Origin of the sequence: Streptomyces sp. NPDC058534, from assembly GCF_042717365.1 — a bacterium.
Classification (GTDB): domain Bacteria; phylum Actinomycetota; class Actinomycetes; order Streptomycetales; family Streptomycetaceae; genus Streptomyces.
Genome location: NZ_JBHXNW010000008.1, coordinates 70883 through 128553, shown reverse-complemented (window position 1 = coordinate 128553; position 57671 = coordinate 70883). Strand labels below are relative to the sequence as shown.

The window sequence follows — 57671 nt, the reverse complement described above, 5'->3', positions numbered from 1 at the left end:
CCCAGAGCGGCGAGAGCGTCCGGGTGGACAGCTGGATCTGGGCCGTCCGCCTCATCAAGACGCGTTCCCTCGGCGCGACCGCCTGCCGCGGCGGCCATGTCCGGGTGAACGGTGACCGCGTGAAGCCCGCGTACTCACTGCGCGTGGGCGACGAGGTACGCCTGCGGCACGAGGGCCGGGAACGCGTCGTCATCGTGAAGCGGCTGATCCGCAAGCGCGTCGGTGCCCCGATCGCCGCCCAGTGCTACGCCGACAACTCCCCGCCGCCCCCGCCCCGCGAGGCCGTCGCCCCGGCCGGCATCCGCGACCGCGGCGCCGGCCGCCCGACCAAGCGGGACCGCCGTGAGATGGAGCGCCTGCGCGGACTGGAGAGCCTGGCCCGCGCCCGCAAGGACGCCGAGACCAGGCCCTGATCGCCGAGACCAACCCCTGATCGCCGGGACCAGGCCCAGACTCCGTCCTGGGACCGCCCGCTCAGCCGCGCGGGACTCGGATCAGCCGGAGCAGTTCCCCGTTGTGCTCGCGGCGGGACCGGGCGATGATCAGGAGCGGCACCAGCAGGATGAGTGGTGTCACCGCGTTCTCACCGTCGAGGTAGGTCAGCTGGACGACGAACGCGCCCACCATCAGCGCGCCGAGCGCCGACGCCGCCACCGACTGGAGCACCGGGATCAGCAGGGCGATCGCCCCGGCCAGCTCCAGGACGCCGATCGTGTACATGCCGACGTCGCCCCAGCCCATCGTGGCGAAGCTGTCGGCCGCCGAGGAGTGCGCGACGAGCTTCGGCGAGGCACTCGCCACGGCGAAGAACAGCGCGAGGAGCACCTGCACCACGCGCAGGGCGATCCGGGCGGTGCGAGCCGTGGGGGCGGTGGAAGCGGCGGTCTCGGCCATGGCGGTCTCCTGAGCTGGGCGGTCCGTGATGCTGTCGGGTGGGTAGACCGCCCCCCGGACCGGAACTCATCGTCGGATCCCTACGCTTGTGGCATCACTCCTGTGGCATCACTCCTGTGGCACCGGAATCGCCCTCACCCACGTCCCGTCGTCGGTCAGGTACCGGTCCACCCGGAGTCCCGCCTCCGCCAGCGCCTGCTCGAACTGTTCCTTGGTCAGCGGCCGGGCCAGGAAGGTCTGGGTCCAGACCGCGTCCGGGAACTCGTACTCCGCGCGTACCGAATTGACCCCGTCCGCGACCGGGTCAGCCGACACGATCCGCACGGTGAAGCCGCTGGGGTCGACCCGCTCGCGCGGCAGGTCCGTGTGGTAGTCCGCGCCCTCCCGCTGGATCAGTACGCAGCCGTCGTCCGCGACGTACCGCGCGCAGGTGCGCAGCAGTCCCCGCCGCACCTCGGCGTCCCCGGTGTGGACGAGGAACGACGCCATCATCACCACGTCGAAGCGCTCGTCCAGGTCGAGGTGCTCGATCGGGCCGCATATGGTCCGTGCGCCGCGCACGTGCGCCAGCATCTCGGCGGACTCGTCGACGGCGGTGACGGAGAAGCCGCGCTCCAGCAGCGGATGGGTCATGCGGCCCACGCCACTGCCCAGCTCCAGGATGCGCGCGCCCCCGGGCACGGCGGCGGCGACGATGCCCGGCTCGGGTCCCGCGGGCAGCCGCGAATACAGCTCGACGGCACAGCCGTCCGGGGTGATGGCCCCTGGTCCCGTCCCCTGGTGTCCCTCTCGCATTCTCAGTTCCATGCCCGTCCAACGGCCCGCCACCGCACACCCGTTCCCACTCGCCGCCGGTTCACCCGACCGAGTGAACACACGCGGTCCGGTGGTGCGGAGGACCGCCGATGCGGTCCGTTTCCCCCTCGTGGCCCGCCGGAGTACGTTGCTTACAGGAGTGGTGATCCGATGCGTACGGGCAGCGAACCGGCCACCGCGCGCAGTGCCCTGCGGGCGCGGTTCTGGCTGAGCCTGTGGGGGCTGGTCTGGGCGATCTTCGGGACGGCTGCCTTCGCGCTCACCGGGCGCATCGGATGGGCCGTCGCCTGCGGGGTGCTCTGGCTGGTCGCGGCGGTCGACCTGACCGTGGTCATGCGGCATCTGCGCCAGGGCCCCCACTACCAGCCGGGCCGGGACATCCCGCCGTACCCGCCGCCGAGGAGCTGACCGTCAGGAGTCGAACCGCGCCTGCTGGAGGTACTCCGGGTTCGGATCCAGGGCCGCCGCCAGTCTGAAGTGCCGCCGGGCCTGGTCGGGGCAGCCGCGGCGTTCGTAGGTGCGGGCCAGCGCGAAGTGCGCGAACGCGTTGTCCGGCTCGCGCTCCAGGACGATGGTGAACTCCAGCTCGGCCGGGCGCAGTTGCGCCGCGGCGAAGAAAGCACGCGCGCGCAGCAGCCGCGCGGCGGTGCTCTCGGGGTGGGCTCCGATGACCGCGTCGAGCAGCTTCACCGCGCCCCGCGGGTCCCGCGCCGCGAGCAGCTGCTCCGCGGCACGGAAGTCGATGACATCCGTCTCCGGAGTACGTCCGGTCGAACCGCTGGTCTCGGGCACGGCAGAGTCCTTCCCTCACTGGAAGGGATCAACGCCCGCGCGGGGCGCCCTATTCCTGTGCCGTCCGGCGCCGGGCGTGTGCTCTGCGGGTCAGCTCGGTCCACACCTCTGCGACACGGCGTCGCAGCTCGTCCAGCGGTACGTCGTTGTCGATGATCACGTCCGCGATGTCCCGGCGCTGCTCGCGTGTCGCCTGGGCGGCCATGCGCGCCCGCGCGTCGGGCTCGGTCATGCCGCGCAGCCGGACCAGCCGGTCGAGCTGGGTGCCCGGGTCGGCGTCGACGACGACCACGACGTCGTACAGCGGTGCCAGCCCGTTCTCGGTGAGCAGGGGGACGTCGTGGACGACGACGGCGTCCTCGTCGGCCGCCTCTTCGAGGGCGCGGGAGCGGTCGCCCACCAGGGGGTGCACGATCGAGTTCAGCGCGGCCAGCCGCTCCGGGTCGGCGAAGACGATCGAGCCGAGCTTAGGCCGGTCCAGGCTGCCGTCCCCGGCGAGCACGTCCTCGCCGAAGGCCTCCACGACCGCCGCGAGTCCCGGCGTTCCGGGCGCGACGACCTCGCGCGCGATCCGGTCCGCGTCGATCAGTACGGCGCCGTGCTCGACGAGCAGCCGCGACACCTCGCTCTTGCCGGCACCGATCCCGCCGGTCAGGCCCACGGACAGCATGACCGCGCCTCCACCTCACCACCCCCGCAACGGCGGGGACAACTTGCCGACTCCGATACCGCCGGTCAGGCCCACCGAAGATCATCCCCGCTGCGGCGGGGACGGGTGGGGCGCGGTCATCCGCCAGGCTACCGGATCAGCCGTCGCCCTCCCGATCCGCCAGGAACTGTTCGAACTCGCGGCCGATCTCGTCCGCCGAGGGAATCTCGACGGGCTCGGCGAGCATGTTGCCGCGGGTCTCGGCGCCCGCGGCCGCGTCGTACTGGTGCTCAAGGCCCTGGACGAGGGCGGTGAGCTCCTCGTCGCCCTCCTGGATCTGCCGGTCGATCTCCGTCTGGGTGCGGTGGGCGTCCGTGCGCAGGGAGTGCGCGATGCCGGGCAGGACCAGGCCGGTCGCCGCGGTGATCGCCTCCAGTACGGTCAGCGCCGCGTCCGGGTACGGGGAGCGGGCGATGTAGTGCGGGACGTGCGCGGCGACGCCCAGGACGTCGTGGCCGGCCTGCGTGAGCCGGTACTCGACGAGCGCCTCGGCGCTGCCGGGGACCTGCGCCTCCTCGAAGGGGCTGCGGTGGCCCGGTACGAGGTCGGTGCGGGTGCCGTGCGGGGTGATGCCGACGGGGCGGGTGTGCGGGACACCCATGGGGATGCCGTGGAAGCTGACCGCCAGGCGGACGCCCAGGCGCTCCACGATCTGCGCCACGGCCGCGGCGAAGCGCTCCCACTCGACGTCCGGCTCGGGGCCGGACAGCAGCAGGAACGGCGCCCCGGTGGCGTCCTGGACGAGCCGCACCTCGATGGTGGGGTCCTCGTACTCCGTCCAGCTGTCCCGCTTGAAGGTCAGCAGTGGACGGCGCGCCCGGTAGTCGACGAGCCGGTCGTGGTCGAAGCGGGCGACGACCTGGTGGGGCAGCGTGTCGAGCACGCGCTCGACGATCTGGTCGCCGGTTTCCCCGGCGTCGATGTAGCCGTCGAAGTGGTACAGCATGACCAGTCCGGCCGACTCCTGGGCGAGCGCCATGTCGACGACGGCCAGGCCCTTCGGCTCCCATGCGTACAAATCCTGCGGATCAAGCACAGTGACCGCTCCCCTCCTCGTGTTCGTACGTCACAACGCCGGGACGGGGGCGGGCATTCCCGGGAGGGCGAGGACTGTGATCTTGAGGGCCGCATCAGAGGGCACTGTCCAGGGCAACGCCAAGGGGCCGCACCTCGAAAGGTGCGGCCCCTCAGTCAACGGCTGGGCCTCAGCGGCCTGCGCTCAGCTCTGGCCGCCGGCCAGCTTCTCGCGCAGCGCGGCCAGCGCCTCGTCCGACGCCAGGGCGCCGGAGTTGTCGCCGCCCTCGGAGGAGTACGAGCCACCGCCGCCGCCGCCACCGCCGCCGGAGGCGGCCGGAGCCGCGCCCGCGGTGTCGACACCCTCGGCAGCGGCCTTCTCGTCCGCCTCGCGGGACTTGATGACCTGCGCCTGGTGCTGCTCGAAGCGCTGCTGCGCCTCGGCGTACTGGGTCTCCCACGCCTCGCGCTGGGTCTCGTAGCCCTCGAGCCAGTCGTTGGTCTCGGGGTCGAAGCCCTCGGGGTAGATGTAGTTGCCCTGGTCGTCGTAGGACGCGGCCATGCCGTACAGGGTCGGGTCGAACTCGACCGTGGACGGGTCGGCACCGAAGGCCTCGTTGGCCTGCTTCAGCGAGAGGCTGATGCGGCGGCGCTCGAGGTCGATGTCGATGACCTTGACGAAGATCTCGTCGTTGACCTGGACGACCTGCTCCGGGATCTCCACGTGGCGCTCGGCCAGCTCGGAGATGTGGACCAGACCCTCGATGCCCTCGTCCACGCGGACGAACGCACCGAACGGAACCAGCTTCGTGACCTTGCCGGGCACGACCTGGCCGATCTGGTGGGTGCGGGCGAACTGCTGCCACGGGTCTTCCTGGGTCGCCTTCAGCGACAGGGAGACACGCTCGCGGTCCATGTCGACGTCGAGAACCTCGACGGTGACCTCCTGGCCGACCTCGACAACCTCGGAGGGGTGGTCGATGTGCTTCCAGGACAGCTCGGAGACGTGGACCAGACCGTCGACGCCACCCAGGTCCACGAAGGCACCGAAGTTGACGATCGAGGAGACGACGCCGGAACGGACCTGACCCTTCTGGAGGGTGGTGAGGAACGTCTGGCGGACCTCGGACTGGGTCTGCTCCAGCCAGGCACGGCGGGACAGGACCACGTTGTTGCGGTTCTTGTCCAGCTCGATGATCTTCGCCTCGAGCTCCTTGCCCACGTAGGGCTGGAGGTCGCGGACGCGGCGCATCTCGACCAGGGAGGCCGGGAGGAAGCCACGGAGGCCGATGTCGAGGATGAGACCACCCTTGACGACCTCGATGACGGTACCGGTGACGATGCCGTCCTCTTCCTTGATCTTCTCGATGGTGCCCCAGGCACGCTCGTACTGGGCGCGCTTCTTCGAGAGGATCAGGCGGCCTTCCTTGTCCTCCTTCTGGAGAACAAGGGCCTCGATCTCGTCACCGACGGCGACGACCTCGTTGGGGTCGACGTCGTGCTTGATCGAGAGCTCGCGGCTCGGGATAACACCTTCGGTCTTGTAACCGATGTCGAGCAGGACCTCGTCCCGGTCGACCTTCACGATGACGCCGTCGACGATGTCGCCGTCGTTGAAGTACTTGATCGTCTCGTCGATCGCGGCGAGGAAGGCTTCCTCGTTACCGATGTCGTTGACCGCAACCTGCGGGGTGGTGGCGGTGGTCTCGGTGCTGCTCGTCATGTGGGAAAGGGCTCCGGTACGGACATTGAAGTCGTAGGTACTGCTTACGCCGGGAGCCCGTTTCGCTCTGCAGAAGGCCGGACAGCTTAGGAAGCGTCACCGAAACCAGGGGTGACGCCTCGAGAACCGAGGGGACATACAACAGATGCGAGCGCGACCTGCTACGTCTGAGGTGCGCAGGCCCGCAGCGCAACTTGTAGCATACGGGGGCAGCCGGGCAGGGTCAATGCGCGAAGCCGCACACCCGGGGCAGATCCCCGCATACCCGGCACAAAAGCCGTCCCCCGAGGCCACCTGGCCCCCCTGAGCGTCCCTTGCGTGACCCGGGGCCGGCCGCACGGAAGAGCCCGCAGACTAGTACGAGGGAGCCGGTCATCCAAGAGCCCGTAACGTCCGAGGCCGCGGAAGCAGAACCCGAGGCCACCCGGCGTGCCGCCGGTGTCACGGAGAGTTCGCACGCCAACCGCGGCTGGTGGGACCGGAACGCGGACGAGTACCAGACCGAACACGGCACCTTCCTCGGCGACGACCGCTTCGTGTGGTGTCCCGAGGGCCTGGACGAGACGGAGGCCGAGCTGCTCGGCCCGCCGGAGGACCTGAAGGGCAAGGCCGTCCTGGAGATCGGCGCCGGCGCCGCCCAGTGCTCGCGCTGGCTGACCGCCCAGGGTGCCCGTCCGGTGGCCCTCGACCTCTCCCACCGCCAGCTCCAGCACGCCCTGCGCATCGGCGGCGCCTTCCCTCTGGTCTGCGCCGACGCCACCGTGCTGCCCTTCGCGGACGGCTCGTTCGACCTGGCGTGCTCGGCCTACGGGGCGCTGCCGTTCGTCGCCGACCCGCGGCTGGTGCTGCGGGAGGTGCGCCGGGTGCTGCGCCCGGGGGGCCGTTTCGTCTTCTCCGTCACGCATCCGCTGCGCTGGGCGTTGCCGGACGAGCCGGGCCCGGAGGGACTGTCGGTGTCCGCGTCGTACTTCGACCGCACGCCCTACGTCGAGCAGGACGACGAGGGCCGCGCCGTGTACGTCGAGCACCACCGGACGCTCGGTGACCGGGTGCGGGACGTGGTGACGTCCGGGTTCCGGCTGGTGGACCTCGTGGAACCGGAGTGGCCGGACTGGAACACCTCCGAGTGGGGCGGGTGGTCCCCGCTGCGCGGGCACCTGATCCCGGGGACGGCGATCTTCGTGTGCGAGCGCGACTGAGTCGTACGTCCGGCACGTGCGCACGCGCGCGTGGAGGGCGGTTTCGCGGGCGTACGACACTGGGGGCGTGATCCGTTACGACGCCCTGGACGCGCTGCCCGTGCGCGGTGCCCTGCCCGCTCTGCACGACGCCCTGGAGGGGCACGGCACGGCGGTGCTGGTCGCGCCGCCCGGCACCGGCAAGACGACGCTGGTGCCGCTCGCGCTGGCCGGGCTGCTGGGCGAGGGACCCGCGCGGCGCGTGGTCGTGGCCGAGCCCCGGCGGATCGCGGCGCGGGCGGCGGCCCGGCGGATGGCGTGGCTGCTGGGTGAGAAGCCCGGCGCGCGTGTCGGGTACACCGTGCGCGGTGAGCGGGTCGTCGGGCGGCACACGCGCGTGGAGGTCGTCACGACCGGTGTGCTCCTGCAGCGGCTCCAGCGGGACCAGGAGCTGACGGGCGTCGACGTGGTGGTGCTCGACGAGTGCCACGAGCGGCACCTGGACGCGGACACGGCGGCGGCGTTCCTGTGGGACGTGCGGCAGACGCTGCGGCCGGAGCTGCGCCTGGTGGCCGCGTCGGCGACGACGGACGCGGAGGGCTGGTCCCGGCTGCTGGGCGGGGCGACGGTCGTCGAGGCGCGGGGCGTGTCGCATCCCGTGGAGGTGGTGTGGTCGCCGCCGGCGCGTCCGGTGCGGCCCCCGCACGGGACGCGGGTGGATCCGGCGCTGCTCGCGCACGTCGCGTCGGTGGTGCGGCGGGCGCTGGCCGAGCGGGACGGGGACGTGCTGTGCTTCCTGCCCGGCGTCGGGGAGATCGCGCGGGTCGCCGGGCGGTTGGGGGGCCTCGGGGACGTCGACGTGCTCCAGGTGCACGGGCGGGCGCCCGCGGCCGTGCAGGACGCGGTGCTGGTGCCCGGGGCACGGCGCCGGGTGGTCCTGGCGACCTCGGTGGCGGAGTCGTCGCTGACGGTCCCGGGCGTGCGGGTGGTCGTGGACGCGGGGCTGGCACGGGAGCCGCGCGTCGACCACGCGCGCGGGCTGAGCGCCCTGACGACGGTACGGGCCTCGCGGGCGGCGGCGCGGCAGCGGGCGGGGCGGGCCGGGCGGGAGGCCCCCGGCGCGGTGTACCGCTGCTGGGCGGAGGCGGAGGACGCCCGGCTGCCGCGGTTCCCGGCGCCGGAGATCAAGGTGGCCGACCTGACCGCGTTCGCCTTGCAGGCGGCCTGCTGGGGAGATCCGGACGCGTCCGGACTGGCGCTCCTGGACCCGCCGCCGGGTGGGGCGATGGCGGCGGCGCGGTCGGTCCTGACGGCGGTCGGCGCGGTCGACTCCACCGGTCGTGCCACGCCCCGGGGCACCCGGCTGTCCCGCCTCGGCGTCCATCCCCGCCTGGGGCGGGCGCTGCTCGACGCGGCGGGGTCGGCGGCGGGGGGCGCGGGGGCGGGCGGCTCCGGTGGAGGCGGCGGTGGTTCCGAGGTGGTCGCCGAAGTGGTCGGGCTGCTCAGTGAGGAGGCGCCGCGGGAGTACGGGGACGAGCTGGTGTCCGTGCTGCGGGCCGCCCGGCGTGGGGGTGACGGCTACGCGGCGCGGTGGCGGGGCGAGGTGCGGCGGCTGCGGGGCGCGGTGGAGCCGGGTGACGGCCGGCGGGCGCAACCGCTCGCCGAGGACGCTCTCGCCGGGTTGGTGGCCGCCCTGGCCTTTCCCGAGCGCGTGGCGAAGAAGGACGGCGGTACCTATCTGATGGTCTCCGGCACCCGTGCCGAGCTGCCGGAGGGGTCGGCGCTGCGGGGAGCGCCGTGGATCGCCGTCGCCGTGGCCGACCGCCCGGTGGGACGGGGCCACGCGCGCGTGCAGCTCGGTGCGGCCATCGACGAGGAGACGGCGCGGCTCGCGGCGGGGGCGCTGCTGGCGGAGCGGGACGAGGTCCACTGGCGCGACGGCGACGTCCTGGCCCGGCGTGTCGAACGGCTCGGGGCCGTGGAACTCGCGGTCCGGCCGCTCACCGGCGCCGACCCCGGTCTCGTACGGGACGCCCTGCTCGAAGGGCTGCGGCAGGAAGGGCTCGGGCTGCTGCGCCGTACGGCTGACGCGGACGCGCTGCGCGCGCGGCTCGCGTTTCTGCGGCGGCATCTCGGTGAGCCGTGGCCGGACGTCTCCGACGACGCCCTCCACGCGCGCGTGGACGAGTGGCTGGAACCCGAGCTGAGCCGGGCCCGGCGGCGGGCCGACCTGGGCCGGATCGACGCCGTGGAGGCGCTGGCGCGGCTGCTGCCCTGGGCGTCCGGGGAGGCGGCGCGGCTCGACGAACTGGCCCCCGAGCGAATCGTGGTCCCCAGTGGGTCCAGGATCCGGATCGACTACGGCGACCCGGAACAGCCGGTCCTCGCGGTGAAGTTGCAGGAGATGTTCGGGCTGCAGCGGTCGCCCCTGGTCGCCGGGGTGCCCCTGCTCGTCCATCTCCTCTCCCCCGCCGGACGCCCCGCCGCGGTGACGGCCGACCTGGCCTCCTTCTGGCGGGACGGTTACAAGGGCGTACGCGCGGAGCTGCGCGGCCGGTACCCGAAGCATCCGTGGCCCGAGGATCCCGCCACGGCGGAGCCGACCCGGTACACGAAGGCCCGGCTCGCGAAGTGACGTAGGAGCCGGGAGATGGCGAGGGCGCCCGCCGCCGAAGCGGAGGGCGCCCTCGGTCGTCCGGCCGGGATCGCGCCTATGCCTTGGGCTCGGCGGAGGGGCTCGTGGACGGCTCGGTCGACGGCTCCGTGGACGGGTCGGGCGTCGGCTCGGCGGCCTCGGCCACCTTCAGCTGGACGTTGAGCGCGGCGCCGCCCGCCGTGGTGAGGCGGAGCATGTACGTGCCGCTGGTGTCGTCGGCGTACAGCTTCGGCAGCTTCAGCATGCCCTTGGCGTCGGTCTTGAGGCCGGTCAGGGTACGGACGGCCGTGCCGTCGGCGTCCTTGAAGTAGGGGCCCTTGTCGGCCTCGGTCGGGTCGAGCACCGACTTGATGAGCGTGGCGGTGACGGCGACCTTGTCCGCGGCGGCGCCCTTGTGCGTGGCCTTCACCTCGACCTGGTCCGCGAACTCGCCGCCCGGCGCGCAGGTCAGCTCGGTCTCACCGACGCGGGCGAGGGCGTCGGCGACGCGTTCGGTGACGGTGGCCTTGTAGTCGAGGCCCACGGTACGGCCGATCACGGTGGCGCGGACGGTGAACCCGCCGGTCTTCTCGCCCGCCACCAGCGCGGGCGCGACGGCCACGCCGGAGGCGTTGGTGGTGACCGCGGCGACCTTGTCTCCGCCGGTGAAGGCGGCGTCCGTGTCGCCCAGCACGGTGAAGCGGACGCGTACCTTGCCGACGGCCTTTCCGGCCTTGGTCTCGGCGCGGGCGCTGAGCTTCTTGGCGAAGGTGTCGCCCGCGATCGCGGTGAGCCCGGTAGTGCCCGCGTTGTCCAGGTGGTGCACCGTGTCGGTGGGCGTGGGAGGCCGGGTGCCGGTGGGGGGCTCCGGGTCGGTCGGCGGCTTGGGGGTCGGTGAGACGGGGCCGGGGTTCGGAGGCTTGCCGGGCTCGGTCGGGCGGTTCGGCTCGCCGGGGCCGGGCGACGTGGAGCCGGCGGCACCGGGCCGCGTCGTCGGACCCGTCGCACCGGGCGAGGGACCGGTGCCGGCACCGATCGGGTCGTCGCTGCGGCCCACCGGGAGGGTGCCGGTGCCGTCGGGGATCTCGTGGGTGCCCTTGCGGTAGTGCTCCAGCCAGGACAGGACCGTGTGCAGGTAGTCCTGCGAGTTGTTGTAGCTGAGGATCGCGCTCTTGAGGTCGGTCTCGTCGGAGAGGTCCCAGGTGAAGCGGCACAGGTAGTGACCGGCGGCGAGCGCGGCGTCGTAGACGTTGTTGGGGTCGTCCTTGCCGTCGCCGTTGCCGTCCCGGCCCGCCCACGCCCAGGTGGAGGGGATGAACTGCATGGGGCCGACGGCGTTGTCGTAGCTGCTGTTGCCGTCGTAGGCGCCGTCGTCGGTGTCCTTGATGAGCGCGAAGCCGTTGCCGTCGAGCTGGGGGCCGATGATCTTGCCGATGGTGGTGCCCTCGGCGTCGACGCGGCCGCCGCGGGCCTGACCGGACTCCACCTTGCCGATCGCCGCGAGGAGTTGCCACGGCAGGTTGCAGCCGGGCTTGGCTTGGCGCACCGCCGACTCGGCCTTCTTGTAGGCGTCCAGGACGGTCGCCGGTATGCCGGCCTCTGCGGCAGCCCGGGAGTCGGGGGTGCCGATGGTGGGTGATGGGCTCGGGCTGTTGAGCGGCGGCAGGTCCGTGTAGTACGGCGAGTTGCCGGTCGCGCTCTCCTGGGAGGGTGTGTCGGACGTCGGCGCGTTGTCGGCGCTGGTCTGTCTGCCGTTGGCGTCGGCCGTCACGTCCGGGGCCTGGGACGCGGACAGGGCCGCGACCACGACCGCCGCCACGGTGGTGGTGACCGCCGCCTTGCGGAGCCTCCTGTCGAAATGCGCCGCCATAGAGTGAACCCCTCCCGTGGACGCCCGCGCGTCCGTCTCCGTCCGTGTCCGGCTGTCGTGCCCGCCCCGTGGCTTCCGCCCTGTTGTGACGATCGGTCCGCGCCGACGGTTGCACCGCAACTGTCCGAGCACGGTGATCGTCTGTTCGACCAGCACGATGCCGCAGGCGACCCTACGGCAACTTGCTTTGCACGGGCACCCGTTCGCGCCCGATATTCACCGGTTGGCCATAAGAGGAGTCCTGTTGCCGTTCACTCTCAGTCATGCCGCCGCCGTGCTGCCCGGAGTGCGGGGCGACGGGACGGGCCGTGGACGGCTGGTGCCGGCCGTGCTGGTGGCGGGGTCGTTCGCGCCCGACATGACCTATTACATGGCGAGTTTCCTGCCCGAGGCGATGGAGTTCGGGGACGTCACACACTCGTTTCCCGGTGTTTTCACGGTGGATGTGGCCGTGGCCTGGGCGCTGGTGGGGTTGTGGCTGCTGGTCCGCGAACCGCTGGTGGCCCTGCTGCCAAGGGCCCACCAGGGACGCGTCGCGCCCCTGCTGCGCTGCGGGGCGCCACGCGCGCGTGTGCTGCGCTCACTGGTGGCGTGGTGGTACGTGTCGGCGGTGCTGGGGGCGCTGACGCACGTGGTGTGGGACGCGTTCACGCATTTCGACCGCTGGGGGATGCGGGTGTTCCCGGTGCTGGGCCGGGAGATCGCGGGCTCGCCGCTCTACTGGTACCTGCAGTACGGCGGTTCCGCGGTGGCCGCGGTCGTGCTCGTCGTGTTCCTGACGCGGGCGCTGCGCCGGACGCCCCGGAGCGAGGCGCCGGCCGTTCCGCGCCTCTCGGTCCGGGACCGGTGGTGGGCCGCGGCGGTCCTCGGCGGCTGCGCGGTGGCCGGGGCGGTGCGGCGGGCGACGCGGTGGTGGGACTACTGGGGTCACATGGCGAAACCCTGGGAGCTGATCCCGACGGTGTGCTTCGGTGCGGGCGCGGGGCTGGCCCCGGCGCTGCTGCTGTACGCCGTGGCGGTCAGGGTGTGGCGTCCGGTCCCGGCTCCCACCAGCCATGCCGGTGCCGGTACGGAGCCGGCCCGCCGGGTCGCCCGCTGAAGGTGTCGGCGGTCGCGGCGAACACGGCGGTGAAGGTGCGTGCGGGGCGTGGCCGCGGCACCAGGGTGAGGGCCAGCGACAGGTAGCCGCGCGCCAGGTCGGCCCACAGGCGCCAGGCCGATGCCTCGCGCGGGGTGGCGGTCGCCGGGTCCCGGCGGGCGAGTCTGCGGCGGAGGCCGGTCGCGGTGCGGCGCAGGGCCGTGGTGAGGGTGGCGGGGATGCGGCCGGTACTCGCGCCTGGCGCGAGGGCCGGGACCGGTAGCAGTGGCACGCGGGCGGGTCCGTCTGTGCTTGCCCGTGCCGGTGTCGTCCGGTGGTGGAGCATGCGTATACCCATGCCCGCATCCTCACGGGAGAGGAGCGCGGGCGGCGCATCCGCGGGGGCCACCAGAGTGACGAGCCCGCCGGGGGCTGGAGGGCGTCGCGGGGTGCGTGCCGGCACCGGTGACGCCGCTGGGCGGGCGACGCCCCGGGGAGCCGCCCCGCAGCGGTCGAGCAAGCCCCGCCGAGGGCGCGCGCCGCCACCACGTACCGGCTCGTCTGTCTACCACGGGGCGACCCTCACGGGGACGGGGCCACCCTCACAGGGACGGGGCCACCCCCACAGGGACGGGGCGACCCCCACAGGGACGGGGCCACCCTCACGGGGGCGGGGCGACCCCCACGGGGACGGGGCCAGCCTCACGGGCCAGGGACCACGGCCCGACAGCAACGCCCCATCGGCAGGGAGGAGCGCACGCGGCGCGCGAGTCGGAGTGCCGGTGCCCGGCGGGGTGCCCACTGCCGGCGTCGGCGCGAGCCCTGGGCTGTGCCAGGCGGAGGGTCCGCGCTCGTGACCGTGCCCGGCAAAGCGCCCGGGCCGGTGTCTGGCGGGAGCCCCCGGGACGCGGGCGGCACAGCCGGCCGGGTGCGGAGCCGGCCCCTGCGGACACGGCGACGAACGGGCCACAGCCGACGGAACCCCGCTGCCACTGCCGGTGTCGCGACGTAGCCGGGGCGTACGGCCCAGCCAGACGGACGGGCGTTCGGCTCCCCACCCGGCCCCGGGGACGGGCCGTGTGTGACGGCGTAACCGGGCGTACGGCCCAACCAGGCCGACGGGCGTTCGGCTCCCCACCCGGCCCCGGGGACGGGCCGTGTGTGACGGCGTAACCGGGCATACGGCCCAACCAGGCCGACAGGCGTTCGGCTCCCCACCCGGCCCCCGGGACGGCGAAGCGCCGGCCGGCCTCCCGCGCCGCCGACCGCCGCCGAACCCCACTGCCCCAGGCTTGGAGCCGCCACGCCGGGCGCGGGCGGGCGAACGCCGTGGCCGACGCTCCCCCACCCCACCCCACCTCGCCCCGCCAACCGCCGGAGGCTAGTGCGCCGCCGACTCCCAGTCCGCCCCCGAGCCCACCGAGACGCCCAGGGGGACGCTGAGGCGGACCGCGTTCGCCATTTCGCGGCGGACCAGTTCCTCCGCCGCCGCGCGCTCGCCGGGGGCGATCTCCAGGACGATTTCGTCGTGGACCTGGAGCAGCATGCGGGAGGAGAGGCCGGCCTCGCGCAGTGCCTTGTCCACGTTGAGCATGGCGATCTTGACGATGTCGGCCGCGGTGCCTTGGATCGGCGCGTTCAGGGCCATGCGCTCGGCGGCCTCGCGGCGCTGGCGGTTGTCGCTGTTGAGGTCGGGCAGGTAGCGGCGGCGACCGAAGAGGGTCGCCGTGTACCCGGTCGCCCTCGCCTCTTCGACGACCCGGCGCAGATAGTCCCGTACGCCGCCGAAACGCTCGAAGTAGGCGTCCATCAGGCCGCGCGCCTCGGTCGCCTCGATGTTCAGCTGCTGGGAGAGGCCGAAGGCGGAGAGGCCGTACGCGAGGCCGTAGGACATGGCCTTGATCTTGCGGCGCATCTCCGCGTCCACGGCCGACTGCTCGACGGAGAAGACCTGCGCGGCGGCGGTGGTGTGCAGGTCCTCGCCCGAGGTGAACGCCTCGGTCAGGCCCGCGTCCTCGGACAGGTGGGCCATCACCCGCAGCTCGATCTGGCTGTAGTCGGCCGTCATGAGGGACTCGAAGCCCTCGCCGACCACGAAGCCGCGGCGGATGGCGCGGCCTTCGTCGGTGCGGACCGGGATGTTCTGGAGGTTCGGGTCCGTGGAGGAGAGGCGGCCGGTCGCGGCGACCGTCTGGTTGAACGTGGTGTGGATGCGGCCGTCCGCGGCGATCGTCTTGATCAGGCCCTCCACCGTGACGCGCAGCTTGGCCTGCTCGCGGTGGCGGAGCATGATCACCGGCAGTTCGTTGTCGGTCTGGGCCGCGAGCCAGGCCAGGGCGTCGGCGTCGGTGGTGTAGCCGGTCTTGGTCTTCTTGGTCTTGGGCAGGTTCAGCTCGCCGAAGAGGACTTCCTGGAGCTGCTTGGGCGAGCCCAGGTTGAACTCGCGTCCGGCCGCCGCGTGCGCCTCCTTCACCGCCTGCTGCACGGCGCCCGCGAACATCTGCTCCATGGCCTCAAGATGGGCCCGGTCGGCCGCGATGCCGTGCCGCTCCATGCGGGCGAGCAGCGCGGAGGTCGGCAGTTCCATGTCGCGCAGCAGGTCCGCGGCGCCGACGTCCGCCAGGCGGCCCTCGAAGGCCTCACCGAGGTCGAGGATCGCGCGGGCCTGCACCATCAGTGCCTCGGCCTCGGCGCCGTCGTCCGCGCCGAAGGCCAGCTGGCCGTCGGCGGCGGCGGCCGGGGCCAGCTCGCGGTGCAGGTACTCCAGGGACAGCGCGTCCAGGTCGAAGGAGCGGCGGCCCGGCTTGACCAGGTAGGCGGCGAGCGCGGTGTCCATGCCTACGCCGGCGACGCTCCAGCCGTGCTCGGCGAAGACGCGCATCGCGCCCTTGGCGCTGTGGAAGACCTTCGGACGGCCCGCGTCGGACAGCCAGGCGGCGAACGCCGTCTCGTCGGCCTCGTCCAGCGCCGTCGGGTCGAACCAGGCGGCCGTCCCGTCGGACGCGGCCAGCGCGACCTCGGCGACCGAGCCGGTGCCCAGGGCCCAGGTGTCGACGGTGGCGACGCCGAGGGGCTGTGCGCCGTGCTCGGTGAGCCAGCCGGCCACCTCGCCGGTGCCCAGGACCACGCCGTCCAGCTCGACACCGTCCGCCACGACCGGGGTGGCCTCGGCCTCCTCGGCGCCCGGGTCGACGGCGTAGAGCCGCTCGCGCAGGGACGGATTGCGGATCTCCAGGGTGTCCAGGATCATCGCGACGCCCTTGCGGTCGTACGCGGGACGCTCCAGGTCGGTGACCGCCCTGGGCAGCTCGACCCGCCGCTCCAGCTCGGTGAGCCGTCGGTTGAGCTTGACGGACTCCAGGTGGTCGCGCAGGTTCTGCCCGGCCTTGCCCTTGACCTCGTCGACGCGCTCGACCAGGTCCGCGAAGGAGCCGAACTGGTTGATCCACTTCGCGGCCGTCTTCTCGCCGACGCCCGGGATGCCCGGCAGGTTGTCGGACGGGTCGCCGCGCAGGGCGGCGAAGTCGGGGTACTGGGCGGGGGTCAGCCCGTACTTCTCGAAGACCTTCTCCGGCGTGAAGCGGGTCAGCTCGGAGACGCCCTTGGTCGGATAGAGGACCGTGGTGTGCTCGCTGACCAGCTGGAAGGAGTCCCGGTCGCCGGTGACGATCAGCACGTCGAAGCCCTCGGCCTCGGCCTGCGTGGCGAGCGTGGCGATGACGTCGTCCGCCTCGAAGCCGTCGACGGCGAAGCGGGTGACGTGCATGGCGTCGAGCAGCTCGCCGATCAGCTCGACCTGGCCCCTGAACTCGTCCGGGGTCTTGGATCGGTTCGCCTTGTACTCGGTGAACTCCTGGGACCGCCAGGTCTTGCGGGAGACGTCGAACGCCACCGCGAAGTGCGTGGGCGCCTCGTCACGCAGCGTGTTGGCCAGCATCGACGCGAATCCGTAGATCGCGTTGGTCGGCTGGCCCGTCGCGGTCGTGAAGTTCTCCGCGGGCAGCGCGAAGAACGCGCGGTACGCCAGCGAGTGCCCGTCCATGAGCATCAGCCGCGGGCGGGCGCCGGAGGTGCTGTCGGTCTTCTTCGATGCTGTCTTCGCCACGACACCGATCCTGCCACGGACCACTGACAGTCGGTCCCGGCCCCGCCCTTCCACGCCGTGGGCGCGGCGGTGCGCGCGAAGTCCGCGAACACTGCTCACGATCTCCGCCCGCCCCGGCCGGACGAGTTGTCGGCGGCGCGTGCGAGGATCGGAGACGTACCTCACACGCGTAAGCGAAGGAGCGCGCGATGGCCACCAAGCCGCCCAAGGGTGATCCCGTCCAGGACGCGCCGCAGGTGACGCGGCCCCAGCACGCGGCGGCCGGCATCCCGGCCATCGGCCACACCCTGCGGATCGCACAGCGGCAGATGGGTGTGAAGCGGACCGCGCTGACGCTGCTGAGTGTCAACCAGAAGGACGGCTTCGACTGCCCGGGCTGCGCCTGGCCCGAGCCGGACCACCGGCACAAGGCGGAGTTCTGCGAGAACGGCGCGAAGGCGGTGGCGGAGGAGGCCACCCTGCGCCGGGTCACCCCGGAGTTCTTCGCCGCGCACCCCGTGGCCGACCTCGCCACCCGCAGCGGGTACTGGCTGGGCCAGCAGGGACGGCTCACGCACCCGGTGTACCTCCCCGAGGGCGGCGAGCACTACGAACCGGTCACCTGGGAGCGTGCCTTCGGCATCGTCGCGGAGGAGATCGCCGCCCTGGACTCCGCCGACGAGGCGGTCTTCTACACGTCGGGGCGCACCAGCAACGAGGCGGCGTTCCTCTACCAGCTCTTCGCGCGCGAGCTGGGCACGAACAACCTGCCCGACTGCTCCAACATGTGCCACGAGTCGTCCGGCTCCGCCCTGTCCGAGACCATCGGCATCGGCAAGGGCAGCGTCCTCCTGGAGGACCTCCACAAGTCCGACCTGATCATCGTGGCGGGGCAGAACCCGGGCACCAACCACCCGCGCATGCTCTCCGCCCTGGAGCAGGCCAAGGCGAACGGCGCGCGGATCATCAGCGTCAACCCCCTGCCCGAGGCCGGGCTTGAGCGCTTCAAGAACCCGCAGACCGCCAAGGGGCTCACCGCGGGCGCCGCGCTCACCGACCTGTTCCTGCAGATCCGTCTCGGCGGCGACCAGGCCCTGTTCCGGCTGCTGAACAAGCTGATCCTGGAGACCGAGGGCGCGGTCGACGAGGACTTCGTCGCGGAACACACGCACGGCTACGAGGAGTTCGCCGAGACCGCCCGGGCCGCCGACTGGGACGAGACGCTGGCGGCCACCGGGCTCACCCGCGCGGAGATCGAGGAGACGCTGCGCATGGTGCTCGCCTCCGAGCGCACCATCGTGTGCTGGGCGATGGGCCTGACCCAGCACAAGCACTCCGTGCCCACGATCCGCGAGGTCGTGAACTTCCTGCTGCTGCGCGGCAACATCGGCCGTCCGGGCGCGGGCGTCTGCCCGGTGCGCGGCCACTCCAACGTGCAGGGCGACCGCACGATGGGCATCTTCGAGCGGCCCGCGCCCGCGTTCCTGGACGCCCTGGAGAAGGAGTTCGGCTTCGCCCCGCCGCGCGAGCACGGCTACGACGTCGTACGGGCCATCCGCGCGCTGCGCGACGGAGAGGCGAAGGTCTTCTTCGCCATGGGCGGCAACTTCGTCTCGGCGTCGCCCGACACGGAGGTCACCGAGGCGGCCATGCGCCGAGCGCGCCTGACCGTGCACGTGTCGACGAAACTGAACCGCTCGCACGCGGTCACCGGCGCGCGGGCGCTGATCCTGCCGACGCTGGGCCGCACCGAACGTGATCTCCAGGTCGGCCCGGACGGGCAGAGCACAGAGCAGTTCGTCACCGTCGAGGACTCCATGGGCATGGTGCACGCGTCCCGGGGCAAGCTGGAGCCCGCGAGCGGGCGGCTGCTGTCCGAGCCGGCGATCGTGTGCCGGCTGGCGCGCCGGGTGCTGGGCGAGGACAGCCGTACGCCGTGGGAGGAGTTCGAGAAGGACTACGCGACGATCCGCGACCGCATCGGGCGGGTCGTCCCGGGGTTCGAGGACTTCAACGCGCGCGTGGCGCACCCCGGGGGGTTCGCCCTCCCGCACGCCCCCCGGGACGAGCGGCGCTTCCCGACGGCCACCGGCAAGGCCAACTTCACCGCCGCGCCGGTCGAGTTCCCCGAGCTGCCCGAGGGGCGGCTGCTGCTCCAGACGCTGCGCTCGCACGACCAGTACAACACCACGATCTACGGCCTGGACGACCGCTACCGGGGCATCAGGAACGGCCGCAGGGTCGTCCTGGTCAACCCGGAGGACGCCCGGAAGCTGGACGTCGAGGACGGCTCGTACGTCGACCTGGTGAGCGAGTGGCGGGACGGGGTGGAGCGGCGGGCGCCCGGTTTCCGCGTCGTGCACTATCCGACGGCCCGGGGCTGCGCGGCGGCCTACTACCCGGAGACCAACGTGCTGGTGCCGCTGGACGCCACCGCGGACACCAGCAACACCCCGGCCAGCAAGTCCGTCGTCGTCCGTCTGGAACAATCGGCGACCGACTGAGCGTTTGCTCAGTCGAGCCGACGGCCCCACCGGGCGGCCGGCGCGCCAGCCATACGGAGCGACGAGACGGAGCCGGCCCATGGGCGAGCAGCAGCAGACGCAGTTCCCGCAGGAAGTCATCGACGAGTACGCCGCGCTCGGCGTCGACCTGCCCGCACTCTTCTCCGCCGGGCACCTCGGGACGCGCATGGGCGTGCAGATCGTGGAGGCGTCGGCCGAGCGGGTCGTCGGCACCATGCCGGTGGAGGGCAACACCCAGCCGTACGGGCTGCTGCACGGTGGCGCCTCGGCGGTGCTGGCCGAGACGCTCGGGTCGGTCGGCTCGATGCTGCACGGCGGCAGTTCCAAGATCGCCGTCGGCGTCGACCTGAACTGCACGCATCACCGCGGCGCCCGCTCCGGCCTGGTCACCGGGGTGGCCACGCCGGTGCACCGGGGCCGGTCGACGGCGACGTACGAGATCGTGATCAGCGACGAGCAGGACCGGCGCGTGTGCACCGCCCGTCTGACCTGCCTGCTGCGGGACGTGAACCCGGGCGACGCGGCCCCGGCGGGCGCGGCGGGCTGAGCGCCGACGGGCGCCCGGGAGCGCCCCGGCCGGCCCACGGCCTCTCCGGCCGAGGCACTCCCGGCCGAGGCATTGCCCCCGGCCACCCGCCGCCCTAGCTTCAGGGCATGGGACGGGGAGGGGCACCTTGGCCGGGGGCGTTGGCCGCCGCGACGGTCGTCGTCTCGCTCGCCGTCGCCGCCTGCGGCAACTCCGGTGGCCAGGACGCCGGTTCCGGCACCGCCCGCGAGGCGAGCGGATCGCCCGCGTCCGCGTCCGCACCCCCGTCCGCCCCCTCCCCCGCGGCTGCCTGCGTCAGCGCCGTCGGCTACTGGGCCCGCGAGCTGCTGGACGGCGGCGAGCCCTACGGCGACTACCAGTCGATGGGACTGTCCAACCGTCAGTACGGCATCCTGCGCGAGGTCGTGGCGGCCGCGCGGGTCACCGAGCGGGACCAGGGCGACCGCGCCGCAGGCGAACTGATCGACCGCCAGGTGCGCCAGGCGTGCGAGGAGCAGTACGCCGGCGGCGGTCCGAGCGACGGCCCGTGGCAGTGACGGGCGGCATCGGGCCCGTCGAGCCGGGCGAGGACACCCACCCCCGGGACCTGACCGCCCACACCCGCCCGCCCGGCCGGGTCGCCCGGGCCTACGAGCGTCACCGCCGGACCGTCCTCACGACCGCCGCGGCCCTCCTCCCGCTGCTCGGCGGCGGCTACCTGTACGCCGACCGGGCCCAGGAGCCGGCGGACGCTCCGCCGCCCTACCCCTCCCAGGCGGTCACGCTCGCATACCTGGACGCCGTGCCCGGCCCGAGCGGGGCGAAGGGCGGCGACTTCAGCTTCGCGGTGCGGCTGAGCGTCCGGTCGGGACCGCCCGTCACCGTGACGCGGATCGCCCAGCCCTCGGCCGGCCTCTCGGTGACCTCGTCGCCCGCGGCACCTTTCCAGACAAAGCGGCATTCCGCCAGCAAGATCATTGTCACGCTGCGGGTGACGGAATGCGATAAAGCGCCCCGGAACCCCGGATTCCCTTTCCTGGATGTAACGCTGCGTAATGCGCGCGCAATACAAGTCCACAGTTTCATCCTGGGGTCACGCTATGCGCGGCAGCTCTCGCAGGCACTTCAGGTCGCCTGCAGCAACGATTCGCGGTAATCACCAAAACGCTCCAGACGCCTGAACACAGGCGGCACGTCCTGCGAGTTCTCAGCATGCGGACAGGGCGAATCGGCCTGAATTCCGCCCTTCTTCCCAGCCAGTACCGCTCTGCATTACCCGGTGTCATAACAAGAGCGTCACAGCATGAGTCAGACCCTCCTCCACGTTCCCCACACACGCTTAGAGTCACGGCCAGTCACCGCGCCGTCGGATTGTCACTTCGGCCCAGCGCTCGACTCGGCCGTCTCCACGGGGAAGCGGCTGTGCCAGGGAAAGGACTGATCGTGCGTCAACGTTCGCTCATCGCCATCACCGCCGCTCTGGCGGCGGGAGCGCTCACCCTCACCGCCTGCGGTTCGCGCGACGACGACGGCGGCTCGGACTCCGGAAGCGGCGGCGGTGGCACCACCGTCGTCATCGGCGTCGACGCCCCGATGACGGGCGACCTGTCCGCGCTGGGCCTCGGCATCAAGAACTCGGTCGACCTCGCCGCGAAGACCGCCAACAAGGACAACTACGTCGACGGCGTCAAGTTCGAGATACAGGCGCTTGACGACCAGGGCCAGCCGTCCGTGGGCCAGCAGAACGCCACCAAGCTCGTCGCCAACGACGACGTCCTCGGTGTCGTGGGCCCGCTGAACTCGTCGGTCGGCGAGTCCATGCAGAAGGTCTTCGACACGGCCAAGCTGGTCGAGGTCTCCCCCGCCAACACCAACCCGGCGCTGACGCAGGGCGTGGACTGGCAGACGAAGAAGGTCCGGCCGTACAAGTCGTACTTCCGCACCGCGACCACGGACGCCATCCAGGGCCCGTTCGCCGCGCAGTACGTCTTCAACGACTCCAAGAAGAAGAAGGTCTTCGTCATCGACGACAAGAAGACCTACGGCGCCGGTCTGGCCGCCACCTTCACCGAGGAGTTCAAGAAGCTCGGCGGCCAGGTCGTCGGCACCGAGCACATCAACCCGGACAGCAAGGACTTCAACGCCGTCGCCACCAAGGTCAAGAACTCCGGCGCCGACGTCGTCTACTACGGCGGCGAGTACCCGCAGGCCGGCCCTCTCAGCAAGCAGATCAAGGCGGCCGGCGCGAAGATTCCGCTGGTCGGCGGTGACGGCATCTACAGCGCCGACTTCATCAAGCTCGCCGGCGCCAGCGGCACCGGTGACCTCGCGACCTCTGTCGGCGCGCCGGTCGAGGAGCTGCCCTCGGCCAAGGAGTTCGTCGCCAACTACAAGGCCGGGGGTTACAAGGAGGACTACGAGGCGTACGGCGGCTACTCCTACGACTCCGCCTGGGCGATCATCGAGGCCGTCAAGAAGGTCGTCGATGCCAACGACGGGAAGCTGCCCGACGACGCCCGCGCCAAGGTCGTGGACGCCATGCAGGACGTCTCCTTCGACGGTGTGACCGGCAAGGTCTCCTTCGACGAGTTCGGTGACGCGACGAACAAGCAGCTCACCGTGTACGCCGTAGAGAACGGTGCCTGGAAGTCGGTGAAGTCCGGCACCTACACCGGCTGATCAACCGCACGCACCACTGATCACGTGATCACGAGCCGCGCGGGGCGCTGTTCCACAGGCGCCCCGCGCGGACTCGCATCCGGCCACATCCGTCGATAGTTCCGAAAGTCTCGGAGGACATGCGGTGAACGAACTGCCGCAGCAGCTGGTCAACGGCCTGCTACTGGGATCCATGTACGGGTTGATCGCCATCGGCTACACAATGGTCTACGGCATCGTCCAGCTCATCAACTTCGCCCACGGCGAGATCTTCATGACCGGCGCCTTCGGCGCGCTCACGGTCTACATATACATTTTGCCCGACGGCACCTCCATGCTGATCGCCCTGCCCCTCATGCTCATCGGCGCCATGGTGGTCTCGGTCTCCGTCGCCGTCGGGGCGGAACGGTTCGCCTACCGCCCCCTGCGCGGCGCCCCCCGTCTTGCCCCGCTCATCACCGCCATCGGCCTCTCCCTCGCCCTCCAGCAGGCGATCTGGGCCTGGTACCCCGAGGCCAAGTCGGCGCGCAAATTCCCGCAGATCGACGGCGGCCCGTTCCACATCGGCAGCGTCACCCTCCAGACCGGCGACGTCTTCCTGCTCATCGCCGCCCCGGTCAGCATGGCCATCCTCGGTTACTTCGTGATGCGCACCCGCACCGGACGCGGCATGCAGGCCACCGCCCAGGACCCGGACACGGCCAAGCTGATGGGCGTCAACACGGACCGCATCATCGTGGTCGCGTTCGCGCTCGGCGCCGTCTTCGCCGCCGTCGGAGCCGTGGCCAACGGCCTCAAGTACGGCCAGATCGACTTCAAGATGGGCTTCATCCTCGGCCTGAAGGCGTTCACCGCGGCCGTCCTCGGCGGCATCGGCAACATCTACGGCGCCATGATCGGCGGCGTCGTCCTCGGCATCGCCGAGACCCTGGCCACCGCCTACATCGCCGACATCCCCGGCCTGGACAAGTTCGGCAGCCAGTCCTGGGCCGACGTATGGGCCTTCATCCTCCTCATCCTCGTGCTGCTGTTCAGGCCACAGGGCCTGCTCGGCGAACGCGTTGCGGACAGGGCGTGACACCGATGACCACACAGACCACAGCTCCGAAGACCTCCGGCGGCGTCGCCGGGGGCGACTCCGCCGGCCTCATCGGGATCCCCCCGCACCTCGGTCGCGCCCTCGCCACCGGCGGCGGTCTCCTCACCGTCGTCTCCACGTTCCTCGCCTGGACCTGGACCGCCGAGTTCCCCGGTGACCTCACGTTCTACGGCTACCCGGGCGGCCTCCAGGTGCTGGTGCTGATCGCCGGCGCCCTCACCGCCCTCTTCGGCCTCGCCTCGTACGGCGTCCGGGGGCTGCGCCGGCTGGTGCCCGCGGGTGCCGACGCAGCCCTGAAGTTCGCCGCGCTCTCCGCCTTCGCCACCACCTGGTACACGGTCATCGCGATCAGCGCCCAGCTGGGCGGACTGGTCAACCTGGAGCCCGGCGCCTACGTCGGGGCCGCGGCCACCCTGATCGCCTTCCTCGGCTCGCTCGCCCTGCCCTTCGAACGGCCGGAGCCCGACCCGTTCGACCCGGACGACACCGGCTGGGAGCAGTTCAAGCACAAGAGCTCGAACGGCTGGCAGAGCGTCAAGGCGGCCTTCGCCTCCGGCACCCCGCGCCCCCTGCGCGCGCTGCCCTCCTACGTCGAGATCCTGATCATCGTCGCCGTCCTCGCGGTCGCCCTGCTCGTCTTCACCTACGGCATCGGCACCGAGTACGACGAACTCTTCGTGGGCTTCCTGCTCACCGCCGGTCTCGGGTTCGCCGCCCTCAACAAGGCCGGGCTGATCGCCCAGGCCACGCAGATCACCGCACGGCACCAGAACATCACCGTCTGCGGCGCGTTCATCGCGGCGGCCTGCTTCCCCTTCACCCAGACCGACGACCAGTACGCCACCCTCGGCGTCTACATCCTCATCTTCGCCACGGTCGCCCTCGGTCTGAACATCGTCGTCGGCCTCGCCGGCCTGCTCGACCTCGGTTACGTCGCCTTCCTCGGTGTCGGCGCCTACGCCGCCTCGATGGTCTCCGGCTCGCCCAGCTCGCCGTTCGACCTGCACCTGCCCTTCTGGGCCGCGGTCCTCGTGGGCGCCGCGGCCTCGCTGGTCTTCGGTGTCCTGATCGGCGCCCCGACCCTGCGGCTGCGCGGCGACTACCTCGCCATCGTGACCCTCGGCTTCGGTGAGATCTTCCGGATCACCGCCAACAACCTGGACGGCACCTCGGGACCGGACGTCACCAACGGCTCCAACGGCATCTCGTCCATCCCCGACCTCAAGGTGCTCGGCTTCGACCTCGGCGTCCAGCACGACATCGGCGGCTTCACCATCGGCCGGTTCGCCAACTACTTCTTCCTGATGCTCGTCATCACGGCCGTGGTCGTGCTCGTCTTCCGGCGCAGCGGCGACTCCCGGATCGGCCGTGCCTGGGTCGCCATCCGCGAGGACGAGACCGCCGCGCTCGCCATGGGCATCAACGGCTTCCGCGTCAAGCTCATCGCCTTCGCCGTGGGCGCCACCCTCGCCGGTCTCGCGGGCACCGTGCAGGCGCACGTCACCTACACCGTGACGCCCGAGCAGTACCTCTTCGCCGGCACCACCCCGCCCAACTCGGCCTTCCTGCTCGCCGCGGTCGTCCTCGGCGGCATGGGCACCATCGCCGGCCCGCTGATCGGCGCCTCGCTGCTCTTCCTGATCCCCAACAAGCTCCAGTTCCTCGGCGACTACCAGCTCTTCGCCTTCGGACTCGCGCTCGTCCTGCTCATGCGCTTCCGTCCGGAAGGTCTCATCGCCAACAGGCGCCGCAAGCTGGAATTCCACGAAGAGGCCGAAGCGCCCACCACCCTGAGCAAGACAGGGGCCTGACCACCATGACCACCGACACCACCACCAGGGACACCGCCCCGGGCGCACCCGCCCCCGGCACCACCGTCCTCGACGCGCGCGGCGTCACGATGCGCTTCGGCGGACTGACGGCCGTGAACGGCGTCGACCTCACCGTCAACAGCGGGGAGATCGTCGGCCTGATCGGCCCCAACGGCGCCGGCAAGACCACCTTCTTCAACTGCCTGACCGGCCTCTACATCCCGACCGAGGGCGAGGTCCGCTACAAGGACCGGGTCCTGCCGGCCAAGTCCTTCAAGGTCACCGCCGCCGGCATCGCCCGGACGTTCCAGAACATCCGGCTGTTCGCCAACATGACGGTCCTGGAGAACGTCCTCGTCGGCCGCCACACGCGGACCAAGGAGGGCTTCTGGTCGGCCGTCCTGCGTGGACCGGGCTTCCACAAGGCGGAGAAGGCCTCCCGGGAACGCGCCACGGAGCTGCTGGAGTTCGTGGGCCTGGCGAGCAAGGCCGACCACCTCGCGCGGAACCTGCCCTACGGTGAGCAGCGCAAGCTGGAGATCGCCCGCGCCCTCGCCAGCGAGCCGGGGCTGCTGCTCCTGGACGAGCCGACGGCAGGCATGAACCCGCAGGAGACGCGGGCCACCGAGGAACTGGTCTTCGCCATCCGCGACACGGGCATCGCCGTCCTCGTCATCGAGCACGACATGCGGTTCATCTTCAACCTCTGCGACCGCGTCGCCGTCCTCGTGCAGGGCCAGAAGCTCGTCGAGGGCGACAGCGCGACCGTGCAGGGCGACGAGCGGGTCATCGCCGCCTATCTCGGCGAACCCCTGGAGAACGACCCCGGTGCCGCGGAGGCCGCCGAGGTGGAGGCCGCCGAGGCCGCCCAGGCCGACGCCTCCTCGGACACCTCGGCCGGCAAGGAGAACGACCGATGACCGCACTGCTCGAGGTCGAGGACCTCCGCGTCGCCTACGGCAAGATCGAGGCCGTGAAGGGCATCTCCTTCAAGGTCGACGCCGGTGAGGTGGTCACCCTCATCGGCACCAACGGCGCCGGCAAGACCACCACCCTGCGCACCCTGTCGGGCCTGCTGAAGCCGGTGGGCGGCCAGATCAAGTTCGGGGGCAAGTCCCTCAAGAAGGTCCCCGCGCACCAGATCGTCTCCCTGGGGCTCGCCCACTCGCCCGAGGGGCGGCACATCTTCCCCCGCATGACGATCGAGGACAACCTCCGCCTCGGCGCCTTCCTGCGCGGCGACCGGGCGGGCATCGAGAAGGACATCCAGCGCGCCTACGACCTGTTCCCGATCCTCGGTGAGCGCCGGAAGCAGGCCGCGGGCACCCTCTCCGGCGGTGAGCAGCAGATGCTCGCCATGGGCCGCGCCCTGATGTCCCAGCCCAAGCTGCTCATGCTCGACGAGCCCTCCATGGGCCTCTCCCCGATCATGATGCAGAAGATCATGCAGACGATCGCCGAGCTGAAGTCCCAGGGCACCACCATCCTGCTCGTCGAGCAGAACGCCCAGGCGGCCCTGTCCCTGGCCGACCACGGCCATGTGATGGAGGTCGGCAGCATCGTCCTGTCCGGCAGCGGGCAGGACCTGCTGCACGACGAGTCGGTCCGTAAGGCCTACCTCGGCGAGGACTGACGGCAAGCACGTCCGGCCGTACGACGAGGCCCGCGCCCCCAGTGGGGACGCGGGCCTCGTGCACGTATCGCGAGGGCTCAGCCCTTGGACGCCTTCTTCTCCTCGGCGTCCTGGATGACCGCCTCGGCCACCTGCTGCATGGACATCCGCCGGTCCATGGAGGTCTTCTGGATCCAGCGGAAGGCGGCCGGCTCGGTCAGGCCGTACTCCGTCTGGAGCACGGACTTGGCCCGGTCCACCAGCTTCCGCGTCTCCAGGCGCTGGCTGAGGTCGGCGACCTCCTTCTCCAGCTCCTTCAGCTCCGTGAACCGCGAGACGGCCATCTCGATCGCCGGAACGACGTCGCTCTTGCTGAACGGCTTCACGAGATACGCCATGGCGCCGGCGTCCCGGGCCCGCTCCACCAGGTCGCGCTGCGAGAACGCGGTGAGCATCAGCACCGGCGCGATGCTCTCCTCGGCGATCTTCTCGGCCGCGGAGATCCCGTCCAGCTTGGGCATCTTCACGTCGAGGATCACCAGGTCCGGCCGGTGCTCGCGGGCCAGCTCCACGGCCTGCTCCCCGTCCCCGGCCTCGCCGACGACGGAGTAACCCTCCTCCTCCAGCATCTCTTTGAGGTCCAGCCGGATGAGCGCCTCGTCCTCGGCGATGACGACACGGGTCGTCAGCGGAGGCACGTGCGACTTGTCGTCGTCGGGCACGTCAACGGGCTGGGGCGACTCGGGGGCGGTCACGTGGGCGCTCCTTGTTCCGGGGCAGGCGGTACTGCTTCCAGCAGGGTACCTAGCTGCGGCTGCGCACAGGGAACCGGTACACTTCCCTCCAGGTCACGACCTGCCCGGTTGGAGGAATCTGGTCAGACTCGCGGTGCTCAAACCACCGTGCCTTCGGGCATGTGGGTTCGAATCCCACACCGGGCACAGGTAAAAGCGGAGGCTCACGTTCTCGTGAACCTCCGCTTTTCACTGCGTGTCGCAGCGCCCAGTCACTCACGGTGTGCGTATGTACGATCTCAGCACACGCAAGCGAGCGCTCGCCCTCGTGGCACAAGGCCGCAGTCTGAATTCAGTGAGCCGGGAGACGGGCATTTCCCGGGCGGCGATCCGGGCCTGGCTCAAACGCCTGGAGCCGCTGCCCCGCATGGCTCCTGCGGACCCCGGGCCCCCCTCATGCGAGCGGTCATACTCCTACCTTCTGGGCCTGTACCTGGGCGATGGCTGCATCAGCGCTCACCCCCGTGGAACGGGCTTCTACCTGCGCATTGCCTGCGCCAACGCATGGCCCGGACTCATCCGGCAATGCCGCGAGGCCATCACGCAGGTACGCCCCGGCTTGGGCGTCTACGCGTTACAGAAGGAGGGCTACAAGATGGTGACCAGTTACTCGCGCCACTGGCCCGACCTCTTCCCGCAGCACGGACCGGGAAAGAAGCACGAGCGCGAGATCTCACTCGACTCCTGGCAGCAGGCGATCGTAGACGTCTACCCCTGGGAGTTCGTCCGCGGACTCATCCACTCCGACGGTTGCCGTATCACCAACTGGACGACCCGACTCGTGGGCGGTGAGCGCAAGCGTTACGAATACCCTCGGTACTTCTTCACCAACACGTCGACCGACATCGTCAGGCTCTTCACCACCACCCTCGACCGCGTCGGTGTGGAGTGGAAGTCACTCAATCAAAGCCGCGCGGCCGTCACCATCTCCGTCGCCCGCAAAGCCTCCGTAGCCCTCATGGACGCCCACGTGGGCCCCAAGTACTGACCCGGGACCCAAGCCGTCACCCTCGGTCAGTCCTCGCCGATGTGATGCACCCGCACCAAGTTGGTCGTGCCCGACACCCCCGGCGGCGAGCCGGCCGTGATGACCACGACGTCGCCCTTCTCGCAGCGCCCGTACCTGGTGAGCAGTTCGTCCACCTGGTCGACCATCGCGTCCGTGGAGTCCACGTGCGGGCCAAGGAAGGTCTCCACCCCCCAGGTCAGGCTCAGCTGTGAGCGGGTGGCCGGCTCCGGGGTGAAGGCGAGCAGCGGGATGGGCGAGCGGTAGCGGGAGAGGCGGCGCACGGTGTCGCCGGACTGGGTGAAGGCCACCAGGAACTTCGCGCCGAGGAAGTCGCCCATCTCGGCCGCGGCCCGGGCCACCGCGCCGCCCTGGGTGCGGGGCTTGTTGCGCTCGGTCAGCGGGGGCAGGCCCTTGGCCAGGATGTCCTCCTCCGCCGCCTCGACGATCCGGGCCATGGTGCGCACCGTGTCGGTCGCGTGCTTGCCGACGCTCGTCTCGCCGGACAGCATCACGGCGTCCGTGCCGTCGATGACCGCGTTGGCGACGTCGGAGGCCTCCGCGCGGGTGGGACGGGCGTTGTCGATCATCGAGTCGAGCATCTGGGTGGCGACGATGACGGGCTTGGCGTTGCGCTTCGCCAGCTTGATCGCGCGCTTCTGGACGATCGGCACCTGCTCCAGGGGCATCTCGACGCCGAGGTCGCCGCGGGCGACCATGATGCCGTCGAAGGCCGCGACGATGCCCTCGATGTCCTCCACGGCCTGCGGCTTCTCGACCTTGGCGATGACGGGGAGGCGGCGGCCCTCCTCGTCCATGATGCGGTGCACGTCGAGGATGTCCCGCCCGCTGCGCACGAAGGACAGCGCGATCACGTCGAAGCCGCCGCGCAGGGCCCAGCGGAGGTCGTCCTCGTCCTTCTTCGACAGCGCGGGGACGGACACCGCGACACCCGGGAGGTTGAGGCCCTTGTGGTCGGAGACCATGCCGCCCTCGATCACCGTCGTGCGGACGCGGGGCCCGTCTACGCCGGTGACCTCCAGGCAGACCTTGCCGTCGTCGACAAGGACGCGCTCACCGGGGGTGACGTCGGCGGCGAGGCCGGCGTACGTGGTGCCGCAGGTGTGGCGGTCGCCCTCGACGCCCTCCTCGACGGTGATGGTGAAGGTGTCGCCGCGTTCAAGGAGTACGGGCCCCTCACCGAAGTGGCCGAGGCGGATCTTCGGACCCTGAAGGTCGGCGAGGGTGCCGACACTGCGGCCGGTCTCGTCGGACGCCTTCCGGACACGGCGGTAGCGCTCTTCGTGTTCGGCGTGGGTGCCGTGGCTGAAATTGAAGCGGGCGATGTCCATTCCGGCGTCGACCAGGTCCTTGATCTGGTCGTACGAGTCGGTGGCGGGCCCAAGAGTGCAGACGATCTTTGCTCGGCGCATGGGTCGAGCCTAAGACTTACCGGCCGGTAGCGAATTGGCCACGTATGACCACTCAACAACCTTTGAGTAAAGGGTTATTGACAACTGTTGAATTGTGCGCCGGGGCGCTCCGATGAGCATTCCGGGCGGTTCTTATTACGCCTTTCGGGCAATTGAGCGACCCCCTGTTGACAGGCGAGGCGATCACGCAGGAATCTACGCGCGTTGTTGATGCCGTGCCATCAAGGAGATCTCGTCATGCCGTTGAACCGCCGGAAGTTCCTGAGCAGGTCCGCCGTGACGGGGGCGGGGGTCGCGCTTGCCGGTGCGACGGCGGCTCCGGCGGCCGAGGCGGCGCCCGCCGCGCACCGGGGCCGCAGGAGGCCCAAGCGGTACGCGCTGACCGTGCTGGGCACCACCGACCTGCACGGACACGTCTTCAACTGGGACTACTTCAAGGACGCCGCGTACACGGACGCGGCGGGCAACGCCCAGGGGCTGGCGCGCGTCTCGGCCCTGGTCGACCAGGTCCGCGAGGAGAAGGGCCGCCGCAACACGCTGCTCCTCGACGCGGGCGACACCATCCAGGGCACCCCGCTGACGTACTACTACGCGAAGGTGGACCCGATCACCGCCAAGGGCGGCCCGGTGCACCCGATGGCCCAGGCGATGAACGTCATCGGGTACGACGCGGTGGTACTCGGCAACCACGAGTTCAACTACGGCATCGAGACGCTGCGGAAGTTCGAGGAGCAGTGCGACTTTCCGCTGCTCGGCGCGAACGCGGTCGACGCGAAGACGCTGCGGCCCGCCTTCCCGCCGTACTTCATGAAGACCTTCCGGGTGAAGGGCGCGCCGCCGGTGAAGGTGGCGGTGCTGGGCCTGACCAACCCCGGCATCGCGATCTGGGACAAGGCGTACGTGCAGGGGAAGCTCGCCTTCCCGGGGCTGGAGGAGCAGGCGGCGAAGTGGGTGCCGAAGCTGCGCTCGATGGGCGCCGACGTGGTGGTCGTCTCGGCACACTCCGGCTCCTCGGGCACGTCCTCCTACGGTGACCAGCTCCCGTACGTCGAGAACGCGGCGGCCAACGTGGCGAAGCAGGTGCCGGGCATCGACGCGATCCTCGTCGGGCACGCGCACCAGGAGATCGCGGAGCTGAAGGTCGTCAACGACGAGACCGGGAAGACCGTCGTCCTGTCGGAGCCGCTGTGCTACGCCGAGCGGCTCACCCTGTTCGACTTCGAGCTGGTATTCGAGCGAGGTCGGTGGCACGTGGAGTCGGTGAAGGCGTCGCTGCGCAACACCAACACGGTCGCCGACGACCCGAGGATCTCCAGGCTGCTGACCGACGAACACGCGAAGGTCGTGGCGTACGTCAACCAGGTCGTCGGCACCGCCACCGAGACGCTGACGACGGTGGCGGCGCGGTACAGGGACGCCCCGATCATCGACCTGATCACCAAGGTGCAGGAGGACGTGGTCAAGGAGGCGCTGGCGGGCACCGAGTACGCGTCGCTGCCGGTGCTGGCGCAGGCGTCGCCGTTCTCCCGGACCTCCGAGATCCCGGCCGGCGACGTGACCATCCGGGACCTGTCGAGCCTGTACGTGTACGACAACACGCTGGTCGCGAAGGTGCTGACGGGCGCGCAGCTGCGGGCCTACCTGGAGTACTCGGCGGAGTACTACGTCCGGACGGCTGCCGGTGCTCCCGTGGACGTGGACAAGCTGACCAACGCGGGCGGCCGTCCGGACTACAACTACGACTACGTGTCGGGGCTGACGTACGAGATCGACATCGCGCAGGCGGCCGGGTCACGGATCAGGAACCTCTCCCATGGCGGCGCTCCGCTCGCCGACGACCAGCAGTTCGTGCTGGCGGTGAACAACTACCGGGCCAACGGCGGCGGTGCCTTCCCGCACGTGGCGTCGGCCAAGGAGCTGTGGGCGGAGTCGACGGAGATCCGTACGCGCATCGCCGAGTGGGTGACGGCGAAGGGCGTGCTTGACCCGAAGGACTTCGCGTCCGTGGACTGGTCGCTGACGCGGGACGGCACGCCGGTGTTCTGATCCGGCCCCGCCGGGCGGGCCTCAGACTCCGTCCACCAGGGGGGTGAGCGCCCGGGGCCGGCACGCGGACGGGATCTGGGGCCGTCCGCTCTCCAGGCCGAAGGTGGTGAAGGCGGTGCGGCCGGGCAGGGGGTACGGCTCCTGCCCGGTCAGGTCGTTGAGGATGGTCGCGCTGCGCCAGGCGGCGAGGCCGAGGTCGGGCGCGCCCACCCCGTGGGTGTGCGTCTCGGCGTTCTGGACGTAGACGGAGCCGTTGACGCAGGGGTCGAGCAGGAGGCGGAACCGGTCGTCGACGCGGGGGCGTTCGCGGCTGTCGCGCCGCATGTAGGGGTCGAGGCCGGCGAGGACGCGGCCGAGGGGGCGCTCGCGGTAGCCGGTGGCGAGGACGACGGCGTCGGTGGTGAGGCGGGAGCGGGTCTTCTGCTGGGCGTGCTCCAGGTGGAGCTCGACCTTGGTGGTGGCGACGCGGCCGGCGGTGCGGACGTGCACACCGGGGGTGAGGACGGTGTCGGGCCAGCCGCCGTCGAGGGTGCGGCGGTACAGCTCGTCGTGGATGTCGGCGGTCGTGTCCGCGTCGATGCCCTTGTGCAGCTGCCACTGGGAGGCGACGAGGCGGTCGCGGACCGGTTCGGCCAGGCCGTGGAAGTAGCGGGTGTAGTCGGGGGTGAAGTGCTCCAGGCCGAGCTTGGAGTACTCCATGGGCGCGAACGCCTCGCTGCGGCCCAGCCAGTGCAGGCGCTCGCGGCCGGGGGGACGGTGGCGCAGCAGGTCCAGGAAGATCTCCGCGCCGGACTGGCCGGTGCCGATGACGGTGACGTGCCCGGCGGCGAGGAGTGCGTCGCGGTGGTCGAGGTAGTCGGCGGCGTGCAGGACGGGCACGCCGGGCGCGTCGACGAGGGGGCGCAGCGGGTCCGGGACGTCGGGCTCGGTGCCGACGCCGAGGACGACGTTGCGGGTGTGGGTGCGGCCGAGGGCCTCGGCCTCGCCCTCCGCGTCGAGCTGGGTGTAGTCGACCTCGAACAGGTCGCGTTCGGGGTTCCAGCGGACGGCGTCGACCTGGTGGTGGAAGCGGAGCGAGGGGAGGCTCTCGGCGACCCAGCGGCAGTAGGCGTCGTACTCGGCGCGCCGGATGTGGAAGCGTTCGGCGAAGTAGAAGGGGAAGAGGCGGTCTCTGGCCTTGAGGTGGTTGAGGAAGGTCCAGGGACTCGCCGGGTCGGCGAGGGTGACCAGGTCGGCGAGGAAGGGCACCTGGACGCGCGCGCCGTCGATGAGCAGGCCGGGGTGCCAGTGGAAGGCGGGGCGCTGGTCGTAGAAGACGGCGTCGAGACCGGCGAGGGGGTCGGCGAGGGCCGCGAGGGAGAGGTTGAAGGGGCCGATACCGATGCCCACGAGGTCACGGGGTGCGTCGGACGCGGTGTCGTTCATCGCGGAGCGGGTCCTTTCGGGGAGGTTTCCACGGGGGTGCGGCCGGCCAAGGCGAGGGCCTTGGCGGGGGCACGGGTGGCGCGGGCGGGCAGCTGCCCCTGCCGGGCGGCACACAGGGGCCGCGCGGGGTCGGCGGCACCCTCGGCGAGCACGGTGACCGGGGCGCGGAGCGCCACGAGGCCGCCCCGGTCGGCCGGCATCTCGCCGGCCGCGCTGACACCCCGGGCAAAGACGGCGCCGGCGCTGCCGAAGAGCGGCGGGCAGCCGTGGGCGGCCGCGGCGACGAGCTGGGCGCACGGCACGGCGCCGGAGGGCGACGGGCAGTCGTAGGCGGCCGAGCCGGCAAGCCGGGCGCACGGCACAGCCCCGGAAGACGACGGGCAGTCGTAGGCGGCCGAGCCGGCAAGCCGGGCGCACGGCACAGCCCCGGAAGACGACGGGCAGTCGTAGGCGGCCGAGCCGGCAAGCCGGGCGGGCGGCACGGCGCCGGAGGGCGACGGGCAGTCGTAGGTTGCCGTCGCGGCGGGCCGGGTGCGCGGCGCCGCGGTGAGCGGTGTGGCGGGCGCGGGCCACAGGGCGTTGGTGCCGTGCGGGCCCGGGGTGGGGGCGGGAGGCCCATGGGCTGTCCTCCGGGACTGGGAGCTCCAGCTTGGACGCGAATGCGTGACTACGCCCGGACAGCCCAACGATCACACCCGAAAGGGTGTACGCCCGCGGCCGGTTCCCCGGGAAGGACCGGCCGCGTCGGGGATCAGCTCGGGTCCGCCTCCCGCACCCGCAGCGCCCGGGCCAGGTCGTCCAACTGGTCGGCGAGCTTGCGGCGCAGGGCGGGGATCGGACCGTCGCCGGCGAGGCAGTCCCGGCCGAGGCGCAGGTTGGCGTCGTCGACGGCGTGGCCGGGGAAGGCCCAGCGGCCGGCGGCGTCGGCGATGGCGGGGCCGCGGCGGGCGGCGACCGCGACCGCCTCGGCGTAGTAGCGCGGTACGTAGTCCCGCACCAGGTCGGCCTGTTCGGGCTGCCAGAAGCCCTGGGCGGTGGCGGTGAACAGGTAGTTGGAGAGGTCGTCGGTGGCGAACATGGCCTCCCAGGCCCGGCTCTTGGCCTCGGCGTCGGGCAGCGCGGCGCGGCAGCGGGCGGCGCCCTCCTGGCCGGTGGCGCTGGGGTCGCGGGCGAGTTCGGCGGCGATGGCGTCCTCGCCGGTGGCGCCGAGGACGGCGAGGCGGGTGAGGATGCGCCAGCGCAGCTCGGGGTCCAGCTCCGGGCCGCCGGGCACCGTGCCGTCGGCGAGCCAGGCCGCGATGGTGTCGGGGTGGGCGGCGGTGGCGATGCGGTGGCGTACGGCGATGAGGCGCAGCCCGGGGTGGTCGCCGTCCTCGGTGCGGCGGATGAGGTCGCGGCACAGCTCGGCGAGGGTGGACAGCGCTGCGGGCCGCCGCTCGGCAGTGACGTACCGGTCGGCGACCTGGCCGGCGGCGAAGGCGAGGACGCCGTCGACGAGGGCGAGGTCGGTCTCGTACGGGAGGTGGGCGCGGGCGATGTCCAGGTAGGTGCCGGCGGGAAGTTCGCCGTCGCGCACGGCGTCCCGCAGGGCGTTCCAGACGACGGCCCGGGTGAGAGGGTCGGGCAGTCCGGACAGACCCTCGCGGACGGTCCGGAAGGACTCGGCGTCGAAGCGGACCTTGGCGTAGCTCAGGTCGCCGTCGTTGAGGACGACCAGGGCCGGGAGCTTGCCGACGGGCCGGGGTTCGGCCTGGGGCAGGTCGACGTCGAGGCGTTCGCGCAGGGTGAGGCGGCCCTCGTCGTTCAGGTCGCGGTCGTAGACGCCGACGGCGACGCGGTGGGGGCGGCTGCCGGCGCGGTCGACGGCGAGGAGGCGGCCGCCGTTGTCGCCGGTGACGCGCGGGGTGAGGGTGTCGACGCCGGTGGTGCGCAGCCAGGCGTCGGCCCAGGCGTGGACGTCGCGGTCGGTGGCGGCGGCGAGGGAGTCGATGAAGTCGGCGAGGGCGGCGTTGCCGAACTTGTGACGCTCGAAGTGGATGTTGATGCCGGCCAGGAAGTCCTTCTCGCCGAGCCAGGTGACGAGCTGGCGCAGGGCGGAGGCGCCCTTGGCGTAGGAGATGCCGTCGAAGTTGAGCAGGGCCGAGGCGGTGTCCTCGACGTTCTCCGGGGCGACGGGGTGGGTGGAGGGGCGCTGGTCGGCGTCGTAGCCCCAGGCCTTGCGGGTGACTCCGAAGTCGGTCCAGGTGTCGGTGAAGCGGGTGGCCTCGGCGGTGGTCTGGTAGCCCATGTACTCGGCGAAGGACTCGTTCAGCCAGATGTCGTCCCACCACCGGAGGGTGACGAGGTCGCCGAACCACATGTGGGCCATCTCGTGGGCGATGACCATGGCGCGGGTCTGCCGCTGCGTCTCGGTGACCGCGGACCGGAAGACGAACTCGTCGCGGAAGGTGACCAGTCCGGGGTTCTCCATGGCGCCGGCGTTGAACTCGGGGACGAACGCCTGGTCGTAGGAGTCGAAGGGGTAGGGCTCGGTGAACTTCTCGTGGTAGCGGTCGAAGCAGGCGCGGGTGACGTCGAGGAGTTCACCGGCGTCCGCGTCGAGGTGGCGGGCGAGCGAGCGGCGGCAGTGGATGCCGAAGGGCAGGCCGCGGTGCTCGGTGCGCACGGAGTGCCAGGGGCCGGCGGCGACGGCGACGAGGTAGGTGGAGATCAGCGGGGTGGTGGCGGCCTTCCAGTGGCCGTCGCCCGTGTGCTCGGTGACGCCGTTGGCGAGCACGGTCCAGCCCTTGGGGGCGGTGACGGCGAGGTCGAAGACGGCCTTGAGGTCGGGCTGGTCGAAGGCGGCGAAGACGCGCTGCACGTCGTCCAGGAACAGCTGGGTGTAGACGTACGTCTCGCCGTCGGCGGGGTCGGTGAAGCGGTGCATGCCCTCACCGGTGCTGGAGTAGCGCATGGCCGCCTCGACGCGCAGCTCGTGCTCGCCGGGCGTGAGGTTCTTCAGCGCCAGCCGGTTCTCGTCCAGGGCGGCCGGGTCGAGGGGTTGTCCGTCCAGCGTGACGGTGCGCAGCTCGGCGGGCCTGACCTCGACGAAGGTGTCCGTGCTGTCCGTGTCGGCGCGGACGGTGAAGCGGATGACGGTGCGGGAGTCGAAGGTCTCGTCCCCACGGGTCAGATCGAGGCCGATCGCGTAGTGGTGGACGTCGAGGAGCCGGGAACGGGTCTGCGCTTCGTCGCGCGTCAGTACGGACATGCACGACATGCTGCCTGATGCCGTCGGCACGGCACAGGGGCGGTTCGGTACGCGGAGAATGTCCGGCGCGCGCCCCCGTGGGCGGGGGGGCGCGGTCGCCGGGTCAGCCGGAAGCCGAACTCTCCGCGATGCGCTCGTGGTGGTGGATCACCTCGGCGATGATGAAGTTCAGGAACTTCTCGGCGAAGGCCGGGTCCAGCTTGGCGCTCTCGGCGAGGGCGCGCAGCCGGGCGATCTGCTTCGCCTCACGGGCCGGATCTCCGGGCGGCAGCTGGTGGCGGGCCTTGAGGTGGCCGACCTGCTGGGTGCACTTGAAGCGCTCGGCGAGCATGTGGACGACGGCCGCGTCGATGTTGTCGATGCTGTCCCGCAGCCGGGCCAGTTCCTCGCGGACGGCGGGGTCGACGGCATCGGTGTTGCTGGTGGTCATGGGCGCCCACCCTACGGGCGCGGCGGCCGCCGTCGCAGACCGTCTCAGGCGCTGAACGCCGTACAGTCGTCGTGAGGGTCCTCTTGGAGTGGACACGGGGCTCAGGCGTCTTGGGGGTCGGGCGTGGCGAACGGCGGACCGGTCGAGCACGGCTTCCCGCACCTGGAGACGGTGCGCGAGGCGGTCACCGCGGTGTACAGGCGGCTCTCGTACGACGGCGTGCGGACCTTCTCCGCCAGTGTGGCCCCGGCCGACGTGGCGTTCTGCGACACCGACGACCTGTATCTGGGCACGCAGCGGGTGGCCCACGAGCTGGTGCGGCACTACCGGCTGCCTGACGCCCGCATGATCGTCTCCTTTCGCGAGATGACGCACGCGGCGAACGTGGAACTCACGGCGGGCCCCGAGTACTTCATCGAGCTGAACGACCGCTTCCGCACCCATCGCCGGGACATCGGCGCGGCCCTCGCGCACGAGGTGATGCACGTCTACCTGCACCGTCTCGACCTGGCCTTCCGCGGCACCCGGGACAACGAGATCCTCACCGACACCGCGACGACGTACCTGGGCGCCGGCTGGCTGCTCCTCGACGCCTACCGGGAGGACTCGGCGTCCTCGCAGAAGCTGGGCTATCTGACCCCGGAGGAGTTCGGGTACGTGCTGGCCAAGCGGGCGCTGGTGTTCGGCGAGGACCCGTCGGTGTGGTTCACGAGTCCGCAGGCGTACACGGCGTACGGCAAGGGCATGCAGCGGGCCCGCCAGGACGAGCAGCAGCCGCCGCTCACCGCGGCCGGCTGGGCGGGCCGCCGCCGCTACGCGCGGGACCGCCGCCACGCCCAGGACGCGCACGCCGCGGGCCCGGCCGCGGAGGGCCCGTACCGCTTCACCCCGCAGGAGCACGGACCGCTGCGGGTGTCGTTCCCCTGCCCGACCTGTCACCAGCGGATCAGGGTGCCGGTGCGCGGCCGCGTGCGGGCGCGGTGCGGGCTGTGCCGGACGGTGCTGGAGTGCGACACCTAGCGGGGTGCGCGGTGCTTCAATGCCGGTATGACAAAGGCCATCGAAGAGCCCTGGGGGATCAGCGTGTCCGGCACCGGCACGGTGCGGGCCGAACCCGGACTCGCGCGGGTACAGCCGGCGGTGGACGTGCTGGAGCCGTCACCGGAGCGCGCGTTCCAGCAGGCGGGGGCGGCCGTGTCGCGGCTGCGGGAGGTCCTGCGCCGGCACGGCGTACCGGACGCCGCGGTCTCCGGCTCCCGGCTCGGGCTCAGTTCGGAGTACGACGGTCACGGGGGTGAGCGGACGCTCCTCGGCTACCGGTGCCAGGCCTCCTATTCGGTGGAGACGCGGGCGCTGGACGGTCTCGAACAGCTGATCGTGGACATGGTGGACGCGGGCGCCCACCGGATCGACGGCGTCGAGTTCGACGTGCTCGACAAGCAGGCGCTGCGGGACGAGGCACGGCGCCGGGCGGTGGCCGCCGCCCGGCGCAAGGCCCAGGTGTACGCGGAGGCGGCGGACGTGCGGCTGGGTCCGGTGCTGCACATCCAGGACGTGGAGGCGGAGCCCTTCGCGCACTTCCGCGCGGCCACGGCCGGCGGCGGGTCGGGCGACCTGGCGCCGGGCACGGTGGAGGTGTCGGCGGAGGTCCTGCTGGGCTTCTCGCTGCGGCACTGACCGCGCGCCGCCGCCCGTCCGTTACGGCCGTACGATGCCCTGCGCGCGTGCGGCCACCAGCCACTTGGGGAACTCGCCCACCAGCCGGTCGTACAGCTCGGCGTCGGTCACCTTCCGCGGGTCGCGGCCCGCGTGGAAGAACCCGGCGTTGTCGACGACCCGCTTCTGGGGCACCGCCAGTTCGTCCAGCTTGCGCAGGTACTCGAACTGCCGGCTGTCCGGGTCGCCGAAGCCGACGAACTGCCAGAACAGCGGCAGCGGCGCGGCCTTGCACAGGTACCGTTCCGCGGCGAGCCGGTTGATCGGGCCGCCGTCGGTCTGGAAGACGACCAGGGCGGGGTGGCGGGCGCCGCTGTCCAGGTAGTGGTCGATGACGGCGTCCATGGCCAGGTGGTAGCTGGTCTTGCCCATGTGCCCGAGCCCGGCCACGATCCGCTCGATCCGGCCCCGGTGGTCGGCGAGCGCGATCTCGGTGACCGCGTCCACGTCCGTGGAGAAGAACACCACCGGCACGGTGCCGTCGTCGTCGAGGTGCGCGGAGAGCCCGAGCACCCGGTCGGCGAGCGCCTGCACGCTGCCGTCCTTGTAGTACGGCTTCATCGACCCGGAGTAGTCGACGACCAGGTACACCGCCGCCCGCGTCGCCTCCAGCCCGTGCTTGGTGAGCGACACCCCGGCGCTCTTGTACAGGTCGACCAGCGCGGGCGCCGTCTCCCGCACCTTGGTGAGACTGATCGCGGCCATCCGGACTCCCCCGTCACCCCTGACGTACGGCTACTGGCTGCCGAGGTTACGGCACCGCGCACCCCGCCTCCGGGAGCGTCCACCGGCATTCGCTATTTTGTTCGCCGCCGCCCCCACCGGCGGTGACGGCCACGATCACGGCGCTCAGGGCGCCGTACCCACAGGCGGAGGTTTCCCGCGATGAGACGTGCCGGTGTGCTGCTTCTGGCGGCCGTTCCCGTGATCGCCGCGGGGGTGTACTCGGTGGTGCCGGCGAACTCTGAGAACACTGATGACACCGCGGACACCGCGACCGCCGCGGCCACGGCCACCGCCCCGTCGTCCCGCGAGAACGCCAAGGGCCGGGCCGAACAGGAGCGGGCGGCGGACGACGCGCTGATCGCCGTCCTGCCGCCGGGACTCGCCGCGTCGGACAAGAAGGAGCTGGCCCAGCAGCTGGTGTCCAGCGCCGAGAACTCGACCACCGCGTGGCGCACCGCGTACGGCACCATCGAGGACCTCGGGGACGGCGACGGGTACACCGCGGGCATCATCGGTTTCTGCACCGGCACCCACGACCTGCTCGCCCTGGTCGAGCGCTACACAGAGGCCGACCCGGACAACGGCCTGGCCGCGTACCTGCCCGCCTTGCGCGAGGTCGACGGCACCGACTCCCACGAGGGCCTGGACCCGGGCTTCACGGCGGCCTGGCGGGCGGAGGCGGAGGTCCCCGCGTTCCGCGAGGCGCAGGAGGAGGAGCGCGACCGCGTGTACTTCGAACCGGCGGTCCGGCTCGCCAAGCTGGACGGCCTCGGCACGCTGGGTCAGTTCGTCTACTACGACGCGATGGTCTTCCACGGCCCGGACACGGGCGCCGAGGGCTTCTACGGGCTGCGCGAGCGGGCCATGGCCCAGGCGAGGACGCCCGCCCGGGGCGGCTCCGAGAAGGAGTACCTGGGGGCCTTCCTGGACGTCCGCCGCCAGGCCATGGAGGCCAGGCGTCCGGGCATCGACACCTCCCGCGTCGACACCGCCCAGCGCCGGTTCCTGGCGGCCGGGAACCTGAAGCTTCAGACGCCGCTGGAGTGGGAGGTGTACGGGGACGCCTACCGGGTGCCCTGAACATGCGACGGCGCCTGCCCATGGTCCGGTCGGGGACGGGGCAGGCGCCATCTGTGTTCCGCACGCCTTTGTGCGGGACGTTCTTCGGTTGTTCCGTCCGTCAGACCACGAGTGCGCGGTCCGTCGGGCGGATCGGGGCCGGCAGGTCGCTGTCCCCGGTCAGGAAGCGGTCGGCGCCGCGGGCGGCCGAGCGGCCCTCGGCGATCGCCCAGACGATGAGCGACTGTCCGCGGCCGGCGTCACCGGCGACGAACACACCCGGCACGTTGGTCTGGAAGTCGGCGTCCCGGGCGATGTTACCGCGTTCGTCCAGGCCCAGGCCGAACTGGTCGACCAGACCGTTCTCCTTGTCCGTGCCGGTGAAGCCCATGGCGAGGGTGACCAGCTGGGCGGGGATCTTGCGCTCGGTGCCCGGCTTCGGGGTGAGCTTGCCGTCGATGAACTCGATCTCGCTCATGTGCAGCCACTGGACGTTGCCGTCCTCGTCGCCCTCGAAGTGGGTGGTGGAGACGGCGTAGACCCGCTCGCCGCCCTCCTCGTGGGCGCTGGTGACCTTGTACAGCATCGGGAACGTCGGCCACGGCTGGCGCACCGCGTCCCGCTCCTCGCCCGGCCGGGGCATGATCTCCAGCTGGGTGACGGAGGCCGCGCCCTGGCGGTGGGCGGTGCCCACGCAGTCGGCGCCGGTGTCGCCGCCGCCGATGACGACGACGTGCTTGCCCTCGGCCGAGAGCGGCGGGGCGACGTAGTCACCCTCCTGGACCTTGTTGGCCAGCGGCAGGTACTCCATGGCCTGGTGGATGCCCTGGAGCTCGCGGCCGGGGACCGGCAGGTCGCGGGCGGTGGTGGAGCCGGCGGCGATGACGACGGCGTCGTAGCGCTTCTTCAGGTCGGTGGCCTTCAGGTCGCGGCCGATCTCGACGCCGGTGCGGAAGCGGGTGCCCTCCGCGCGCATCTGCTCTATGCGGCGGTTGATGTGCCGCTTCTCCATCTTGAACTCGGGGATGCCGTACCGCAGGAGCCCACCGACGCGGTCCGCGCGCTCGTAGACGGCGACCGTGTGGCCGGCCCGGGTGAGCTGCTGGGCCGCGGCCAGGCCGGCCGGGCCCGAGCCGATGACGGCGACGGTCTTGCCGGACAGGCGCTCCGGGATCTGCGGGGCGACGTCTCCGGTCTCCCACGCCTTGTCGATGATGGAGACCTCGACGTTCTTGATGGTGACCGCCGGCTGGTTGATGCCGAGCACACACGCAGACTCGCACGGCGCCGGGCACAGGCGGCCGGTGAACTCCGGGAAGTTGTTGGTGGCGTGCAGGCGCTCCTGCGCGGCCGACCAGTCCTCGCGGTAGGCGTAGTCGTTCCACTCGGGGATCAGGTTCCCGAGCGGGCAGCCGTTGTGGCAGAACGGGATGCCGCAGTCCATGCAGCGGCTGGCCTGCTTGCTGATGATCGGCAGCAGGGAGCCGGGGACGTAGACCTCGTTCCAGTCCTTGACGCGCTCCTCGACCGGCCGGGACTTGGCGACTTCGCGGCCGTGGTTGAGAAAGCCCTTGGGGTCAGCCATTGGTCGCCGCCTCCATCATCTTCTCGGTGATCTCGGTCTCGGAGAGACCGGCTCGCTCGGCGGCGTCCTTGGCGGCGAGCACTGCCTGGTACGTGCTGGGGATGATCTTGCTGAAGCGCTCCGCGGCGGCGGACCAGTCCGCGAGCAGCTTCTCGGCGACCGTGGACCCGGTCTCCTCGGCGTGCCGGCGCACCACGTCGTGCAGCCAGTCCCGGTCGGCGTCGTCCAGGGCCTGTACGGCGTCGACGTTGCCGGCGTTGACGTTGTCGGGGTCGAGGTCGATGACGTAGGCGACGCCGCCGGACATGCCGGCCGCGAAGTTGCGCCCGGTCTCGCCGAGGACGACCGCGTGGCCGCCGGTCATGTACTCGCAGCCGTGGTCGCCGACGCCCTCGGAGACGACCAGCGCGCCGGAGTTGCGGACGCAGAAGCGCTCGCCGACCTTGCCGCGCAGGAACATCTCGCCGCCGGTGGCGCCGTAGCCGATGGTGTTGCCGGCGATGGTGGAGTACTCGGCGAGGTGGTCGGCGCCCCGGTCGGGACGGACGACGACCCGGCCGCCGGAGAGGCCCTTGCCGACGTAGTCGTTGGCGTCGCCCTCCAGGCGCAGCGTGATGCCGCGCGGGACGAAGGCGCCGAAGGACTGGCCGGCGGAGCCGGTGAAGGTGATGTCGACGGTGTCGTCGGGCAGGCCCGCGCCGCCGAACTTCTTCGTCACCTCGTGGCCGAGCATGGTGCCGACCGTGCGGTTGATGTTGCGGATCGCGACCTGGGCGCGCACCGGGGCGGCCTGGGTGGCGTCCGAGGCGGACAGCGCGTCGGAGGCGAGCTTGATCAGCTGGTTGTCGAGCGCCTTCTCCAGGCCGTGGTCCTGTCCGGTGGCCTGGTGGCGCACGGCGCCCTCGGCCAGTGCGGGCACGTGGAACAGCGGCTCCAGGTCGAGGCCCTGCGCCTTCCAGTGGTTGACGGCGCGCGTGACGTCGAGGGTCTCGGCGTGGCCGACGGCCTCCTCGATGGAGCGGAAGCCCAGCTCGGCGAGGATCTCGCGGACCTCTTCGGCGATGAACTGGAAGAAGTTGACGATGTACTCGGCCTTGCCGGAGAACCGCTCGCGCAGCACCGGGTTCTGGGTGGCGATGCCGACCGGGCAGGTGTCCAGGTGGCAGACGCGCATCATGACGCAGCCGGAGACGACGAGCGGCGCGGTCGCGAAACCGAACTCCTCGGCGCCGAGGAGCGCGGCGATGACCACGTCGCGGCCGGTCTTGAGCTGGCCGTCGGTCTGCACGACGATGCGGTCGCGCAGGCCGTTGAGCAGCAGCGTCTGCTGCGTCTCGGCGAGGCCCAGCTCCCAGGGGCCGCCGGCGTGCTTCAGCGAGGTGAGCGGCGAGGCGCCGGTGCCGCCGTCGTGGCCGGAGATGAGGACGACGTCCGCGTGCGCCTTCGAGACACCCGCCGCGACCGTGCCCACGCCGACCTCGGACACCAGCTTGACGTGAATCCGCGCCTGCGGGTTCGCGTTCTTGAGGTCGTGGATCAGCTGGGCGAGGTCCTCGATGGAGTAGATGTCGTGGTGCGGCGGCGGCGAGATCAGACCGACGCCGGGGGTGCTGTGCCGGGTCTTGGCGACCCAGGGGTACACCTTGTGGCCGGGCAGCTGGCCGCCCTCGCCGGGCTTGGCGCCCTGGGCCATCTTGATCTGGATGTCGTCCGCGTTGACCAGGTACTCGGAGGTGACGCCGAACCGGCCGGAGGCGACCTGCTTGATCGAGGAGCGGCGCGCGGGGTCGTACAGGCGCTCCGGGTCCTCGCCGCCCTCACCGGTGTTGGACTTGCCGCCCAGCTGGTTCATGGCGATGGCGAGGGTCTCGTGCGCCTCCTGGGAGATGGAGCCGTACGACATGGCGCCGGTGGAGAAGCGCTTGACGATCTCGGAGACGGGCTCGACCTCGTCCACGGAGATCGGCTCGCGCCCGCTGGTGAAGCCGAACAGGCCGCGCAGCGTCATCAGGCGCTCGGACTGCTCGTTCACGCGCCCGGTGTACTGCTTGAAGATGTCGTACTTGCCGGAGCGCGTGGCGTGCTGGAGGCGGAAGACCGCCTCCGGGTCGAACAGGTGCGGCTCGCCCTCGCGGCGCCACTGGTACTCGCCGCCGATCTCCAGGGCGCGGTGGGCCGGCGCGATGCCGCTGGCCGGGTACGCCTTGGCGTGGCGGGCGGCGACCTCCTTGGCGATGACGTCGATGCCGACGCCGCCGATCTTGGTGGCGGTGCCGTTGAAGTACTTGGCGACGAACTCCTCGTCGAGCCCGACGGCCTCGAAGACCTGGGCGCCGCGGTAGGAGGCGACGGTGGAGATGCCCATCTTGGACATGACCTTGAGGACCCCCTTGCCGAGGGCGTAGATCAGGTTCCGTATGGCGGGCTCGGGCTCGCCGTCTGCGGCCTGCAGGAAGGTGCCCGCGCGGACCAGGTCCTCGACGGACTCCATCGCCAGGTACGGGTTGACGGCGGCGGCGCCGAAGCCGATGAGCAGGGCGACGTGGTGGACCTCGCGGACGTCGCCGGCCTCGACCAGCAGGCCCACCTCGGTGCGCTGCTTGGTGCGGATGAGGTGGTGGTGGACGGCCGCGGTGAGCAGCAGCGACGGGATCGGGGCGTGCTCGGCGTCCGAGTGGCGGTCGGAGAGGACGATCAGGCGGGCGCCGTTCTCGATCGCGGCGTCGGTCTCGGCGCAGATCTCCTCTATGCGGGCGGCGAGTGAGTCGCCGCCGCCGTGCACCCGGTAGAGACCGGAGAGGGTCGCGGCCTTGAAGCCGGGCATGTCGCCGTCGGCGTTGATGTGGATGAGCTTGGCCAGCTCGTCGTTGTCGATCACCGGGAAGGGCAGCAGGACGCTGCGACAGGAGGCCGCCGTCGGGTCGAGGAGGTTGCCCTGCGGGCCCAGCGAGGAGCGCAGGGAGGTGACCAGTTCCTCGCGGATGGCGTCCAGCGGCGGGTTGGTGACCTGCGCGAACAGCTGGGTGAAGTAGTCGAAGAGCAGCCGGGGGCGCTCGGACAGCGCGGCGATGGGCGAGTCGGTGCCCATGGAGCCGATCGGCTCGGCGCCGGCCTTGGCCATCGGCGCGACGAGGACGCGCAGCTCCTCCTCGGTGTATCCGAAGGTCTGCTGGCGGCGGGTGACCGAGGCGTGGGTGTGCACGATGTGCTCGCGCTCGGGCAGGTCGGACAGCTCGATCTCGCCGGCCTCGATCCACTCGGCGTACGGCTTCTCCGCCGCGAGCTGGGCCTTGATCTCGTCGTCCTCGATGATGCGGTGCTCGGCGGTGTCCACGAGGAACATGCGGCCGGGCTGGAGGCGGCCCTTGCGGACGACCTTCGCGGGGTCGATGTCGAGGACGCCGACCTCGGAGCCGAGGACGACGAGGCCGTCGTCGGTGACCCAGTAGCGACCCGGGCGCAGGCCGTTGCGGTCGAGCACGGCGCCGACCTGGGTGCCGTCGGTGAAGGTGACGCAGGCGGGGCCGTCCCACGGCTCCATCATCGTGGAGTGGAACTGGTAGAAGGCGCGCCGGTCCGGCTGCATGGAGTCGTGGTTCTCCCACGCCTCCGGGATCATCATCAGCACGGAGTGCGGCAGCGAGCGCCCGCCGAGGTGCAGCAGCTCCAGGACCTCGTCGAAGGAGGCGGAGTCCGAGGCGTCCGGCGTGCAGACCGGGAAGATCCGCTCCAGGTCCGACGACGAACCGAACAGGTCGGAGGCGAGCTGGGACTCGCGGGCCTGCATCCAGTTGCGGTTGCCCTTGACCGTGTTGATCTCGCCGTTGTGCGCGACGAAGCGGTACGGGTGGGCGAGCGGCCAGCTCGGGAAGGTGTTGGTGGAGAACCGGGAGTGCACGAGCGCGATCGCGGAGGCGAAGCGGCGGTCGGACAGGTCCGGGAAGAACGGCTCCAGCTGGCCGGTGGTCAGCATGCCCTTGTAGACGATGGTCCGCGCGGACAGCGACGGGAAGTAGACGCCGGCCTCGCGCTCGGCGCGCTTGCGCAGCGCGAAGGCGTGGCGGTCGAGGGCGATGCCCCGCGACTCCCCGTCCGTCACGAAGATCTGGCGGAAGACCGGCATGGTCGAGCGGGCGGTGGCGCCGAGCATCTGCGGGGCGACCGGCACCTCGCGCCAGCCGAGGACCGTCAGGCCCTCCTCGCCCGCGATCGTCTCGATCCGCGAGACGGCGTCCTCGGTGCCGTCCACCGGCAGGAAGGCGATGCCGACGGCGTACGACCCGGCCTCGGGCAGCTCGAATCCGGCCACCTCACGGAAGAACGCGTCCGGCACCTGGGAGAGGATGCCCGCGCCGTCGCCCGAGTCGGGCTCGGAACCGGTGGCGCCTCGGTGCTCCAGGTTGCGCAGCACGGTGAGTGCCTGGTCGACCAGGGTGTGGGACGCCTCGCCGGTGAGAGTGGCGACGAAACCGACGCCGCAGGCGTCGTGCTCGTTGCGGGGGTCGTACATACCCTGCGCAGCAGGGCGAGCATCCATGAAGGACCAGTTCTGGCCACTCGCGGAATGCTGGGACGGCTGGCGCGGCGTACGCATCGGCTCTCCCGTCGTCGTCATCTGGCATGTACAAGTGCCGAGGGACGACGTTGGCCCTCTGCGGTTTCGGTACAAAATTTGGTGCAGGTTACATGATGGAGCGGTTCTCGGTAAACGGGACAATCCATTCCAACATGCGGACACCGGGGGCTGCGGCGGGGGTACCGCGCCCGGCGGTGGAAGCTATGGAAGACCGAAGCGCACAGATCGATGTCCGTCGGCCCGAAGGCGTGGAAAGAGCGTCGTCGCTCGCCCCACGGGTGCGCGGCCGGCCTCGTTGCCCACAGCGCTTACGGCTCATGCCCGGAGATTACGTGCTCGAAACCAGCGAGTAACGGCTACTTATGCGGCCCCTCGCATAAGTTCGAGCCGGGCTATCCTACGGCCGTTCCGAACAGGCTGCCCAGGACGTACGTCACACCGGCCGCGGCACCGCCGAGCGCGAGCTGCCGCAGTCCGCTGTACCACCAGCTGCGCGCCGTCACCTTGGCCACCACGGCCCCGCACAGGAACAGTCCGGCCAGCGAGAGCAGCACCGCGGGCCACAGCGCACCGGCGCCGAGCAGGAACGGCAGCACGGGCAGCAGGGCGCCCAGGGCGAAGGAGCCGAAGGACGACACGGCCGCGACCGTGGGCGAGGGCAGGTCGCCGGGGTCGATGCCCAGTTCCTCGCGGGCGTGTATCTCCAGCGCCTGCTCGGGGTCGCGGGACAGCTGCCGGGCCACCTCGCGCGCGAGCCGCGGTTCGACGCCGCGGGCCTCGTAGAGCGCGGCCAGCTCGGCCTCCTCGTCCTTCGGGTGCTTTCTCAGCTCCCGGCGCTCCACGTCCAGCTCGGCCTCGACCAGTTCGCGCTGCGAGGCGACGGAGGTGTACTCGCCGGCGGCCATCGAGAAGGCACCGGCGGCCAGGCCGGCCATGCCCGTCAGCACGACGGCCTGCTGGCTCACCGCGCCGCCGGCGACGCCGGTCATCAGGGCGAGGTTGGAGACCAGGCCGTCCATCGCGCCGAAGACGGCGGGGCGCAGCCAGCCGCCGTTCACGTCGCGGTGGGTGTGGTTGTCGCGGTGCGCCTCGTGCAGCGGCGCCTCGGTCTCGATGATGGCCATGAGGGGTCCCCCGGAGAGCTAGTTTGGATCGATTCTACTTTTCAACAATACCTAATCTACGCCGATCATTTCCGCTCCGCCAGCAAGGAAAGGCTGCGCTTACCTGCGGTTTTACCTCTCCGCGCTCATTCGTGATCTTGCCCGCACAGATGTCGACCGGGTGACGCTGAGCCCGGTGAGGCTGCGGTGCGCACCGCACCGGGGACAGATGCGCAAAGGGAGAGGAGAGGCCGCATGGCATCCACCGCCTGCATTCCCCCGGTCCCCGCGCCCCAAGGCGCCGTCGGACTCCGCGAACGGGCCCGGGGCGCGCTGCTCGGACTGGCCGTCGGGGACGCCCTCGGGGCGCCGGCCGAGAACATGAAGCCCTCGGAGATCCGCGCCCGGTGGGGCCGCATCACGGGGTACGTGGCCGAGCGGCCGGCGGGTACCGACGACACCGAGTACGCGATCTTCTCGGGCCTGCTGCTCGCCCGGTACGGCGCCGCGCTCACGCCGGTCCACGTGGAGACCGCCTGGCACGAGTGGATCGCGGACCGGGAGGAGGGACCGTTCCGGGGCGCGGGCTTCAGCGAACGCGGCACCCTGGAGAACCTGCGCCGGGGGCTCGCCGCCCCGATCTCCGCCCAGCACCGCCACGCCTGGAGCGACGGGCTCGCGATGCGGGCCGCCCCGCACGGCGTGTTCGCGGCCGGCCGCCCCGCCGAGGCGGCCCGGCTGGTCGCGATCGACGGCTCGGTCAGCCACGACGGCGAGGGCATCTACGGCGGCCAGGCGGTGGCGGCGGGTGTCGCGGCGGCGATGGCGGGGGCGGCGCCGGTCGCGGTCGTGGCCTCCGCGCTGGCCGTCGTACCGGACGACTCCTGGACCGCCCGCTGTCTGCGCCGCGCGATGACGGCGGCCCATCGCGGCGAACGCGCGGTCCGCTCCGCGGTGGTCATCGGCGGCTACCCGTGGACCGACCTGGCACCCGAGGCGGTGGCCCTCGCCTTCGGCGCGTACGCGGCGGCCGACGGTGACTTCACGGACGCGGTGCTGACGGCCGTCAACATGGGGCGCGACGCCGACACCACGGCCGCGGTGGCGGGCGCCCTGGCCGGCGCCACCCACGGTGTCGCCGCCATCCCGCCCGCCTGGGCCGCGGCCATCGGCCCCGCCCGCGGCACCTGCCTGCCGGCGATCGCCGACCACCACGTCCTGGAGGTGGCGGACCTGCTGACGGGCGGGGCGGAGGGGGTGGCGCGGGGGGCGTGGGCAGTACCGGGGGACGCGCGGCGGCCGGCACGAGATCCGGAACGGGTCCCCGGGGGACGCGAAGAGGCGACGCGCCGGTCCCGCCCCGAAAACCCACGCGCCTCTCTCCCACCCCGCGACACCACCCTCCCCGACAACCGGCCCCCGCCAGACCCCGACCCGTCCGCACCCGTGCCGACCGCCGAGACACCGAAGGCACCCCGGACTCCGCAAGCCGCACCGCTCACAAGCCCGCCCGACCGGGGCGCCCCCGCGCCCGAGGCGGGGGCGGAGGTGTGGTCGTGACCGGGGGCCGGCCCGTCGTGGGGACGACGGTCACCACCGCGTACGTCGAGGCGCCCGGAGAGTCGGGGCCCGCCGGGATGGGACAGCGCCCCGGGCCCGAGGCCAGGGTCTCCCGTGCGGTGCCGGGACGCGACCGGGTCGAGGGGCTGCTCCTCGGTCTGGCCGCGGGGGACGCGGCCGGCTGGCCCGCCGCCCGGCACCGGGCCGCCCGGATGCCGGAGTGGACGCGCCGGCTCACCCGCGAGCTGGACACCTTCGCCGAGCAGAACGCGACCACCACCCTCCCCGTCCCCATCGCCCTGAACCAGCCCCCCGAGCCGCTCCGCCTCGGCCCCTCGGACGACGCCGAGTGGGCGGCGTTCGCGGCGGAGGCACTGCTGCGGGCCGGCGACGACAGCGTGCTCGGGGACCTGAGCCGGGACCGCCGGATGCGCGCGGCGATCGACCTGACCTGGAACGCCGTCGCCAGCGAGGTGGCCGCGGCGACGGAACGCGCCCCCGAGACCGAGTCGGCCGTACTGCCGCTGCGCGCCCGCATCTCGGTGCGGGCCGGGCTCGGCAACCTCGCCGCGGGCCTGCGCCCGCCCGCCACCGGCCACGACAACCCGCACTACTTCGACGACGCCGCCTGCGTCCGGGCCTGCGTCCTCGCCGTCGCCCACCCGGGCGACCCGCGCCTCGCGGCGGACCTCGCCGAGTTCGACGCCCGCTACACCCAGGACGGCGACGGCGTGCACGGCGCACGGGCGATGGCGGCGGCGCTGGCCCGCGCCCTCGACGGCGCCGACGTGGACACCTGCGTGGCGGCCGCCCTCGCCGAACTCCCCGAGGGGACGGAGATCGGCCGCAACGCCCGCCAGGCACTGGCCCTGGCGGCGGACGCCGAGAGCACTTTCGCCCTCGTCCCGCTCCTCGAACACCAGATCGTCGACCACGTCTACAGCTACGGCATCGCCGCCGCCGAGACCGTCCCGGTCGCCCTCGCCCTGGCCACCGCCGCCCGGGGCGCCCTCGCGGAGGCGGTCCCGGCGGCGGCCTGTCTGTCCAGGGTCGCGGACTCCGCCCCCGCGCTGGCGGGCGCCCTCACCGGCGCCCTGGGCGGCGGCGCCTCGGTGCCCGCGTCCTGGCGGGACACCTGCCGCACCCTCCCCGGCTGCGTACTGCCCAGGCTCACCGGCACCGACCTCGTCGAACTCGCCGGACTCCTGCACGCCACGCAGCCGACCCGACCCGAAGACGGAGGACGTAGGACATGACAGACCGCACCTCGCGGACCGGCACTGCGACCCTGGACGAGCGCGTCACCGGCGCCCTCGTCGGCGCGGCCGTCGGCGACGCGCTCGGCGGCCCGGTCGAGGGCTACTCCCCCGAGCAGATCCTCGAACGCCACGGCGGCCGGATCCACGGCGTCGTCGGCCCCTGGAACGGCGACGACTGGCGCACCGCCCGCCCCCTCGCCCCGTACCACAAGGGCGACGGCCACGTCACCGACGACACCCTGATGACCCACGCGCTGGTCCGGGTGTACGGCACGGTCCGCGACCACCTCGACGCGTACGCGGTCGCCGAGCACCTGGTCCCGGACCTGATGACGCACCCCCGCTGGATCCCGGAGCTGGAGGCCGAGGCGCTCCCGCTGCAGCGGATCTTCCTCGCGGAGAAGTGGCTGGTGGCGCGGGTCCACTACGGCCACGTGGACCCGCGCGAGGCGGGCACCGGCAACATCGTCAACTGCGGTGCCGCGATGTACATGGCCCCGGTCGGCCTGGTCAACGCCGCCCACCCGGCGGGCGCGTACGCCGAGGCCCTGGACGTCGCGGGCGCGCACCAGTCGTCGTACGGCCGGGAGGCGGCCGGTGTCTTCGCGGCGGCGGTGGCCGCGGCGTGCGCGCCGGGGGCGACGCCGGACTCGGTGGTGGCCGCCTGTCTGTCCCTGGCCAAGGACGGCACGCGGGCCGCGATCGAGGCGGTCTGCGACGTGGCCGCGAGGTACTCGGACTTCGAGTCGGCGCTGGCCCCGCTGAGGGAGGCGGTCACCCCGTACGACACGGTGGGCCCCGACTACCGCGCGCCCTCGCTGGGCGCCCGCCGCCCGTCCCGGCTGCACGCGATCGAGGAACTGCCCGTCGCCCTCGGCATGCTCCTCGTCTCCGGCGGCGACTTCCGGCGCGCGGTGCTCGGCGCGGTCAACTACGGCCGCGACTGCGACTCCATCGCCACGATGGCGGGCGCGCTGGCGGGGGCGCTGGGCTCACCGGTGCCGGAGGAGTGGGCGAAGCGGGTCGGGGAGGCCAGCCGGCTGGACCTGTGGGAGCCGGCCGCGACGCTGACCGCGGTCGCCCGGGAGGTCTTCGAGCGGGACCTGGTGCGGCGCCGCGAGCACGAGCGGGCGTTCGGCGCGATCGGGGGCCCGTGATGCTCCGGCTGACCTGGGTGCAGCCCGAGGACCTGATCGGCCACGAGCTGTGCCAGGCGGCCCTGGAGGGCCGCGACGCGTCGGCGGTCGCCGCCCGCTGGGAGGCGGCGGGCGGCGGATCGGCCCCCGACCGCGCGGGCGCGTCCCCTCGGCCCGCCTCCCGCCGCCTGCGTCTTCTGGCGGAGGAGCTGCTGGACGACCTGGCCGGACTGGCGAACCCGACCGCCGACGCCGAACCGACGGACCTCGACCGGATCAAGGCCCTGTGCCCCGACTGGCCCGCATCCAGGCCCCCGGCCGCACCGCCGCCCCCGTCCGGGTCCCCGGCCCGGCTGGAGGCCGCCTGGCTGGGCCGGGCCGCCGGCTGCCTCCTCGGCAAGCCCGTCGAGAAGCTCCCGCTGGCCGGCATCCGCCGCCTCGCCCGCGCCACCGGCAACTGGCCCCCGACCAACTACTTCACCGCCCGGGGCGTCCCCGAGGACCTCGCGGCCGCCCACCCCTGGAACCGCCGCTCCGCAGCCACCTCCCTCGCCGAGAACATCGACGGGATGCCCGAGGACGACGACCTCAACTACCCGCTCCTGAACCTCCTGCTCCTCCAGCGCCACGGCAGGCACTTCACCACCGCCGACGTGGCCCGCGTGTGGCTCGACGAACTCCCCGCCGGCCGCACCTTCACCGCCGAGCGTGTCGCCTACCGCAACCTGCTCTCCGGCCTGGAACCACCCCACACCGCCCACCACCGCAACCCCTTCCGCGAGTGGATCGGCGCCCTGATCCGCGCCGACGTGCACGGCTGGACCAACCCCGGCGACCCGGCCGCCGCGGCCGAGCAGGCACACCGCGACGCCGCCCTGACCCACACCGCGAGCGGCGTGCACGCGGCCATGTTCGCCGCGGCCGTCATCGCCACCGCCGCCACCGGCACCCACGACGTCCACACCTGCCTGCGCACCGGCCTGAAGGTCGTACCGCCCGGCTCCCGCCTGTCCGCAGCCGTACGCCACGCCGTCCACCTCGCCGGGACGCACGCCGGTTTCGACTCCGTCGTGGACGAACTGCACGCCCGCCACTCCCCCACCCACCACTGGGTGCACGCCGTGCCCAACACCGCCCTGATCGCCGCCGCCCTCACCCACGCGGACGGCGACTTCACCGGCTCGGTCTCCCGCGCGGTCTCCGGAGGCTGGGACACCGACTCCAACGGCGCGACCGTCGGCAGCGTCGCCGGACTCCTCGCCGGCTCCCCCGCCGCCCTGCCCGAGCACTGGACGGGCCCGCTGAAGAACCGCCTGGCCACGTCGGTCGGCGACTTCGACGGCACCGGCTTCGACACCCTCGCCCATCTCACCCACCGGGAGGCCACCCGCCCATGTCCCAGCCCGCCGTGAACGCCGTCCCCGGCTCCGTCACCGCCGCCTCCGCCCCGCTGACCGGCCTGCGGGTCCTCGACCTCGCCACGCTCTTCGCGGGCCCGCTCGCCGCCACCATGCTCGGCGACTTCGGCGCCGAGGTCGTCAAGGTCGAACACCCCTCCCGGCCCGACCCGTCCCGGGGCCACGGCCCGTCCAAGGACGGCATCGGCCTGTGGTGGAAGATCCTGGGCCGCAACAAGCGCACGATCACCCTGGACCTGTCGAAGCCCGCCGGGCGCACCACCCTGCTCCGCCTCGTCTCGACCGCGGACGTCGTCATCGAGAACTTCCGTCCCGGCACGCTGGAGAAGTGGGACCTGGGCTGGGACGAGCTGTCCGCCGTCAACCCGCGCCTGGTCCTGACCCGGGTCACCGGCTTCGGCCAGTTCGGCCCGTACGCGCGCCGCCCCGGCTTCGGCACCCTCGCCGAGGCCATGAGCGGCTTCGCCGCGATGACCGGCGAGCCGGACGCCCCGCCGACGCTGCCGCCGTTCGGGCTCGCCGACTCGATCGCCGCGCTGGCCACGTCGTACGCCGTGATGACCGCGCTGGCCGCACGCGAGCGCACCGGCGAGGGGCAGGTCGTCGACATGGCGATCATCGAGCCGATCCTGACCGTGCTCGGCCCGCAGCCCACCTGGTACGACCAACTCGGCCACGTCCAGCCGCGCACCGGCAACCGCTCGCAGAACAACGCCCCGCGCAACACCTACCGCACCGCCGACGACACCTGGGTCGCCGTGTCCACCTCGGCCCAGTCGGTCGCCGAGCGGGTGATGCGCCTGGTGGGCCGCCCGGAACTGATCGACGAGCCCTGGTTCGCGTCCGGCGCCGACCGGGCCCGGCACGCCGACGTGCTGGACGCGGCGGTCGGCGACTGGATCGCCCGGCACAGCCGCGCCGACGTGCTCGCCGCCTTCGAGAAGGCCGAGGCGGCCGTCGCGCCGGTCCAGGACGTGCGGGACGTGATGACCGACCCCCAGTACCAGGCGCTCGACACCGTCACCACCGTCGACGATCCCGAGCTGGGCCCGCTGCGTATGCAGAACGTCCTCTTCCGGCTCTCCGCGACCCCGGGCGCCATCCGCTGGGCGGGCCGCCCGCACGGCGCGGACACGGAGGAGGTGCTGACCGAGCTGGGGCTCACCCCGGCGGACGTGAAAGAGCTGCGTGAGGAGGGCGTCGTATGACCGCACCCCCGCTGACCTGGCTGTACGCACCCGGGGACCGGCCCCGGGTGGTCGCCAAGGCACTGGCCGCCGGAGCCGACGTCGTGGTGGTCGACCTGGAGGACGCGGTCGCCCCGGACCGCAAGGACTACGCCCGCGAGGCCACCGCGGAAATGCTCACCGAGCCGCAGCCGGTGCCGGTGCACGTGCGCGTCAACGCCCTGGACGGCCCGCTCGCCGCCGCGGACCTGAGGGCGCTGGCCGCGCTGCCGGGGCTGTCCGGCCTGCGGCTGCCCAAGGTGACGTCCCCCGAGCAGATCACCGGCGTCGCGGCGGCCACCGGCGGCCCGCCCCTGTACGCGCTGCTGGAGACGGCCCTGGGCGTGGAGCGGGCGTACCCGATCGCGGCGGCCCATCCGGCGCTGCGCGGCATCGCCCTCGGCGAGGCGGACCTCCGGGCCGACCTGGGCGTGCTCGGGGACACCGGCCTCGACTGGTCGCGCTCGCGGGTGGTCGTGGCCGCGCGGGCGGCCGGCCTGGCACCGCCGTCGCAGACGGTGCATCCGGACACCCGGGACCTGGAGGGCCTGGCGGCGTCCTGCGCGCACGGCCGCGCCCTGGGTTTCCTCGGCCGGGCAGCGATCCACCCCCGCCAGCTGCCGATCATCGAGCGGGCGTATCTGCCGACCGAGCGGGAGCTGGAGGAGGCGGAGACGATCGTCAAGGCGGCCAGCGTGCAGCCGGGCGCGCAGGCGCTGCCGGACGGCCGGTTCGTCGACGCGGCGGTGGTGGCGACGGCCCGGCGCACCCTGTCGCTGGCCCGGCGGCCCGTCCTGTCCTGACACGGATCCTGATACGGATCCTGATACGGACCGAGGGCGCCCGGTGGAGTTCCGGGCGCCCTCGGGGGGTGTCGTACGGCGGGCCGTCAGCCCTTCTTGGCGGAGTCGGCGCCGTCCTTCACGTCCCGCGCGTCGTCCGCGTCGCCGTCCGCCTCGTCCGGGCTCTTGGCGTCGTCCTCGGTGGCACCGGACCCGGCGTCCTCACCGTCGGTGTCCGCGTCCGCCTTTGCGTCGTCCCCGGCGGAGCCTTCGGAGTCGTCCGAGCCGTCGGCGCCGTCGGAGGGGTCGGCACCGGGCTCGACCACGGCCTCCCGGCCTGGACGCGACCGCGCCGAGAGCACCATGTAGACCACGGCGAGCAGGAAGACGAACAGCGCCGTCCAGTTGTTGAGCCGCAGGCCCAGGATGTGGTGGGCGTCGTCGACGCGCATGTACTCGATCCAGAACCGGCCCGCGCAGTAGGCGGCGACGTACAGGGCGAACGCCCGTCCGTGGCCCAGCCTGAAGCGGCGGTCCGCCCAGATGACGAGCGCGGCGACACCGATGCACCACAGCGACTCGTACAGGAACGTCGGGTGGTACGTGCCCGGCACCCGCCCGTCGGCCGTCGAGGTGATCTCCACGGCCCACGGCAGGTCGGTCGCCTTGCCGTACAGCTCCTGGTTGAACCAGTTGCCCCAGCGGCCGATGGCCTGCGCGAGGGCGATGCCGGGGGCGACGGCGTCGGCGTACGCGGGCATCGGGATGCCCCGGCGGCGGGCGCCGATCCAGGCGCCCAGCGCGCCGAACGCGATCGCGCCCCAGATGCCGAGGCCGCCCTCCCAGATCTTGAAGGCGTCGACCCAGTCACGGCCCTCGCTGAAGTACAGCTGGTAGTCCGTGATCACGTGGTAGAGCCGGCCGCCGATCAGGCCGAAGGGGACGGCCCAGACCGCGATGTCGGCCACCGTGCCCGGCCGCCCGCCCCGGGCGATCCAGCGGCGGTTGCCGAGCCAGACCGCAACGAAGACGCCGATGATGATGCAGAACGCGTAGCCGCGCAGCGGGACGGGACCGAGGTACAGCACCCCGCGCGACGGGCTGGGAATGAAGGCAAGTTCCATGGCAGGGTCGACGCTACCGTGTCGGACGGGAGGCGCGGCGGGCAGCCCGGCTACGGGTCCGTAACGAGCGCGCGGATCCCGGCGCGCGGGCACACCCCACCGCTGCCCGCCCTACTTGTTGGCGTCCTCCACCATCTGCTTCAGCTTCGCCGGGGTCATCGACTGGTCCTGGTAGATGTTCGTGCCGTCCAGCAGCACGGTCGGAGTGCCGCTGAAGCCGCCGTTCAGGAAGGCCTCGTTGGACTTCTCCACCCAGCTGTTGTGCCTGCCGTTCTTCACGCACTCCTGGAACAGGGTGGTGTCGAGGCCGTCGACCTTGCCGGCCAGGTCGATCAGCCGGTCCTCGTCGGCGAAGGCGTCTTCGCTCTCGGGCGGCTGGTTGGTGAACAGCACGTCGTGGTACGGGGTGAACTTTCCGGCGTCCTGGGCGCAGGCCGCGGCGTTGGCGGCCTTGCGGGAGCCGGTGCCGCCCATATTGCCGTCGATGATGGTCGCCAGGTGGTACTCGACCTTGAGCTTTCCGGCCTCGGTCAGCTCGTGGATCGTGTCGCGGTACGCCAGCTCGAAGGCCTTGCAGGCCGGGCAGCGGAAGTCCTCCCAGATGGTGAGCGTCGACTTGGCGCCGTCCTCACCGACGGGGATCGCGAGGCCGTCCTTGCCCTGCGCGCCCGAGGGCGCCACGACCGGTCCGGCCGACTCGTTGCCGTCGTCCTTGCCCGCGTTGGCGGCGACCACGCCGATCACCGCCGCGAGCCCGAGGACGCAGACCACGCTCGCGCCGACGATCAGCGCGCGGCGGCGCTTGTCCCTGGACCTGTGCTTCTCGCGCTCGGCCGCCAGCTTCTCCCGGGCGGTGCGCTTTCCGTGTCGGTTCTTCTCGCTCACACCCCGCAGAACGAACCGGGGGGGGGGGGGGGCGCCCCCCCCGCCCCGCGCGCGCCCGCCCACGGGGCCCAGGTAGCTAGGCGCGCGGGGCGCCGGGCGCGCCCCCCC

At 72.1% G+C, this 57671-nt stretch carries 46 protein-coding genes and 1 tRNA gene (1 of these 47 cut by a window edge); 26 read left to right on the top strand and 21 right to left on the bottom strand.

Going from position 1 to position 57671, the window contains the following annotated elements; genetic code table 11:
* Nucleotides 1–413 carry the 3' portion of an RNA-binding S4 domain-containing protein gene (locus ACFWR9_RS07090; RefSeq protein WP_383836746.1) on the top strand. Its footprint begins 127 nt before the window's first position, so only the last 413 of its 540 coding nucleotides appear in the window; the start codon falls outside the window, past its left edge; the stop codon is at nt 411–413.
* Between the two features lie 61 nt (nt 414–474).
* On the opposite strand, the gene ACFWR9_RS07085 is transcribed toward ACFWR9_RS07090, so the two are convergent.
* The gene (locus ACFWR9_RS07085; protein ID WP_383836743.1) at nt 475–894 is read right to left on the bottom strand and encodes a DoxX family protein; all 420 of its coding nucleotides are present in this window, start codon (nt 892–894) and stop codon (nt 475–477) included.
* A gap of 108 nt (nt 895–1002) precedes the next feature.
* Nucleotides 1003–1689, bottom strand: a complete 687-nt coding sequence (locus ACFWR9_RS07080) for a class I SAM-dependent methyltransferase (RefSeq protein ID WP_383836740.1) — start codon at nt 1687–1689, stop codon at nt 1003–1005.
* Nucleotides 1690–1860: 171 nt separating this feature from the next.
* Between ACFWR9_RS07080 and ACFWR9_RS07075 the strand changes: the two genes are divergently transcribed.
* The gene (locus ACFWR9_RS07075; protein WP_383836737.1) at nt 1861–2118 is read left to right on the top strand and encodes a DUF6343 family protein; all 258 of its coding nucleotides are present in this window, start codon (nt 1861–1863) and stop codon (nt 2116–2118) included.
* Nucleotides 2119–2121: 3 nt separating this feature from the next.
* Here ACFWR9_RS07075 and ACFWR9_RS07070 read toward each other — a convergent pair whose 3' ends face one another.
* The 4 genes from ACFWR9_RS07070 to rpsA form a co-directional block, all read right to left on the bottom strand.
* Nucleotides 2122–2502, bottom strand: coding sequence for a tetratricopeptide repeat protein (locus ACFWR9_RS07070; protein WP_383836735.1), 381 nt, complete (start codon nt 2500–2502; stop codon nt 2122–2124).
* A gap of 49 nt (nt 2503–2551) precedes the next feature.
* Complete coding sequence (gene coaE / locus ACFWR9_RS07065; RefSeq protein ID WP_383836731.1) at nt 2552–3172, bottom strand: dephospho-CoA kinase; 621 nt, start codon at nt 3170–3172, stop codon at nt 2552–2554.
* A gap of 136 nt (nt 3173–3308) precedes the next feature.
* Nucleotides 3309–4247 carry a PAC2 family protein gene (locus tag ACFWR9_RS07060; RefSeq protein WP_383836728.1) on the bottom strand — a complete coding sequence of 313 codons (939 nt, stop codon included), beginning with the start codon at nt 4245–4247 and terminating at the stop codon, nt 3309–3311.
* Nucleotides 4248–4430: 183 nt separating this feature from the next.
* Nucleotides 4431–5948: a 30S ribosomal protein S1 gene (rpsA, locus tag ACFWR9_RS07055; protein ID WP_383836725.1), complete on the bottom strand. Its 1518-nt coding sequence runs from the start codon at nt 5946–5948 to the stop codon at nt 4431–4433.
* Nucleotides 5949–6262: 314 nt separating this feature from the next.
* On the opposite strand from rpsA, the gene ACFWR9_RS07050 reads away from it, so the two are divergent.
* Nucleotides 6263–7147, top strand: a complete 885-nt coding sequence (locus ACFWR9_RS07050; RefSeq protein ID WP_383836722.1) for a class I SAM-dependent methyltransferase — start codon at nt 6263–6265, stop codon at nt 7145–7147.
* Nucleotides 7148–7214: 67 nt separating this feature from the next.
* Nucleotides 7215–9761 (top strand): ATP-dependent helicase HrpB, encoded by a 2547-nt coding sequence (gene hrpB / locus ACFWR9_RS07045; RefSeq protein ID WP_383836719.1) that lies wholly within the window; start codon nt 7215–7217, stop codon nt 9759–9761.
* A 76-nt stretch (nt 9762–9837) separates the two neighbouring features.
* Here the strand turns inward: hrpB and ACFWR9_RS07040 are convergent, their stop codons facing one another.
* Nucleotides 9838–11631 carry a lytic murein transglycosylase gene (locus ACFWR9_RS07040; protein WP_383836716.1) on the bottom strand — a complete coding sequence of 598 codons (1794 nt, stop codon included), beginning with the start codon at nt 11629–11631 and terminating at the stop codon, nt 9838–9840.
* Between the two features lie 244 nt (nt 11632–11875).
* Between ACFWR9_RS07040 and ACFWR9_RS07035 the strand changes: the two genes are divergently transcribed.
* Nucleotides 11876–12730: a DUF4184 family protein gene (locus tag ACFWR9_RS07035; RefSeq protein WP_383836713.1), complete on the top strand. Its 855-nt coding sequence runs from the start codon at nt 11876–11878 to the stop codon at nt 12728–12730.
* Here the strand turns inward: ACFWR9_RS07035 and ACFWR9_RS07030 are convergent.
* Both ACFWR9_RS07030 and polA read right to left on the bottom strand, forming a co-directional pair.
* Complete coding sequence (locus ACFWR9_RS07030; protein ID WP_383836710.1) at nt 12651–13001, bottom strand: hypothetical protein; 351 nt, start codon at nt 12999–13001, stop codon at nt 12651–12653. The two genes, ACFWR9_RS07035 and ACFWR9_RS07030, sit on opposite strands and share 80 nt — an antisense overlap.
* A gap of 1089 nt (nt 13002–14090) precedes the next feature.
* Nucleotides 14091–16814, bottom strand: a complete 2724-nt coding sequence (gene polA / locus ACFWR9_RS07025; RefSeq protein WP_383836707.1) for a DNA polymerase I — start codon at nt 16812–16814, stop codon at nt 14091–14093.
* 188 nt (nt 16815–17002) lie between these two features.
* On the opposite strand from polA, the gene ACFWR9_RS07020 reads away from it, so the two are divergent.
* The 9 genes from ACFWR9_RS07020 (at nt 17003) to ACFWR9_RS06980 (ending at nt 27045) form a co-directional block, all read left to right on the top strand.
* Nucleotides 17003–19297: an FdhF/YdeP family oxidoreductase gene (locus tag ACFWR9_RS07020; protein ID WP_383836703.1), complete on the top strand. Its 2295-nt coding sequence runs from the start codon at nt 17003–17005 to the stop codon at nt 19295–19297.
* A 79-nt stretch (nt 19298–19376) separates the two neighbouring features.
* Entirely contained in the window at nt 19377–19865 is a 489-nt protein-coding gene (locus ACFWR9_RS07015; protein ID WP_383836700.1) for a PaaI family thioesterase, read from the top strand.
* A 107-nt stretch (nt 19866–19972) separates the two neighbouring features.
* Nucleotides 19973–20401 carry a hypothetical protein gene (locus ACFWR9_RS07010; RefSeq protein ID WP_383836697.1) on the top strand — a complete coding sequence of 143 codons (429 nt, stop codon included), beginning with the start codon at nt 19973–19975 and terminating at the stop codon, nt 20399–20401.
* A complete protein-coding gene (locus tag ACFWR9_RS07005) occupies nt 20392–21000 on the top strand; it encodes a Tat pathway signal sequence domain protein (protein ID WP_383836694.1) in 609 nt (202 codons plus the stop codon). The genes ACFWR9_RS07010 and ACFWR9_RS07005 overlap by 10 nt, the downstream gene beginning before the upstream one ends.
* Nucleotides 21001–21287: 287 nt before the next feature.
* Nucleotides 21288–22523 carry a branched-chain amino acid ABC transporter substrate-binding protein gene (locus tag ACFWR9_RS07000; RefSeq protein ID WP_383836691.1) on the top strand — a complete coding sequence of 412 codons (1236 nt, stop codon included), beginning with the start codon at nt 21288–21290 and terminating at the stop codon, nt 22521–22523.
* A gap of 124 nt (nt 22524–22647) precedes the next feature.
* Nucleotides 22648–23580 (top strand): branched-chain amino acid ABC transporter permease, encoded by a 933-nt coding sequence (locus ACFWR9_RS06995; RefSeq protein ID WP_383836688.1) that lies wholly within the window; start codon nt 22648–22650, stop codon nt 23578–23580.
* A gap of 5 nt (nt 23581–23585) precedes the next feature.
* The gene (locus ACFWR9_RS06990; RefSeq protein WP_383836685.1) at nt 23586–25412 is read left to right on the top strand and encodes a branched-chain amino acid ABC transporter permease; all 1827 of its coding nucleotides are present in this window, start codon (nt 23586–23588) and stop codon (nt 25410–25412) included.
* Nucleotides 25413–25417: 5 nt separating this feature from the next.
* Entirely contained in the window at nt 25418–26332 is a 915-nt protein-coding gene (locus ACFWR9_RS06985; protein ID WP_383836682.1) for an ABC transporter ATP-binding protein, read from the top strand.
* On the top strand, nt 26329–27045 hold the full coding sequence (locus ACFWR9_RS06980) for an ABC transporter ATP-binding protein (RefSeq protein ID WP_383836679.1): 717 nt from the start codon (nt 26329–26331) through the stop codon (nt 27043–27045). Before ACFWR9_RS06985 ends, ACFWR9_RS06980 begins: the two co-directional genes overlap by 4 nt.
* 77 nt (nt 27046–27122) lie before the next feature.
* On the opposite strand, the gene ACFWR9_RS06975 is transcribed toward ACFWR9_RS06980, so the two are convergent.
* Entirely contained in the window at nt 27123–27779 is a 657-nt protein-coding gene (locus ACFWR9_RS06975; protein WP_383836676.1) for an ANTAR domain-containing response regulator, read from the bottom strand.
* 102 nt (nt 27780–27881) lie between these two features.
* Here ACFWR9_RS06975 and ACFWR9_RS06970 point away from each other — a divergent pair.
* Both ACFWR9_RS06970 and ACFWR9_RS06965 read left to right on the top strand, forming a co-directional pair.
* Nucleotides 27882–27965 (top strand) — tRNA-Leu (locus ACFWR9_RS06970).
* A gap of 82 nt (nt 27966–28047) precedes the next feature.
* Nucleotides 28048–28806, top strand: coding sequence for a helix-turn-helix domain-containing protein (locus ACFWR9_RS06965; protein ID WP_383836674.1), 759 nt, complete (start codon nt 28048–28050; stop codon nt 28804–28806).
* A 26-nt stretch (nt 28807–28832) separates the two neighbouring features.
* Here ACFWR9_RS06965 and pyk read toward each other — a convergent pair whose 3' ends face one another.
* Nucleotides 28833–30257, bottom strand: a complete 1425-nt coding sequence (pyk, locus tag ACFWR9_RS06960; protein WP_383836671.1) for a pyruvate kinase — start codon at nt 30255–30257, stop codon at nt 28833–28835.
* A 237-nt stretch (nt 30258–30494) separates the two neighbouring features.
* Here pyk and ACFWR9_RS06955 point away from each other — a divergent pair, with 237 nt between their 5' ends.
* Nucleotides 30495–32303 (top strand): bifunctional metallophosphatase/5'-nucleotidase, encoded by a 1809-nt coding sequence (locus ACFWR9_RS06955; RefSeq protein WP_383836668.1) that lies wholly within the window; start codon nt 30495–30497, stop codon nt 32301–32303.
* 21 nt (nt 32304–32324) lie between these two features.
* Here the strand turns inward: ACFWR9_RS06955 and ACFWR9_RS06950 are convergent, their stop codons facing one another.
* From ACFWR9_RS06950 to ACFWR9_RS06935, 4 genes are all read right to left on the bottom strand, one after another.
* Nucleotides 32325–33728 (bottom strand): lysine N(6)-hydroxylase/L-ornithine N(5)-oxygenase family protein, encoded by a 1404-nt coding sequence (locus ACFWR9_RS06950; protein ID WP_383836665.1) that lies wholly within the window; start codon nt 33726–33728, stop codon nt 32325–32327.
* Nucleotides 33725–34090, bottom strand: coding sequence for a hypothetical protein (locus tag ACFWR9_RS06945; RefSeq protein WP_383836662.1), 366 nt, complete (start codon nt 34088–34090; stop codon nt 33725–33727). The genes ACFWR9_RS06950 and ACFWR9_RS06945 overlap by 4 nt, the downstream gene beginning before the upstream one ends.
* Nucleotides 34091–34479: 389 nt before the next feature.
* Nucleotides 34480–36978: an aminopeptidase N gene (gene pepN / locus ACFWR9_RS06940; RefSeq protein WP_383836659.1), complete on the bottom strand. Its 2499-nt coding sequence runs from the start codon at nt 36976–36978 to the stop codon at nt 34480–34482.
* A gap of 103 nt (nt 36979–37081) precedes the next feature.
* The gene (locus ACFWR9_RS06935; protein ID WP_122614883.1) at nt 37082–37408 is read right to left on the bottom strand and encodes a chorismate mutase; all 327 of its coding nucleotides are present in this window, start codon (nt 37406–37408) and stop codon (nt 37082–37084) included.
* Nucleotides 37409–37531: 123 nt separating this feature from the next.
* Here ACFWR9_RS06935 and ACFWR9_RS06930 point away from each other — a divergent pair, with 123 nt between their 5' ends.
* Nucleotides 37532–38428, top strand: coding sequence for a hypothetical protein (locus tag ACFWR9_RS06930; RefSeq protein WP_383836655.1), 897 nt, complete (start codon nt 37532–37534; stop codon nt 38426–38428).
* A gap of 27 nt (nt 38429–38455) precedes the next feature.
* A complete protein-coding gene (locus tag ACFWR9_RS06925) occupies nt 38456–39085 on the top strand; it encodes an SIMPL domain-containing protein (protein WP_383836652.1) in 630 nt (209 codons plus the stop codon).
* A gap of 21 nt (nt 39086–39106) precedes the next feature.
* Here ACFWR9_RS06925 and ACFWR9_RS06920 read toward each other — a convergent pair whose 3' ends face one another.
* The gene (locus tag ACFWR9_RS06920) at nt 39107–39829 is read right to left on the bottom strand and encodes a vWA domain-containing protein (protein ID WP_383836650.1); all 723 of its coding nucleotides are present in this window, start codon (nt 39827–39829) and stop codon (nt 39107–39109) included.
* Nucleotides 39830–40009: 180 nt separating this feature from the next.
* On the opposite strand from ACFWR9_RS06920, the gene ACFWR9_RS06915 reads away from it, so the two are divergent.
* The gene (locus ACFWR9_RS06915) at nt 40010–40930 is read left to right on the top strand and encodes a chitosanase (protein ID WP_383836647.1); all 921 of its coding nucleotides are present in this window, start codon (nt 40010–40012) and stop codon (nt 40928–40930) included.
* 100 nt (nt 40931–41030) lie between these two features.
* Here ACFWR9_RS06915 and ACFWR9_RS06910 read toward each other — a convergent pair whose 3' ends face one another.
* The 3 genes from ACFWR9_RS06910 to ACFWR9_RS06900 all read right to left on the bottom strand — a co-directional run bounded on the left by ACFWR9_RS06910 (nt 41031) and on the right by ACFWR9_RS06900 (nt 48194).
* Nucleotides 41031–42494 carry a glutamate synthase subunit beta gene (locus ACFWR9_RS06910; protein WP_383836644.1) on the bottom strand — a complete coding sequence of 488 codons (1464 nt, stop codon included), beginning with the start codon at nt 42492–42494 and terminating at the stop codon, nt 41031–41033.
* Nucleotides 42487–47031, bottom strand: coding sequence for a glutamate synthase large subunit (gene gltB / locus ACFWR9_RS06905; protein WP_383836862.1), 4545 nt, complete (start codon nt 47029–47031; stop codon nt 42487–42489). Before gltB ends, ACFWR9_RS06910 begins: the two co-directional genes overlap by 8 nt.
* A 431-nt stretch (nt 47032–47462) precedes the next feature.
* Nucleotides 47463–48194 (bottom strand): VIT1/CCC1 transporter family protein, encoded by a 732-nt coding sequence (locus tag ACFWR9_RS06900; RefSeq protein ID WP_383836641.1) that lies wholly within the window; start codon nt 48192–48194, stop codon nt 47463–47465.
* Between the two features lie 234 nt (nt 48195–48428).
* Here ACFWR9_RS06900 and ACFWR9_RS06895 point away from each other — a divergent pair, with 234 nt between their 5' ends.
* From ACFWR9_RS06895 to ACFWR9_RS06870, 6 genes are read left to right on the top strand one after another with little or no spacing between them, the layout of a single operon-like run.
* Nucleotides 48429–49733: an ADP-ribosylglycohydrolase family protein gene (locus ACFWR9_RS06895; RefSeq protein ID WP_383836638.1), complete on the top strand. Its 1305-nt coding sequence runs from the start codon at nt 48429–48431 to the stop codon at nt 49731–49733.
* Entirely contained in the window at nt 49730–50989 is a 1260-nt protein-coding gene (locus tag ACFWR9_RS06890) for an ADP-ribosylglycohydrolase family protein (RefSeq protein ID WP_383836635.1), read from the top strand. Before ACFWR9_RS06895 ends, ACFWR9_RS06890 begins: the two co-directional genes overlap by 4 nt.
* Complete coding sequence (locus tag ACFWR9_RS06885; RefSeq protein ID WP_383836632.1) at nt 50986–52149, top strand: ADP-ribosylglycohydrolase family protein; 1164 nt, start codon at nt 50986–50988, stop codon at nt 52147–52149. The genes ACFWR9_RS06890 and ACFWR9_RS06885 overlap by 4 nt, the downstream gene beginning before the upstream one ends.
* On the top strand, nt 52149–53540 hold the full coding sequence (locus ACFWR9_RS06880; RefSeq protein ID WP_383836629.1) for an ADP-ribosylglycohydrolase family protein: 1392 nt from the start codon (nt 52149–52151) through the stop codon (nt 53538–53540). Before ACFWR9_RS06885 ends, ACFWR9_RS06880 begins: the two co-directional genes overlap by 1 nt.
* Nucleotides 53522–54754, top strand: a complete 1233-nt coding sequence (locus tag ACFWR9_RS06875) for a CaiB/BaiF CoA transferase family protein (RefSeq protein ID WP_383836626.1) — start codon at nt 53522–53524, stop codon at nt 54752–54754. Before ACFWR9_RS06880 ends, ACFWR9_RS06875 begins: the two co-directional genes overlap by 19 nt.
* Complete coding sequence (locus ACFWR9_RS06870) at nt 54751–55575, top strand: HpcH/HpaI aldolase/citrate lyase family protein (RefSeq protein ID WP_383836623.1); 825 nt, start codon at nt 54751–54753, stop codon at nt 55573–55575. The genes ACFWR9_RS06875 and ACFWR9_RS06870 overlap by 4 nt, the downstream gene beginning before the upstream one ends.
* Nucleotides 55576–55661: 86 nt before the next feature.
* On the opposite strand, the gene lgt is transcribed toward ACFWR9_RS06870, so the two are convergent.
* Together lgt and ACFWR9_RS06860 are read right to left on the bottom strand one after the other, a co-directional pair.
* Nucleotides 55662–56678 carry a prolipoprotein diacylglyceryl transferase gene (gene lgt, locus ACFWR9_RS06865; protein WP_383836620.1) on the bottom strand — a complete coding sequence of 339 codons (1017 nt, stop codon included), beginning with the start codon at nt 56676–56678 and terminating at the stop codon, nt 55662–55664.
* A 111-nt stretch (nt 56679–56789) separates the two neighbouring features.
* Nucleotides 56790–57563: a DsbA family protein gene (locus ACFWR9_RS06860; protein ID WP_383836618.1), complete on the bottom strand. Its 774-nt coding sequence runs from the start codon at nt 57561–57563 to the stop codon at nt 56790–56792.
* Nucleotides 57564–57671: the final 108 nt, after the last annotated feature.

Coding starts and splice junctions, on each gene's coding strand:
- ACFWR9_RS07085 (WP_383836743.1), bottom strand. CDS start 894: ATGGCCGAGACCGCCGCTTCCACCGCCCCCACGGCTCGCACCGCCCGG.
- ACFWR9_RS07080 (WP_383836740.1), bottom strand. CDS start 1,689: ATGCGAGAGGGACACCAGGGGACGGGACCAGGGGCCATCACCCCGGAC.
- ACFWR9_RS07075 (WP_383836737.1), top strand. CDS start 1,861: ATGCGTACGGGCAGCGAACCGGCCACCGCGCGCAGTGCCCTGCGGGCG.
- coaE (WP_383836731.1), bottom strand. CDS start 3,172: ATGCTGTCCGTGGGCCTGACCGGCGGGATCGGTGCCGGCAAGAGCGAG.
- rpsA (WP_383836725.1), bottom strand. CDS start 5,948: ATGACGAGCAGCACCGAGACCACCGCCACCACCCCGCAGGTTGCGGTC.
- ACFWR9_RS07040 (WP_383836716.1), bottom strand. CDS start 11,631: ATGGCGGCGCATTTCGACAGGAGGCTCCGCAAGGCGGCGGTCACCACC.
- ACFWR9_RS07020 (WP_383836703.1), top strand. CDS start 17,003: ATGGCCACCAAGCCGCCCAAGGGTGATCCCGTCCAGGACGCGCCGCAG.
- ACFWR9_RS07015 (WP_383836700.1), top strand. CDS start 19,377: ATGGGCGAGCAGCAGCAGACGCAGTTCCCGCAGGAAGTCATCGACGAG.
- ACFWR9_RS07010 (WP_383836697.1), top strand. CDS start 19,973: ATGGGACGGGGAGGGGCACCTTGGCCGGGGGCGTTGGCCGCCGCGACG.
- ACFWR9_RS06990 (WP_383836685.1), top strand. CDS start 23,586: ATGACCACACAGACCACAGCTCCGAAGACCTCCGGCGGCGTCGCCGGG.
- ACFWR9_RS06985 (WP_383836682.1), top strand. CDS start 25,418: ATGACCACCGACACCACCACCAGGGACACCGCCCCGGGCGCACCCGCC.
- ACFWR9_RS06980 (WP_383836679.1), top strand. CDS start 26,329: ATGACCGCACTGCTCGAGGTCGAGGACCTCCGCGTCGCCTACGGCAAG.
- ACFWR9_RS06965 (WP_383836674.1), top strand. CDS start 28,048: ATGTACGATCTCAGCACACGCAAGCGAGCGCTCGCCCTCGTGGCACAA.
- pyk (WP_383836671.1), bottom strand. CDS start 30,257: ATGCGCCGAGCAAAGATCGTCTGCACTCTTGGGCCCGCCACCGACTCG.
- ACFWR9_RS06955 (WP_383836668.1), top strand. CDS start 30,495: ATGCCGTTGAACCGCCGGAAGTTCCTGAGCAGGTCCGCCGTGACGGGG.
- ACFWR9_RS06950 (WP_383836665.1), bottom strand. CDS start 33,728: ATGAACGACACCGCGTCCGACGCACCCCGTGACCTCGTGGGCATCGGT.
- pepN (WP_383836659.1), bottom strand. CDS start 36,978: ATGTCCGTACTGACGCGCGACGAAGCGCAGACCCGTTCCCGGCTCCTC.
- ACFWR9_RS06935 (WP_122614883.1), bottom strand. CDS start 37,408: ATGACCACCAGCAACACCGATGCCGTCGACCCCGCCGTCCGCGAGGAA.
- ACFWR9_RS06925 (WP_383836652.1), top strand. CDS start 38,456: ATGACAAAGGCCATCGAAGAGCCCTGGGGGATCAGCGTGTCCGGCACC.
- ACFWR9_RS06920 (WP_383836650.1), bottom strand. CDS start 39,829: ATGGCCGCGATCAGTCTCACCAAGGTGCGGGAGACGGCGCCCGCGCTG.
- ACFWR9_RS06915 (WP_383836647.1), top strand. CDS start 40,010: ATGAGACGTGCCGGTGTGCTGCTTCTGGCGGCCGTTCCCGTGATCGCC.
- ACFWR9_RS06910 (WP_383836644.1), bottom strand. CDS start 42,494: ATGGCTGACCCCAAGGGCTTTCTCAACCACGGCCGCGAAGTCGCCAAG.
- gltB (WP_383836862.1), bottom strand. CDS start 47,031: ATGGATGCTCGCCCTGCTGCGCAGGGTATGTACGACCCCCGCAACGAG.
- ACFWR9_RS06900 (WP_383836641.1), bottom strand. CDS start 48,194: ATGGCCATCATCGAGACCGAGGCGCCGCTGCACGAGGCGCACCGCGAC.
- ACFWR9_RS06895 (WP_383836638.1), top strand. CDS start 48,429: ATGGCATCCACCGCCTGCATTCCCCCGGTCCCCGCGCCCCAAGGCGCC.
- ACFWR9_RS06885 (WP_383836632.1), top strand. CDS start 50,986: ATGACAGACCGCACCTCGCGGACCGGCACTGCGACCCTGGACGAGCGC.
- ACFWR9_RS06880 (WP_383836629.1), top strand. CDS start 52,149: ATGCTCCGGCTGACCTGGGTGCAGCCCGAGGACCTGATCGGCCACGAG.
- ACFWR9_RS06875 (WP_383836626.1), top strand. CDS start 53,522: ATGTCCCAGCCCGCCGTGAACGCCGTCCCCGGCTCCGTCACCGCCGCC.
- ACFWR9_RS06870 (WP_383836623.1), top strand. CDS start 54,751: ATGACCGCACCCCCGCTGACCTGGCTGTACGCACCCGGGGACCGGCCC.
- lgt (WP_383836620.1), bottom strand. CDS start 56,678: ATGGAACTTGCCTTCATTCCCAGCCCGTCGCGCGGGGTGCTGTACCTC.